Origin of the sequence: Paenibacillus vortex V453, from assembly GCF_000193415.1 — a bacterium.
GTDB lineage: Bacteria > Bacillota > Bacilli > Paenibacillales > Paenibacillaceae > Paenibacillus_AQ > Paenibacillus_AQ glucanolyticus.
Genome location: NZ_ADHJ01000056.1, coordinates 1 through 57,671 on the forward strand (window position 1 = coordinate 1; position 57,671 = coordinate 57,671).

The 57,671-nt window shown below is 50.5% G+C and carries 48 protein-coding genes, 5 pseudogenes and 1 riboswitch (1 of these 54 running past the window's edge); of the genes and pseudogenes, 11 read left to right on the plus strand and 42 right to left on the minus strand.

Annotation, left to right across the window (positions count from 1 at the left end):
* Positions 1-798 precede the first annotated feature (798 nt).
* The 28 genes and pseudogenes from murA to fni all read right to left on the minus strand — a co-directional run bounded on the left by murA (position 799) and on the right by fni (position 27,483).
* Positions 799-2,145: a UDP-N-acetylglucosamine 1-carboxyvinyltransferase gene (murA, locus tag PVOR_RS28720; RefSeq protein ID WP_006213088.1), complete on the minus strand. Its 1,347-nt coding sequence runs from the start codon at positions 2,143-2,145 to the stop codon at positions 799-801.
* Between the two features lie 507 nt (positions 2,146-2,652).
* A complete protein-coding gene (locus tag PVOR_RS28725; RefSeq protein WP_006213089.1) occupies positions 2,653-2,907 on the minus strand; it encodes a DUF1146 family protein in 255 nt (84 codons plus the stop codon).
* A gap of 337 nt (positions 2,908-3,244) precedes the next feature.
* Complete coding sequence (locus PVOR_RS28730) at positions 3,245-3,523, minus strand: hypothetical protein (protein ID WP_006213090.1); 279 nt, start codon at positions 3,521-3,523, stop codon at positions 3,245-3,247.
* Between the two features lie 194 nt (positions 3,524-3,717).
* Positions 3,718-4,119, minus strand: coding sequence for a F0F1 ATP synthase subunit epsilon (locus PVOR_RS28735; RefSeq protein ID WP_036639978.1), 402 nt, complete (start codon positions 4,117-4,119; stop codon positions 3,718-3,720).
* 99 nt (positions 4,120-4,218) lie between these two features.
* A complete protein-coding gene (atpD, locus tag PVOR_RS28740) occupies positions 4,219-5,619 on the minus strand; it encodes a F0F1 ATP synthase subunit beta (RefSeq protein WP_006213092.1) in 1,401 nt (466 codons plus the stop codon).
* A gap of 113 nt (positions 5,620-5,732) precedes the next feature.
* A complete protein-coding gene (gene atpG / locus PVOR_RS28745; RefSeq protein WP_006213093.1) occupies positions 5,733-6,590 on the minus strand; it encodes an ATP synthase F1 subunit gamma in 858 nt (285 codons plus the stop codon).
* Positions 6,591-6,857: 267 nt separating this feature from the next.
* Positions 6,858-8,372: a F0F1 ATP synthase subunit alpha gene (gene atpA, locus PVOR_RS28750; protein ID WP_006213095.1), complete on the minus strand. Its 1,515-nt coding sequence runs from the start codon at positions 8,370-8,372 to the stop codon at positions 6,858-6,860.
* 18 nt (positions 8,373-8,390) lie between these two features.
* Positions 8,391-8,936, minus strand: coding sequence for a F0F1 ATP synthase subunit delta (locus PVOR_RS28755; protein ID WP_006213096.1), 546 nt, complete (start codon positions 8,934-8,936; stop codon positions 8,391-8,393).
* Positions 8,933-9,421 (minus strand): F0F1 ATP synthase subunit B, encoded by a 489-nt coding sequence (gene atpF / locus PVOR_RS28760; RefSeq protein ID WP_006213097.1) that lies wholly within the window; start codon positions 9,419-9,421, stop codon positions 8,933-8,935. Before atpF ends, PVOR_RS28755 begins: the two co-directional genes overlap by 4 nt.
* 99 nt (positions 9,422-9,520) lie before the next feature.
* Positions 9,521-9,733, minus strand: a complete 213-nt coding sequence (gene atpE, locus PVOR_RS28765) for a F0F1 ATP synthase subunit C (protein WP_006213098.1) — start codon at positions 9,731-9,733, stop codon at positions 9,521-9,523.
* A 154-nt stretch (positions 9,734-9,887) separates the two neighbouring features.
* Complete coding sequence (gene atpB / locus PVOR_RS28770; RefSeq protein ID WP_006213099.1) at positions 9,888-10,607, minus strand: F0F1 ATP synthase subunit A; 720 nt, start codon at positions 10,605-10,607, stop codon at positions 9,888-9,890.
* Positions 10,608-10,641: 34 nt separating this feature from the next.
* Positions 10,642-11,022, minus strand: coding sequence for an ATP synthase subunit I (locus tag PVOR_RS28775; RefSeq protein WP_006213100.1), 381 nt, complete (start codon positions 11,020-11,022; stop codon positions 10,642-10,644).
* Positions 11,015-11,248, minus strand: coding sequence for an AtpZ/AtpI family protein (locus PVOR_RS28780; RefSeq protein WP_006213101.1), 234 nt, complete (start codon positions 11,246-11,248; stop codon positions 11,015-11,017). The genes PVOR_RS28775 and PVOR_RS28780 overlap by 8 nt, the downstream gene beginning before the upstream one ends.
* Positions 11,249-11,423: 175 nt before the next feature.
* Positions 11,424-12,581, minus strand: a complete 1,158-nt coding sequence (gene wecB, locus PVOR_RS28785; protein ID WP_006213102.1) for a non-hydrolyzing UDP-N-acetylglucosamine 2-epimerase — start codon at positions 12,579-12,581, stop codon at positions 11,424-11,426.
* Between the two features lie 74 nt (positions 12,582-12,655).
* Positions 12,656-13,285, minus strand: coding sequence for a uracil phosphoribosyltransferase (gene upp / locus PVOR_RS28790; RefSeq protein ID WP_006213103.1), 630 nt, complete (start codon positions 13,283-13,285; stop codon positions 12,656-12,658).
* A gap of 334 nt (positions 13,286-13,619) precedes the next feature.
* Entirely contained in the window at positions 13,620-14,870 is a 1,251-nt protein-coding gene (gene glyA / locus PVOR_RS28795; RefSeq protein WP_006213104.1) for a serine hydroxymethyltransferase, read from the minus strand.
* A 91-nt stretch (positions 14,871-14,961) separates the two neighbouring features.
* Positions 14,962-15,546, minus strand: coding sequence for a TIGR01440 family protein (locus tag PVOR_RS28800; RefSeq protein WP_006213105.1), 585 nt, complete (start codon positions 15,544-15,546; stop codon positions 14,962-14,964).
* Positions 15,547-15,635: 89 nt separating this feature from the next.
* Positions 15,636-16,100, minus strand: a complete 465-nt coding sequence (rpiB, locus tag PVOR_RS28805) for a ribose 5-phosphate isomerase B (protein ID WP_006213106.1) — start codon at positions 16,098-16,100, stop codon at positions 15,636-15,638.
* Positions 16,101-16,214: 114 nt separating this feature from the next.
* Positions 16,215-16,296, minus strand: a riboswitch (ZMP/ZTP riboswitch).
* A gap of 95 nt (positions 16,297-16,391) precedes the next feature.
* A pseudogene (locus tag PVOR_RS28810) lies at positions 16,392-16,980 on the minus strand (low molecular weight protein arginine phosphatase).
* A 54-nt stretch (positions 16,981-17,034) separates the two neighbouring features.
* On the minus strand, positions 17,035-17,598 hold the full coding sequence (locus PVOR_RS28815) for a manganese efflux pump MntP (RefSeq protein ID WP_006213109.1): 564 nt from the start codon (positions 17,596-17,598) through the stop codon (positions 17,035-17,037).
* Between the two features lie 169 nt (positions 17,599-17,767).
* A complete protein-coding gene (locus tag PVOR_RS28820) occupies positions 17,768-18,925 on the minus strand; it encodes an L-threonylcarbamoyladenylate synthase (RefSeq protein WP_006213110.1) in 1,158 nt (385 codons plus the stop codon).
* A 198-nt stretch (positions 18,926-19,123) separates the two neighbouring features.
* Positions 19,124-19,819 carry a stage II sporulation protein R gene (spoIIR, locus tag PVOR_RS28825; RefSeq protein WP_006213111.1) on the minus strand — a complete coding sequence of 232 codons (696 nt, stop codon included), beginning with the start codon at positions 19,817-19,819 and terminating at the stop codon, positions 19,124-19,126.
* Positions 19,820-20,097: 278 nt separating this feature from the next.
* Positions 20,098-21,276 (minus strand): FtsW/RodA/SpoVE family cell cycle protein, encoded by a 1,179-nt coding sequence (locus tag PVOR_RS28830; protein ID WP_006213112.1) that lies wholly within the window; start codon positions 21,274-21,276, stop codon positions 20,098-20,100.
* Between the two features lie 289 nt (positions 21,277-21,565).
* A pseudogene (locus tag PVOR_RS28835) lies at positions 21,566-22,760 on the minus strand (FtsW/RodA/SpoVE family cell cycle protein).
* Positions 22,761-22,890: 130 nt separating this feature from the next.
* The gene (gene prmC, locus PVOR_RS28840; RefSeq protein ID WP_006213114.1) at positions 22,891-23,781 is read right to left on the minus strand and encodes a peptide chain release factor N(5)-glutamine methyltransferase; all 891 of its coding nucleotides are present in this window, start codon (positions 23,779-23,781) and stop codon (positions 22,891-22,893) included.
* Positions 23,782-23,785: 4 nt separating this feature from the next.
* Positions 23,786-24,853, minus strand: coding sequence for a peptide chain release factor 1 (gene prfA, locus PVOR_RS28845; RefSeq protein ID WP_006213115.1), 1,068 nt, complete (start codon positions 24,851-24,853; stop codon positions 23,786-23,788).
* A gap of 231 nt (positions 24,854-25,084) precedes the next feature.
* Positions 25,085-26,185 carry a redox-regulated ATPase YchF gene (ychF, locus tag PVOR_RS28850; RefSeq protein WP_006213116.1) on the minus strand — a complete coding sequence of 367 codons (1,101 nt, stop codon included), beginning with the start codon at positions 26,183-26,185 and terminating at the stop codon, positions 25,085-25,087.
* Positions 26,186-26,366: 181 nt separating this feature from the next.
* A pseudogene (gene fni, locus PVOR_RS28855) lies at positions 26,367-27,483 on the minus strand (type 2 isopentenyl-diphosphate Delta-isomerase).
* Positions 27,484-27,781: 298 nt separating this feature from the next.
* Here fni and PVOR_RS28860 point away from each other — a divergent pair.
* Both PVOR_RS28860 and PVOR_RS33140 read left to right on the plus strand, forming a co-directional pair.
* The gene (locus PVOR_RS28860; protein ID WP_419144527.1) at positions 27,782-28,972 is read left to right on the plus strand and encodes a hypothetical protein; all 1,191 of its coding nucleotides are present in this window, start codon (positions 27,782-27,784) and stop codon (positions 28,970-28,972) included.
* Positions 28,854-29,327: a phospholipase D-like domain-containing protein gene (locus PVOR_RS33140; protein WP_419144528.1), complete on the plus strand. Its 474-nt coding sequence runs from the start codon at positions 28,854-28,856 to the stop codon at positions 29,325-29,327. The genes PVOR_RS28860 and PVOR_RS33140 overlap by 119 nt, the downstream gene beginning before the upstream one ends.
* 63 nt (positions 29,328-29,390) lie before the next feature.
* Here PVOR_RS33140 and cls read toward each other — a convergent pair whose 3' ends face one another.
* Positions 29,391-30,893, minus strand: a complete 1,503-nt coding sequence (gene cls, locus PVOR_RS28865; RefSeq protein ID WP_006213117.1) for a cardiolipin synthase — start codon at positions 30,891-30,893, stop codon at positions 29,391-29,393.
* Between the two features lie 205 nt (positions 30,894-31,098).
* Between cls and PVOR_RS28870 the strand changes: the two genes are divergently transcribed.
* The 5 genes from PVOR_RS28870 to PVOR_RS28890 all read left to right on the plus strand — a co-directional run bounded on the left by PVOR_RS28870 (position 31,099) and on the right by PVOR_RS28890 (position 36,802).
* Positions 31,099-31,695, plus strand: a complete 597-nt coding sequence (locus PVOR_RS28870; protein ID WP_006213118.1) for a TetR/AcrR family transcriptional regulator — start codon at positions 31,099-31,101, stop codon at positions 31,693-31,695.
* A 100-nt stretch (positions 31,696-31,795) separates the two neighbouring features.
* Positions 31,796-32,137: a DMT family transporter gene (locus PVOR_RS28875; protein WP_006213119.1), complete on the plus strand. Its 342-nt coding sequence runs from the start codon at positions 31,796-31,798 to the stop codon at positions 32,135-32,137.
* Positions 32,137-32,451 (plus strand): DMT family transporter, encoded by a 315-nt coding sequence (locus PVOR_RS28880; RefSeq protein WP_006213120.1) that lies wholly within the window; start codon positions 32,137-32,139, stop codon positions 32,449-32,451. Before PVOR_RS28875 ends, PVOR_RS28880 begins: the two co-directional genes overlap by 1 nt.
* Before the next feature lie 153 nt (positions 32,452-32,604).
* Positions 32,605-33,558, plus strand: coding sequence for a TetR/AcrR family transcriptional regulator (locus PVOR_RS28885; protein ID WP_006213121.1), 954 nt, complete (start codon positions 32,605-32,607; stop codon positions 33,556-33,558).
* Between the two features lie 31 nt (positions 33,559-33,589).
* The gene (locus PVOR_RS28890; RefSeq protein ID WP_006213122.1) at positions 33,590-36,802 is read left to right on the plus strand and encodes an efflux RND transporter permease subunit; all 3,213 of its coding nucleotides are present in this window, start codon (positions 33,590-33,592) and stop codon (positions 36,800-36,802) included.
* A 110-nt stretch (positions 36,803-36,912) separates the two neighbouring features.
* Here the strand turns inward: PVOR_RS28890 and PVOR_RS28895 are convergent, their stop codons facing one another.
* A complete protein-coding gene (locus PVOR_RS28895; protein WP_006213123.1) occupies positions 36,913-37,590 on the minus strand; it encodes a TorD/DmsD family molecular chaperone in 678 nt (225 codons plus the stop codon).
* 343 nt (positions 37,591-37,933) lie between these two features.
* On the opposite strand from PVOR_RS28895, the gene moaA reads away from it, so the two are divergent.
* On the plus strand, positions 37,934-38,938 hold the full coding sequence (gene moaA / locus PVOR_RS28900; RefSeq protein WP_006213124.1) for a GTP 3',8-cyclase MoaA: 1,005 nt from the start codon (positions 37,934-37,936) through the stop codon (positions 38,936-38,938).
* A gap of 104 nt (positions 38,939-39,042) precedes the next feature.
* On the opposite strand, the gene mobA is transcribed toward moaA, so the two are convergent.
* Positions 39,043-39,681: a molybdenum cofactor guanylyltransferase gene (gene mobA / locus PVOR_RS28905; protein WP_006213125.1), complete on the minus strand. Its 639-nt coding sequence runs from the start codon at positions 39,679-39,681 to the stop codon at positions 39,043-39,045.
* 188 nt (positions 39,682-39,869) lie between these two features.
* Between mobA and PVOR_RS28910 the strand changes: the two are divergent.
* Positions 39,870-41,094 (plus strand): annotated as a pseudogene (locus tag PVOR_RS28910) (MFS transporter).
* 155 nt (positions 41,095-41,249) lie between these two features.
* Here the strand turns inward: PVOR_RS28910 and PVOR_RS28915 are convergent.
* A complete protein-coding gene (locus PVOR_RS28915; protein ID WP_040681084.1) occupies positions 41,250-42,968 on the minus strand; it encodes a glutamine--tRNA ligase/YqeY domain fusion protein in 1,719 nt (572 codons plus the stop codon).
* Positions 42,969-43,241: 273 nt separating this feature from the next.
* On the opposite strand from PVOR_RS28915, the gene PVOR_RS28920 reads away from it, so the two are divergent.
* Both PVOR_RS28920 and PVOR_RS28925 read left to right on the plus strand, forming a co-directional pair.
* On the plus strand, positions 43,242-43,496 hold the full coding sequence (locus PVOR_RS28920; protein WP_006213129.1) for a DUF2164 domain-containing protein: 255 nt from the start codon (positions 43,242-43,244) through the stop codon (positions 43,494-43,496).
* Between the two features lie 44 nt (positions 43,497-43,540).
* Positions 43,541-44,089 (plus strand): GNAT family N-acetyltransferase, encoded by a 549-nt coding sequence (locus PVOR_RS28925; protein WP_006213131.1) that lies wholly within the window; start codon positions 43,541-43,543, stop codon positions 44,087-44,089.
* Positions 44,090-44,301: 212 nt separating this feature from the next.
* On the opposite strand, the gene PVOR_RS28930 is transcribed toward PVOR_RS28925, so the two are convergent.
* The 10 genes and pseudogenes from PVOR_RS28930 to PVOR_RS28975 all read right to left on the minus strand — a co-directional run.
* A complete protein-coding gene (locus PVOR_RS28930) occupies positions 44,302-44,961 on the minus strand; it encodes an MOSC domain-containing protein (protein ID WP_006213132.1) in 660 nt (219 codons plus the stop codon).
* A 175-nt stretch (positions 44,962-45,136) separates the two neighbouring features.
* Positions 45,137-45,631, minus strand: a complete 495-nt coding sequence (locus PVOR_RS28935) for a GNAT family N-acetyltransferase (RefSeq protein ID WP_006213133.1) — start codon at positions 45,629-45,631, stop codon at positions 45,137-45,139.
* 82 nt (positions 45,632-45,713) lie between these two features.
* Positions 45,714-49,076, minus strand: a pseudogene (locus PVOR_RS28940) (GH36-type glycosyl hydrolase domain-containing protein).
* A 50-nt stretch (positions 49,077-49,126) separates the two neighbouring features.
* Positions 49,127-51,292: a beta-glucosidase BglX gene (gene bglX, locus PVOR_RS28945; protein ID WP_006213134.1), complete on the minus strand. Its 2,166-nt coding sequence runs from the start codon at positions 51,290-51,292 to the stop codon at positions 49,127-49,129.
* A gap of 202 nt (positions 51,293-51,494) precedes the next feature.
* Complete coding sequence (locus PVOR_RS28950) at positions 51,495-52,256, minus strand: alpha/beta hydrolase (protein WP_006213135.1); 762 nt, start codon at positions 52,254-52,256, stop codon at positions 51,495-51,497.
* 24 nt (positions 52,257-52,280) lie between these two features.
* On the minus strand, positions 52,281-53,282 hold the full coding sequence (locus tag PVOR_RS28955) for a LacI family DNA-binding transcriptional regulator (RefSeq protein WP_006213136.1): 1,002 nt from the start codon (positions 53,280-53,282) through the stop codon (positions 52,281-52,283).
* Between the two features lie 41 nt (positions 53,283-53,323).
* Complete coding sequence (locus tag PVOR_RS28960; protein WP_006213137.1) at positions 53,324-54,142, minus strand: carbohydrate ABC transporter permease; 819 nt, start codon at positions 54,140-54,142, stop codon at positions 53,324-53,326.
* Positions 54,143-54,194: 52 nt separating this feature from the next.
* The gene (locus PVOR_RS28965) at positions 54,195-55,100 is read right to left on the minus strand and encodes a carbohydrate ABC transporter permease (RefSeq protein ID WP_063478024.1); all 906 of its coding nucleotides are present in this window, start codon (positions 55,098-55,100) and stop codon (positions 54,195-54,197) included.
* A 110-nt stretch (positions 55,101-55,210) separates the two neighbouring features.
* Positions 55,211-56,455, minus strand: coding sequence for a sugar ABC transporter substrate-binding protein (locus PVOR_RS28970; protein WP_006213139.1), 1,245 nt, complete (start codon positions 56,453-56,455; stop codon positions 55,211-55,213).
* A gap of 428 nt (positions 56,456-56,883) precedes the next feature.
* On the minus strand, positions 56,884-57,671 hold the 3' portion of the coding sequence (locus PVOR_RS28975) for an MFS transporter (protein ID WP_006213140.1). The gene runs 478 nt beyond the window's last position; the window shows 788 of its 1,266 coding nt (coding positions 479-1,266); the start codon falls outside the window, past its right edge; it ends in the stop codon at positions 56,884-56,886.

The following is a 57,671-nucleotide window of genomic DNA, read 5'->3' on the forward strand; positions in this document are numbered from 1 at the left end:
GCGCGCGGGCCGCACACGGAACGTGCGGCCTCCGCGCGGTGCGCGGCCCGCAGCCGCCTGCGCATAGCGCTGCGGCTCAGGCGCGGGGTGCGGGCCCTGCGGCATGGCCGCTGGCCCGCCGGGGGCTGGCGCGGCGCCATGCGCAGGGGCGCCAGCGGGGCGGTCGGGCGGCGGCGTATGCGCCGCCCGCGGGCCATGGCCGGACTGGCCGAAGGCGTCCGGCCCTCTCGCCGGGCCGCGGTGCCCGCGCGGCCCGGGCTCCGATTCTTTTTTGTCCGATATCGAATCATGGTTATGTGCTTTGTCGAATTTGGATGTCTTCTCAAGTTCTCCGGGAAATTCCCATTTCAACACGGGAGCCGCCGACCCTTCCGCTGGAACTTGATAGGGTTGCCCAGTTGCCCCTTCCTCCGGGGTGGTCTTCGGATCCATTGCTCGTTCTTTCCCTGCAATGCCCACCTTCACCCGAACCTTAGAATCTTTCATTTGTTTTTCCCTCCTGTGCCTTCTCCCCTGGTATGTGCCGGATTACTCTCATTTCCGTCATGCTCTACTTATACTTATGAGATACCGGCATTTGATAGAACCCTTCTAAGAGAAAGGAGGAAAAGACATCGAAGGCTGCAAGCCAGTTAGCAAATAGATTCTGCCCTCTCATGGTTCTGTAATCTTTATATAAGAGAATTCACGTCAACCGTGTGCCCATACCAAAAGAAGTGGCTTCGCAATTAACAGCGAAGCCACTTCTTATTCATTCTATCCTGTCCATCCTGTAAAGATGGATAACAATCGTACGTATTATACCCAAGTGGGTTGGACTTTAAACAGTTTCGCGTCTTCGGTTTCGCTTGCCACTTTCTTCGAAACCTTCTCCGTACTCTGATCTTCCGTCGAAATGCGCCAGATATCCGCACCCAGTCCAGACAGCTTTTCCGCTAAATGAACATACCCCCGATCAATATGCTGCACACCACCAACTTCAGTCGTACCCTCAGATACAAGCCCTGCCAATATTAAAGCAGCTCCTGCACGCAGATCGGTTGCAGTTACCTTGGCTCCCTTAAGCTCGGCGCCACCAGTTACGATGGCAGAACGTCCTTCGACTTTAATCTCCGCATTCATCAGCTGGAATTCATCCACATGCATGAAGCGGTTCTCGAATACCGTTTCTGTAACCACACTTGTACCTTCCGACACCAGCAAGAGCGCCATCATCTGCGATTGCATGTCAGTTGGGAATCCAGGGTATGGCAATGTTTTAACATCAACCGACTTCAAAGGTTTGTCAGCGATAACGCGAATCCCATTCTCATCCGGTTCAATAGTAATCCCCATCTCTTCCATCTTGGAAATGACAGGTCCGAGATGATCGGCAATGGCACCTTCTACATAAACATCTCCGCCTGTGATCGCTGCAGCCGCCATAAAGGTACCTGCTTCAATCCGGTCTGGAATCACATTATGCTCGACGCCATGCATCTTCTCAACGCCCTCAATGCGGATTACACCTGTGCCCGCACCGCGAACTTTGGCACCCATGGCATTCAGGTAATTCGCTAAATCGACAATTTCCGGCTCTTTTGCCGCATTTTCGATTACCGTAACCCCTTCAGCCAATGTAGCAGCCATCATAATATTTTCGGTAGCACCAACGCTTGCGACGTCCAAGTAGACCTTCGCTCCACGCAATCTGCCGTTGCTCTTCGCTTCAATATATCCTTGTCCGAGGCTAATCTCCGCCCCGAGAGCTTCAAATCCTTTTAGGTGTTGATCAATAGGTCTCGTGCCGATAGCACATCCCCCTGGAAGTGAAATCCGGGTTCGTCCACAACGTGCCAATAAAGGTCCCATGACCAGAAAAGACGCTCGCATCTTCCGCACCCATTCATAAGGCGCTTCACATGTCGTTATGTGCTCTGCATTCACACGTATCACTTCATCTTGATATGTAATGCCCGCACCAAGCGACTCCAATACTTTACTGATTGTAATTACATCGTCAAGAGGAGGTGCGTCAATGATAACACTTTCCCCAACTTCCCCTAGTAGAGAGGCAGCGATGATCGGAAGAACTGAATTTTTTGCTCCGCTGACTTTGACGCTTCCGGTCAGTCTTTTGCCACCGCGGACGATAAATTTGCTCATCATGGTTTCCCTCCGCGTCCATAATTTTCCTGATATGCTTGTGTTCGTTTTAGTTGTTGCTAATTCCCTAACTTTCATCTTAACATTAGTGATTTCCGCCAAACAAGCGATTTTTGAACTATTTATGACATCTGATATGGTGTCTACACCAGGAACCGGACATCCATAATGCCACCTTATGTGAAACATCTGTTATCCGCAGTATGGACCTACGAAAGGTACCATGACCGACCAGCTCTTGTCAATGCATAACAATTACCGGGTGAACATTATAGTCCGGAAGTCACCGTCCGCCCGATCAAGTCCTTAATCTCAGTGTTAACATAATAAAATGCGTTTATTCGACATCTTATTTCAAGCAACCTAACAGTGATATAACCAATCATACAATAATTAAAACAGACGAGTAAAATATCGCCAAACATACAGATCATGCAACAGCTTTCTTTAAAAGACGCCTTGCTGCATACCCCTTGTGTAATGTACGAACTTACAGCCATACCCGTGCTAAAACATATATCGGATCATTTGACTCCATGTAATATAGTCAATTAGGAATTCAGCAACGAATCGTCCAAGCACCACAGCCAGCAGTAAATGCAACAGCTTACCCTGTGGTCCTTTGGGATGGCGGACAACCAAATCCAGCTTTACTTGCTGCAGTGCCCACCAAGCCAGTGCGATACAGATCAGTGAAATGACAATGGAGAGTAATCCATTGACACCGACTGCACTGATGGAATTAGATAAATCCTGGTTCATATTCCCTCCCCCTACATATATTTATCATGCCCTATTCAGGACCGACTCTTCTATAATACTTGGCTGGAGGCTAAGAATCCAGCACTTTCTAGCCACATTTCCTCGGAAATAATAAAGTCTTGTCCACATCTTCTATATTTGAGCGTTTACACACTATTATATGAAGCCAATATTTCCAACATTTTCTCTCCAAATTATTACAATTCCTTGCTCTAATCCCATAAAATCTTCCTTAGACTTCTATTTATACCACTCCAATATCAAAAAAATACCCGGACTCCAAAATATAGTCCAGGCATAATAAACCTATCTCACTCCTACTTCAACTCCCCTGACACTATTCCGTCGTTGCCACAACAATCGTTCCGTAAGCAGCTGACGAGCCGGTTAACAGTGCGGCCATCTGCAATAACTCGATGCTAAACACTCGTCGGTCATGGGCTTCTATTACATAGGTTAATGCAGGAGCTCCGACCCGGGTGATGACCAAAGATATAGGTTCGTCCGAAAAATTGCTAATCGTAACAGAAGCATCGACACCAGCTTGATGTTCATAGAAAGATTTGCCGACACTGGGAGCCAAGGAGAAGATTTGTTCCGGAAGCAGTATAGCCATAGGGATGACCTCCCTTCTCTCTTTAATACTACATCATATGTAACGAATCTATTAAAAGCGATAGTTAACAGCGTATGATAAACGCCTGTTTCATAGATTTGCCTCCCCATTCCCGGTTATTCTTCATTTCATTGGATGCTTCTCAGGAATAAAAAAACAGCCCGCTGCTATTATAGCATCGAGCTGCCTTATGATTAATTGGAGATCTTGATCCGGTTCATGGCTCTTTGCAGGGCCAATTCCGCGCGACGATGATCAACTTCGTCCTGTCTTCCCTTCGCATTCAGGCGAGTTTCCGCTCTTTCCTTCGCGGCTTCCGCACGCTCCAGATCGATTTCTCCCGCTCTCTCTGCGCTTTCCGCCAGGATGACAATCTTATCTTTACGGACTTCGACGAAACCGCCTTGTACCGCAAACGGGGTTCTCTCGTTGCCGATCTTCACATAAACTGGCGCTATCTGAAGCGGTGTAACGAAGGAAATATGACCAGGCAAGATGCCCAGTTCTCCCTCGACCCCACGCACCGTAACACTGTTCACCTGCTCGGAGTAGACCAGGCGGTCCGGCGTTACGATTTCCAACAAAATGGTGCTCACTTCCATCCCTCCTCACCGTTTTCCGCAGAAAACTCGCGCAGCAGACCTCACAGTCCCGTTCTGGGCACTGTCTCGGTCTGCTGATCACGGAGCGTCAGCTTACAATGTTTTTGCTTTTTCAACTGCCTCTTCAATCGTACCTACGAACAGGAAAGCCGCTTCCGGAAGGTGGTCGTGCTTGCCTTCCAGGATCTCTTTAAAGCTGCGTACGGTTTCTTTAACCGGTACGTATTTACCCGGAATGCCGTTGAACTGCTCGGCAACGTGGAAAGCTTGGGACAAGAAACGTTGAACACGACGAGCACGTCCAACAATTGCTTTATCTTCCTCACTCAACTCGTCCATACCAAGGATTGCGATGATATCTTGAAGCTCGTTGTAACGAGCAAGAATTTTCTTAACGCCTTGAGCAACATTGTAATGCTCTTCACCCACAATTTCAGGAGCCAAAATCCGGGAGCTTGATGCAAGTGGATCTACCGCAGGATAGATACCCATCTCGGAAATTTTACGCTCCAGGTTGGTCGTTGCATCCAAGTGAGCAAACGTTGTAGCCGGAGCTGGATCCGTATAGTCATCCGCCGGTACATAGATAGCCTGGATGGATGTTACAGAACCTTTTTTGGTAGAGGTAATCCGCTCTTGCAGACGTCCCATTTCGGATGCCAGCGTTGGCTGGTAACCTACCGCGGAAGGCATGCGGCCCAGAAGGGCAGATACTTCGGAACCCGCTTGAGTAAAGCGGAAGATGTTGTCGATAAAGAGAAGCACGTCTTTACCTTCTTGATCACGGAAATATTCCGCCATTGTCAAACCGGTCAACGCTACGCGAAGACGGGCACCCGGAGGCTCGTTCATTTGACCGAATACCATCGCGGTTTTATTAATAACGCCGGAATCGCTCATCTCGTGGTAAAGGTCATTACCCTCACGAGTACGCTCACCTACGCCTGCGAATACGGAGATACCGCCGTGCTCTTGTGCGATATTGTTGATCAATTCCTGGATCGCAACGGTTTTACCTACGCCCGCACCACCAAAGAGACCGATTTTTCCGCCTTTTTGGTATGGAGCAAGCAAGTCGATTACTTTGATACCCGTTTCAAGCATTTCTGCTTGCGTGGAAAGCTCATCGTATGGAGGAGCTTCACGGTGGATCGGGTTATTAATTTCGGATACAACGTCACCTGCATTATCGATCGGCTCACCCAATACATTAAATACGCGGCCAAGTGTAGCGGAACCTACAGGAACCGTGATCGGTCTACCCAAATCCACAGCTTCGATACCGCGAATGAGACCGTCAGTGGATGACATCGCGATACAACGAACCAGATTATCACCCAAATGATTGGATACTTCCAAAGTCAAATCAACCGAGCGGCCGCCTTCCAGCGTTGCTTCAATCTTGACAGCATTAAAAATCTCGGGAAGATGACCGCGTTCAAATTCAATGTCAACTACAGCACCTGTAATGCTGACAACGCGTCCTTTTTTCATTGATTCGTTTTCCCTCCTACCCGCTCACCTCTAGCGGTGAACGATGATCGTAAAAGCGGCTCATGACATTGCCGCATATCCGTTAAATACTAAGTTAAGAATTCCATCGTGCATTATTGCTGAGCGTTAGCTCCGCCCACAATCTCGGAAATTTCCTGCGTTATGGCAGCCTGACGAGCACGGTTGTATGTGAGGTTGAGCTCATTGATCATCTTGCTCGCATTCTTCGTTGCTGCTCCCATAGCCGTCATTTTCGCACCAAGCTCACTGGCCTTGGCATTCAGCATCGCACTGAAAATCAACGTTTCTGCATATTTCGGAAGAAGAACCTCAAGCACGCCCTCAGCAGACGGCTCATACTCATATTGCGTCATGTTCCCACCACCAATGTTCTCCATCGGTAGCAGCTTGGAAACCTCTTGGATCTGAGTCAAGGCATTCACGAATTGGTTATAACACACGTATAACTCATCAATCTGACCCAGCTCATATTGATGAACCGCCGCGTTAGCGATGGTCTTAATATCTGCATAGGTCGGACTGTCGGATAGATCGGTGAGCTCCTCAACAACCGGAAGTCCACGACGGCGGAAATAATCCCGCCCTTTGCGTCCGATTACAAACAGGCAATACTCGTCCTTGGACTGATGGCGTTCTGCGATGAAATTCGATACTTTACGCAAAATGTTGGAGTTTGATGCACCCGCAAGACCACGGTCCGAAGTGATAACCAGATAGCCGGTTTTCTTCACTTCACGCTTCTCCAGCATAGGATGGCTGATTCCATTGGTTCCAGCAGCGATGCTGCCGACCACCTCTTTTAGCTTCTCAGAATATGGAAGCGCAGAGGTTGCCTTCTCTTGAGCTCTTCTCAGCTTGGCAGCCGCAACCATTTCCATCGCCTTGGTGATCTGCCTGGTGTTCTGAACACTCTTGATCTGCCGCTTAATATCACGTAATCCTCTTGCCATGTTTTCACCACCTTAAACTTTGGCAAAGCCAAAGTTACTTCGTAAGCATAAGCCTAGCTTTGGCGAAGCCAAAGCTGACTTCGTAAGCAACGCATAACTTCGGGTACAGCCAAAGTTACTCCGTACGCGTAGACCAAGCTTTGGCTAGGACCAAAGCCACACCTTTAGTAATACCACTTTGGTCACAGCCAAAGCTACATTCCATATGATGAAAGAGGAATGCCGGGCATAACCCGGCTCCCCTCCTATTAACTTGCCTTAAGGAACTTAAACCGAAGTGGCAAAGCCCTTCTTAAATTGATCAATAGCTGCTTTCAATGCATTCTCGTTATCGGACGTCAGATCCTTCGTATCCGTAATAGATTGAAGAATTTCCGGCTTATTGCTACCAATAAACGCGAGGAATTCGCTCTCGAAACGACGCACGTCTGCAACCTCGATATCATCAATATATCCTTTAACAGCTGCGTACAAGCTAACCACCTGTTGTTCAACGGACAACGGCTGGTTCACACCCTGCTTCAGGATTTCCATCAATCTTGCACCACGATTCAAGCGAGCCAAGGTTGATTTATCCAAATCGGATCCAAACTGGGAGAAAGCCTGGAGCTCACGATATTGCGCAAGATCCAGCTTCATGCCGCCTGCAACCTTTTTCATCGCTTTGATCTGCGCGGAACCACCGACACGAGATACCGAAATACCGACGTTAATCGCTGGACGCTGACCGGAGTAGAACAACTCGGACTCCAGGAAGATCTGTCCATCCGTAATCGAGATTACGTTGGTTGGAATGTAAGCAGATACGTCAGAAGCCTGTGTTTCAATAAATGGCAGTGCGGTTAATGAACCACCGCCAAGCTCATCGCTGAGCTTCGCTGCACGTTCCAGCAAGCGGGAATGCAGGTAGAATACGTCACCCGGATAAGCTTCCCGGCCCGGAGGACGACGGAGGAGCAAGGACAACTCACGGTAAGCTGCCGCTTGTTTGGACAAGTCATCATAGATGATAAGTGCATGTTCGCCCTTGTACATGAAGTACTCACCCATTGCGCAGCCTGCGTATGGAGCGATGTACTGCAGTGGAGCCGGCTCAGAAGCCGAAGCCGTAACAACAATCGTGTACTCCAGCGCACCATGACGGCGAAGAGTTTCAACAACCTGTGCTACAGTGGATTGCTTTTGTCCGATAGCTACATAAATACATTTAACGCCGCTGCCTTTTTGGTTCAGGATCGTATCGATCGCAACGGTGGTTTTACCTGTTTGGCGGTCACCGATGATCAGCTCGCGCTGTCCACGGCCGATAGGCACCATCGCGTCGATTGCTTTAATACCGGTTTGCATCGGCTCATGAACAGATTTACGGTCGATAACGCCTGGTGCGCTGCTCTCAACCGGACGGAATGCTGCTGCCTCGATTGGCCCTTTACCGTCAAGCGGTTGACCCAATGGATTAACAACACGTCCAAGCAGAGCTTCACCAACAGGAACCTCCATGATCCGTCCTGTACGTTTTACCTGATCGCCCTCCTTGATTTCGGAGTAAGGTCCCAGGATAACGACACCGACATTGCTCTCTTCAAGGTTCAGCGCCAGACCGAACACGCCGTTCTGGAACTCCAGAAGTTCCCCGGACATCGCGTTCTCCAAGCCGTACACGCGAGCAATACCATCACTTACTTGAATAACCGTACCTACTTCAGAGACAGTGATATCGGATTTATATTCTTCAATTTGACTTTTGATTAAAGTACTAATTTCTTCAGGTCTGATACTCAACGTTTTCACCCCTATCTACTATGCTCGTCTATTAAAAGACTTTTCAAGACGTTCCAGCTTCCCGGCAAGAGTTCCGTCATACAGCTTGTCGCCAATGATTACTTTCAGGCCTCCGAGCAAGCTCTCGTCCACCACATTGGTAACCCGGATATTCTGATTCGCTAACTGTCCGAATTCCGAAGCCACCTGTTCTTTTTCCTGATCGCTAAGCGGGTAGGTAGAGAATACTGTGGCGTCCGCCATTCCTAAGCTCGCACCTTGTATCTTCACATAACTGTTCAGCAGTTCGGCGAACATTTCTGTACGCCCTCTGTCAAGAAGCAATTCAATCGTGTTCAATACAGGCTGCGATACTTTCCCTGCCAGCGCCTGGCTGATTACGTTCATCTTCACGGACTGGGGAATATTCGGTGTGGAGATGAATTTCTGAATGTCGGAATCGCCTTCAATGGCAGATACGACAGCCCGCAACTCCTCTTCCACTTCCAGACCCTTCTGCTGCTGAGCCGCCACTTCGAACAGCGCCCGCGCATATCGCTTGGCTGCTACTGTATTTTGGCTCATGGTCTGCCTCCTACCTCTTTAAGGTATTGATCCACCAGTTCTTCTTGGGCTTTGTCATTCTTTACTTCCCGCTCAATCAGCTTGGATGCAATCCTTACAGATACGCTTCCCAATTCGCTGCGAAGCTCGGCAACGGCTTTGTTCTTCTCGCTTTCGATGTCGCGCAGAGCATCAACTTTGATGCGATCCGCTTCCTCCTTGGCGAGCTCAACAATTTGCTCAGCTTGCTTGTTGCTGGTCTGTCTTGAACGCTCGATGATATCATGTGCCTCTTGTCGTGCCTGATTCAGCGCCTGTTTTTGCTCCTCAACATAGACATGTGCCTGTTCACGAGTCTTAGAAGCCTCGTCTATTTGATTAATAACCAATTCTCGACGCTGCTCCATGATTGCAAACAATTTGCCGAAAGCAAATTTATGAAGCAACACATACAGAACGCCAAATGCAAGAATTGAAATTACAATATTCTCCCAAAGTACAACCATTGAATGAAGTCACTCCTTTCCGTTAATGCGAAGTGCAGTTCTTAACAAAACGAAGGCGCGGATGGCATCGGCCCTCCCCGCCAAACCGTAGTATTCTTATTAAGAAAACATGATCAAGAAAGCAATAACGGTAGCAGCGAGTGGAACTACCTCGACGATACCAACACCGATAAACATCGTCGTTTGGAGCGGACCGCGAGCTTCCGGTTGACGAGCGATAGATTCTACTGTTCTACTTACGATCATACCGTTACCCAAACCTGCGCCAAGTGCACCCAAACCTACTGCAATAGCTGCTGCTAAAAATTCCATTGATAAATATCCTCCTTAAGATTGGTTCAATTTTTGGTTAATATAATATATCTCTTTCGAAATTGCCGAAATGTACGGCACGTTTCGGCCGAGTTTATTAATGCGCGTCTTCTTCGTTGAATCGTTGTTTTGTTGCCGTATGGTTAAACCATAGTCAAGTTATGGTAAAGATGAACGCCTGCAATGCACCAATAAAAATACTGAATCCTTGCCATACAGCCAGGAATGGAATACCGAAGTAACCCATTTTCAGGATTACCGTAATCAGTACCTCACCTGCAAAGATGTTGGCAAACAAACGAATCGCCAGTGCGACTGGCTTCGCCAAGTTCTCAATGATGTTCAGTGGTAAAAACACCGGGAACGGCTCAATATAGTGTTTTAGGTAATGCTTGCGGTTCAGCTTCAGACCGAGATAATTCATAAGGAAGAATACAACGATCGCCAAACCTGCTGTAACGGATATGTCCGCCGTCGGTGATTTCCACCAGAGAACATGAGCCATATGGCCATCATGAAGACCTCTCGTTGCTTCAATCGTTTGCCCGAACACTGTAAAGTCAGCAGGCAAATCTGTGATGATAGCAAACGGCAATCCGAGCACGTTAGCTACAAAGATGAATGTTATCAAAGTCAACCCTAATGAGATATAAGGCTTTCCTTTCTTCAAATCCATAGCACTTGCTACGATACCTTGCACAAATTCTACGACCCACTCCATGAAGTTTTGCAATTTGGAAGGGTTTTCTACAGATAGATTTCGAACGGCCAAGCGTGCCAGTACAAAGACGATAATCCCCGTGACAAGCAGCATAATGACGGCTGATAGGTCAAGTCGAAACCCACCTAAATCAATAATCGGTGAATCATGCATGAAATTGTTTTCACCCCTTTCCAATTAGCGCTAATCAATTCTTAGATTTCAAGCTAACAATAATGCTGACTGGAATGGTCAACAATTGGGGAATGAACAGACCGACGATGGTCGCTCCGAGCGACACTTGTTCAAGCTTGGCCGCCATCATTACAATCAAGAACGCGATGCAAAGTCTCGTGACATATCCAAAGCTGAACCGTCTGCTCTCTTGACTGACCGCCAAATCGGCAAGCTGCCTCACTTTAATGGAAAGGAAGCGTACGTTGAACAAGCCACCAACCATACCCAGTATCAGTCCTGATACCTCAGGTCGATAATCCGGATAAAATGCCCACCCCATAAATAGAACAGATAATAAGAGTATAGATACTCTGGTTACACCGTTCACAATGGATGTTGTCAAATCATTCACTTTGCGCCCCCAGAAATTTCTTAATGAGAAGAGCGATATTCAAAATCCCTAGAAAGAGCCCCGAAAGCGTACCAATGGCAAGCCACACTCTGGGCCCGTCCCACTGATTCATAAGCCAACGCCCGGTAAAAAAACCGATGAGAATGTAAGCGGCAAGCAAACCGCCCGCCCCGCTAATGTATAGCGCTATCAACCAAGGGTTATCTTGACTTTTCGGATTTTTCATATGAACCTCTAATCCCAACTCATTTTACTGAATATTGCAAGAGTTTGTCAATGAATCGATTTTATTGAATTACCGTGTAGAAACGGCGTTTTGAGCAGTCTAAATTACCCAAAACGCCGCGGTAACCGTACAGTTCAACTGTATGCTGTACCCTTGCCAATCAGAATATACTAAACTATGCCTTTGTGAACATTCTGTGAAATTCTTCGGGACGGTTTTTTCGGATGCCGAAATGGTGCAAAATCGCATTGACAATCCGCTGCGAAGCTTGTCCATCGCCATACGGATTAGCGGCTTTGCTCATCTTCTCATACAGTTCCTGATCCGTCAGAAGAACCTTGATCCGATCGTACACATTCTCTTCTTGGGTACCCACCAGCTCCAAAGTTCCCGCTTCAATGCCTTCCGGGCGTTCCGTTGTATCCCGAAGCACCAGCGTCGGCACGCCGAATGACGGAGCTTCCTCCTGCATGCCGCCGGAATCCGTAATGATGAGATGCGTATGAGTATACATATTGTTCATATCCACGACATCCAGCGGGTCAATCAGCTTAATCCGCGGATGATTCCCCAAAATACGGTGAGCCGGTTCCTTCACGGCAGGGCTCGGATGCACAGGATAGACGATAGCGATATCCTCGAATTCGTCGGCTATGCGCTTGACTGCCTCAAAAATCTGGCGATGCGGCTCCCCTTGGGATTCGCGGCGATGCGCCGTCATCAGGATCAAGCGTTTGCCCTTCGCCCAGTCCAGAACCGGATGGGTATAACCTTCACGCACCGTGTATTGGAACACGTCCGTAGCCGTATTACCCGTAACATAAATGCGGGATTCCGGTTTGTTCTCCTTGCGGAGATTCTCGGCGGACCAGTTCGTCGGCGCAAAGTGAAGATCAGCAAGCACGCCAGTCAACTGACGGTTCATCTCCTCCGGATAAGGATTCAGCTTGTTCCAGGTTCGTAAACCTGCCTCTACGTGGCCTACCTGTATCTGCTGCAGGAAAGCGGCATAGCTAGCCAGGAACGTTGTCAGCGTGTCACCATGCACCAGCACGATATCCGGCTTGGCCTCACGCAGGACAGGCTCTAGCCCCTCCAGAACGCGAACTGTGATTTCGTTCAACGTCTGGCGGTCCTTCATCACATCCAAATCATAATCCGGGACAATCTTGAACACATCGAGCACCTGATCGAGCATTTGACGGTGCTGTGCAGTTACACAAACCACCGATTCTATATGCTCAGGGTGACGCTGAAGCTCCAGAATAAGCGGCGCCATCTTGATCGCTTCGGGGCGGACCCCAAAAATAGTCATCACTTTCACTTTTGACATGATTGAAAATACCCCTCTTTTTCATGCTTGTTATTCTCATTATTCAAGTTGCACAAATGGCTCAGGCTTGTCTCCTATTTCGTTCCGTACAAGCGATCCCCTGCATCGCCAAGGCCCGGTACGATATAACCATGGTCATTCAGCCCCTCGTCAAGAGCAGCGACGTAGATGTCCACGTCCGGATGAGCATCATGGACGGCCTTCACGCCTTCCGGTGCAGCCACAAGATTCATCATCTTGATCTGCGTGCAGCCGCGCTTCTTCAGCACGTCGATCGCAGCGATCGCAGAGCCGCCAGTCGCCAGCATCGGATCAATCACGATTAATTCGCGCTCCGTAACGTCTGTTGGAAGTTTCGTGTAATATTCGACAGGCTGGAGCGTTTCCGGGTCACGGAACAATCCGACATGGCCTACCTTTGCTGCGGGGAGCAGTTTTACAACCCCGTCCAGCATACCCAGGCCAGCGCGCAGAATCGGCACCAGACCGAGCATTCTGCCGGAAATGACTTTCCCCTGCGTTTCCGCTACCGGCGTCTGCACGGATATCGACTCAAGAGGAACCTCCCGTGTAATCTCATAAGCCATCAAAGTCGCGACTTCGTCTACCAATTCGCGAAAATCTTTGGTGTTAGTCCGCATATCGCGGATAAATGTAAGTTTGTGTTGAATCAACGGGTGATCACAAATCACCAATTTTCCCATGTCAGGTCCCTCCGGTTTGAATGCAAATGTTATTTCAATATGGGCATAAATCGTTGTGAGCTCCATAAATCCTGTCTATTATATCATTCCCTCTAGTCAATTGACACCTGCACCGGTCATGTTTATTTCCCGCTTGTTTCGACCTTGTGACGGGACCGCCACCGGCTAGACCTAGGTTTTCCATTTTCGCCTATATTGATGCTATCCGCAGTCGCTGACTGGAAAAATATGAGCAAAGCAATCTGGCCAGAATGTTTATAGCTCTGGAAAAGGACCCCACCTGCATCAGGCGGGGTCCTCTTATCATAAGCCTCTGGAACGGACTAAACTGTGATTAATATTTCATTTCGGCATAGAGAGGGTATTGATCTGTAAGCTCAGCCACCATACGGCCTGCTTGTTCAAGGGTCGCCTCGTCTTTAGGCTGCTTCAATGTCATGGCAATAACCTTCGCGATGGTAACCATCGCCTTCTCATCCATGCCGCGGGAAGTTACCGCAGGCGTACCGATGCGAATACCGCTCGTTACAAACGGACTCGTCGGATCGAACGGGATGGCGTTCTTGTTCACGGTGATACCGATGGAATCCAGCACCTTCTCCGCGTCCTTGCCTGTGATATCCAGATTGCGGGTATCAATCAGCATCAGATGGTTATCGGTTCCGCCGGAAACGATGTTCAGCCCTTCCTCGATCAGGGTATCGGCCAGAACTTTTGCGTTCTTCACCACATGCTCCGCATAGGTCTTGAAGGACGGATCCAATGCTTCACCAAGGGCCACAGCCTTGGAAGCAATGACATGCATCAGCGGTCCGCCCTGGGAACCCGGGAATACCGCTTTATCGATCGCTTGTGCCCAAGCTTTTTTGCACAGAATCATACCGCCGCGAGGCCCGCGAAGCGTCTTATGCGTTGTGGTGGTAACAAAATGAGCATGTGGAACCGGACTCGGATGAAGACCCGCCGCAACAAGACCTGCAATATGAGCCATATCGACCATGAATAACGCACCAACGTCGTTTGCGATGGCCGCAAGTTTTTCAAAATCAATGATACGTGGGTAGGCACTTGCTCCAGCCACGATCATGCGAGGACGATGCTTGAAGGCCGCTTTGCGAACTTCATCGTAATCGATCAGGAACGTATCTTCTTGCACGCCGTAAGCAACGAAGTTGTACAGAAGGCCCGAAGCGTTAACAGGACTTCCGTGAGTCAAATGGCCGCCATGAGCGAGGTTCATGCCAAGAACGGTATCTCCAGGCTTAAGCGCAGCCAAATACACCGCCATGTTCGCTTGTGCACCGGAATGCGGCTGCACGTTCACATGCTCGGCACCGAACAATTCCTTGGCACGGTCACGGGCGATATCCTCCACGATATCCACACGCTCACAACCACCGTAGTAGCGTTTGCCAGGGTAGCCTTCCGCATATTTATTCGTCAGCACGGTCCCCATTGCTTCCATAACCGCTTCGCTGACAATATTCTCCGAGGCGATCAGCTCAATATTGCTGCGTTGACGCTTCAGTTCCAAATCCATTGCTTCCAGTACAGCCGGGTCATTCTTCCGCAAATGTTCCATCATGTTCATATCCTCCCATAATCCATCGTTATTTTGGTTGCCAAATTAAAACCACAGATATAACAAATAACAAAAAAGCGAGCTCTCATTCGAATCAATCGCACTGCGCCCCATCATCCTTCTGCTCGAACCGGTACACCGCACGCTCCCCGCCAATCAGCTTCGGCCGGGTATAGGCAGCCGTAACGCGAGCTTCACCAACATAGCGCACGCTTGGCCGGAAAGGTACCGCCACTCGCCGCAAATGCATGCCGATCAGCGTCTCGCCAATATCGACTCCTGCATGAGCTTCAATGGATTCCGCAAGGCAAGGCTCCTTCATGCTGCGGTAGGCCGCCGAAGCCATAGATCCGCCTGCTCCCGGTATGGGAACAGCCGCCACTTCCGTCAAGCGCAGCCGCTCAAGCAGATCGCGCTCCATGACAAGTGCACGGTTCAAATGCTCACAGCATTGATAGGCCACAGCAAAACCGAACTCCGCTTGAACTTCGGCGATGCCTTGGAGAAGCTGCTGCGCAGTCTCAAGCGCGCCGCCTGTACCGATCCGGCGGCCGACCACTTCGCTGGTGCTGGCCCCGATGACCAGAACTTTACCCGGGCCCAAAACAGCCGCTTCGGCCAGTTCGCGGACAATGCCCGCTGTCTGTTCATTCAAGGAAATCTTAGAAATGTCCGTCATGTCACAGTCCTCCCGATGTTTTTTTCACAGAAGCACTTCATTCCCTCATCACGATAAGCCGCGATGAATAACATACTGATCGACACGAACTATCGCAATCCGTTCTTCAGGTAACGCTCCTCGATGGCTTTGATCTTGTTCACGCGGCCGACATGGCGTTCGCCTTGGCTGAAATCCGTTGTCAGCCATGCGCTTACGATCTCTGCTGCAAGTCCGGGACCGACTACGCGTTCACCCAGTGCAATCACATTGCTGTCATTATGTTCGCGCGTCGCTTTTGCCGAGAACACATCATGGGTCAGCGCGCAGCGGATACCGGGCACCTTGTTGGCCGCGATACTCATGCCAATCCCTGTACCGCAGATCAGAATGCCGCGATCCGCTTCACCCGAGACCACCTTCTCGCACACCGGAAGCGCATAATCGGGATAATCCACAGAATCGGAGCAGCCGCAGCCAAGATCCTCCACCTCATGTCCCAGACCCCGAATGACCTCCACGATCTCCTCTTTCAGACGAATGCCGGCATGATCCGTACCCAATGCGATTTTCATCTATGAAAAACCCCCTCGTATGTTCGCTTTTGCGTTTTAGCTTGTTCCATTATAACTCAAATTCCGCGCAAAAGACGAAAAAAGAGCAGTCGGCGCACGTGTTGTGCTCCAAATGCTCTTTGCCCAGGCGACCGGCCGTATATTCCGATGCTCCATCGTGGTTTCATCCACTTCGTCGCCAGTTACACCGGATCCTTTGTTTTTCACCTTCATCTTAAATCAATACGGGGTGAAAGGCAAGCGGCTTTTTAGCCCAATTATACGCTCGCTTCTAAACACAAAGGGGTCGCCCTATTTATGCCGCTCGGACTCCAGCTTGTCCAGCAATCGGAATAACGCCGTCCGAATCTCGGCCGCTGTCGCTTCGTATTCTTCCCGCGAACCGCCGAACGGATCGGAAATATCAAAGCTCGGAATGCGCTGACGCAGCTCAATCAGGTCGTTCGCGATCGCTGTCACTTACATCCCTTCCGAGAGATCGGGCCAGCTCCAGTGTTGCATACAGGCTATCCTGCTCCTGCAGATCTTCGAGCACCCTGCGGTCATCCTCAACGAATTCCTTCAGCGTGTGCATCTTGTCTGCCGCATGCGGAAACTGACGAATGGCATACTGCTTATGCGACTGGGTCAACGTAAGAATCAGATCTGCCCACTCTACCAGTTGCGCCGTCAGAGGTTTGGACACCAAGCGGTCCTGGATATCCTGATCCCGAAGTATCGATTCCGCGTGATGGGACACCGGCATTCCATCCACGGCCGATACACCTGCCGAACGAATCTCCAGCGGAGTTCCCCGCTGCTTGGACAGCTTGCGCAGCATCCCTTCAGCCATTGGACTGCGGCAAGTATTTCCCGTGCAAACAAACAGTATATTTTTCACAGTCCCGTTCCTCCTGTTAGTAGGTTCTTTGGGGATATTGTATCAAATATTGCGTTAAATGATAAACATGATGCCGAAGATGACCAAAATGAGTCCTCCGAGCATCTCGCCATACTCCCCCAGCCTATCGCTTACCTGGCGACCCAGCAGCAAGCCGAGAATCGACATCAAGCCGCCCACGATACCGAAAGAGACCACAATCAACCAAACATCATCCACGAACATGCCAAGCGAAACCCCCACCGAGAACGAATCGATGCTGACGCTGAGGGAAAACAGCAGCATGGCCAAAAAGGCGGTTGGATGAATTCGCTGGCCTTCTCCGCCACGCAAGGCATTATAAATCATATGTCCACCCAGCAGGAGCAGCAGCCCACCGGCTGCAAGCCCTGTAACGTGGCCCAATAATATTCCCACATAATGGCCGGCAAATAAACCCAGCAGGGGCATTAGCATATGAAACAGCGCAATCATGAAACTAATGCCCAGCATATAGCCAAGGCGCATGCCGCTTCTCATCCCGACTCCGATTCCAAGCGAAAATGCGTCTAGCCCGAGTGCAACCGCCATCAGCAGAATCGCCGCAAGCTGTCCCGATTGGACAGACGCCTCCAACATGCTCATTCCCCCAAGTCCCATGGTCTTGTACACCATATGCGGACAAGGGTTAAATGATTCCAAAACCGTTTATTCGACTGGGGAATCCCGGCAAAGCCTCCCCTTTCTCTTGCAGATTACGAGAAAGGATTGAGAGAATCACTCACAAACTGGTGCCAGGACTTGGAGTTCAATCTACATTGATGATGTGGTGTCCCGCGGCCTTCAGCAGCCGGTTCATGACGGCTGCGCCAACGCCCCGATCCGGGCACGCTTCGGCCAGGATGAAGGTCGCGCCTTCGTCATCGAAGTGACGAAGGCCGGCGTACAGCCGGCGGGCCGCTTCCTCCGGCGCGGCCAGGCTGCCGAGCGAGACGGCAACGTCCGCGCGGTAGTGGCCGATGTGCTCGTCGAACGACAGCACACCGGTCACTTCCCCGCGCCGGGCGGCCGCCTCAAGCTCGGCCGCAATGCGTGCCGACACGGCGTCGGCACGTGGGCCCTGCACCACGCACATCGCACCCTTCGGTGCGTAGTGCGTGTACTTCATGCCCGGCGAGCGCGGCGCCGGGCCTTCCGCCTCCCCGGCGGCGCGCTGCAGCGCCGGGTCGAGGCGCACGCTTGCCGCTACGGCGGCAAGCTGCTCGGCCGTGACGCCGCCGGGGCGGAGCACCGTCACGGCGCCATCCTCGCCGACCTGCACAACGGTCGACTCGACGCCCACCCCGGCAGGGCCGCCGTCGAGCACGCCGTCAATGTAACCGGCGAGATCTGCCAGCACATGGCTGGCCAGCGTCGGGCTCGGCCGGCCCGAGCGGTTGGCGCTCGGTGCAGCAAGCGGACGCCCTGCAGCGCTGATCAGGGCAAGCGCAACGCTGTGATCAGGCATCCGCACAGCAACGGTATCCAGACCAGCGGTTACACGCGGTGACACAGCGTCCCGCTTCACGGGTAGTACCAGCGACAAAGGTCCGGGCCAAAAGGAGTCCATCAGCGCCCTTTCCGTTTCGTTCACATGCTGGACCAAACCCTCAAGCTGCGCAAGCTCCGAAATATGGACAATCAACGGATTGTCCGCCGGACGCCCCTTCGCGGCAAAGATGCGCTCCACCGCTTCGGTATTGCCCGCATCGGCACCGAGGCCATACACCGTTTCGGTCGGAAACGCCACCGTGCCGCCCTGGGCCAACACCAACCCGGCTTCCTGAAGCTCCGGCTCCGCCGCCATTTTCAAGCTCTCCTGGAAGAGCGAGGTTGGTACATGCCAAACCTTGGTTGTTGTCTCTGAATTATGGATGCCGCCATTCCGCTGTCCTTGTTGCAATACGTCATTTCCGTTCTGTTCCATACCTACCCCAAGCTTTCTGTATATAAAATATATAAACATCAAATTCCGTTTTGCGCTTACTTCAAAAATAAAAAGTGCTTTGGTTCTTCAGTCCCGTGCCAGTTCCAATCGAAACCAGTCGCGCCAAAGAGAAAGCACTCTTCTATACTAAAGTTTATCATACACCGTCAGGATTGAACATCAATCCGCTCCTAATCCTTAAAACAGGCTCGCCACCCAATTCCAAATCCCCAGAAACATATCCCACAGAAAGAACCGAACTTCAGGTTTACTATCGCCTGCATTCTTCGGAGTTTCCTCCTGAGGCGTTTGGCCAGCGTCGGCAGAAGCCGTTTGGACACCCGTGTCAACGGATTGTGCCGCAGCATCCCCGCTGCCGCCATCAATGAAGCAGAGCGGCGGGAACAAAACACACCACCAGTTTTGGCCTTGGCCTTCGCCTAAAGTGATCCGCAGCGCATCATAGTCGCCGGCCGGATAGACCGTTCCCCCGTACAGCTTGGTTGGGAACGGCACTACGCCAAGCTCCACTTGATAACTGTAGGTAATGCCTCTTTTTCTCAATTCTTCCCCTACCAGCTGACGGATTTCCGGAAGATGCTGACGGGTTACTTCTTTGGCATCTTCAAGGCTCTGCGGATTCTCCAGCTGAAGAACCCAGAGCTGCATTTGCTCAACGACCGCGTCACGAATCTCTCGTTTCACGAGCTGATCGGACGGGTTATCTGAATTCGCGAGAATGCGAAGTCGAATCGATTCCTGGGGGATTGGACCGCCAACAACGGATGCATCAATCTGCTGTCCTTCCCACGTCATGATAACCATAAACATACAGGATAAGAGCACAACCATTTTCTTCACAATAATACGGAGGGTCTCACTATAATTCTTCATCTATGCCAGCCGCCTCTCTCAAACGAATAATCTATGATGCTATCAGTATGTCCGGCTGAGAGAGTTATAAACGTGGACTCTAGCAATTTGTTGGAAAAATCATAGATTCGCACAAATCAGGTTGCAAAAAAATAAAGATGCCCTCCCCAGGAACAGGGAACAGCATCTTTCGTTTTAGAGGGATATGGGTGTTCAGTGGGATTTCAAGTTAATGGACATGGCCTATCTCAGATTAACTTGCGATACGCCATGATCATGTGACTCCTCATCCAAACAGACTATGCCTGCTTAGGCGAAGCCGGACGGTAAGCGTGGGGATCGGGCATATCTTCCTCCACTTCCTGCCCATGCAGTTTCACACTCATGGCTACCCCCAGACTGGCCATGCTGATGACGAGCGAGGTCCCCCCATAACTGATGAAAGGAAGTGTAATCCCGGTCAGTGGCATTAAACCGATGAACATCCCGATATTCTCGAAAATTTGGTACAAGAACATGGCAACGATCCCTATGATAAGAAACGGCCCGGCACGTTCTCGGGATTCAAGCGAAATCAGGATCAGCCGGTGGATCAATATGAAATACAACAGCAGCAGCACCGATGAGCCAATAAAACCGAATTCCTCGGCAATCTGTACAAAAATCGAATCCGAATACGCATACGGCACTCTGCCGGATTGGATCGACGACCCCTGCATATACCCCTCACCGCTCATGCCGCCTGAGGCAATAGCCAGCTTCGCGTTATTGGTATGATAACTTGCCTTTGCAGTTGCCTTCTCCGGGTATAGCCATGGATCGATCCGCTCCACCCAGTGGGGCTTAAGTATTTTTGATTCAAGCAGTTCATCATGATAATGAATGTAGGCCTGCGCTCCGCCGAAGGCTAATCCCGCCACAAGTGCAAGACCGATTAGCGCATGGGAGAACTTCACATTCCCGATCCAGAGCAAACCCAGCAGGATGATCACATAACTTAGTGCATTCCCCAGGTCATTCTGAGCCATGACAAGCACAAAAGGTATGAACGCCAAGAGCCCAATCGGGATAATATCCTTCCAGAAGGACAGCAGCGGTTTGTTTTTGCGCACCAATACATAGGACAGGAAAATAATAAGGACCAGCTTGAACAATTCGGCAGGCTGAATGCTTAATCCCCCAATATAAATCCAGCCCTGGGCACCGTTGATATCCTTTCCGATGAACATAACGAGGACCAGTACGGCCAAACCGCCCAAGTAAATATATTTGGCATATTTAATCAACAACCGGTAATCCAGCAGGCTTATGCCGAAAAAGGCAATGAAGCCGACAATGTAAAAAGCAATCATGCGGATATGAGAGCCTTCAAATTTGGTGTCAACGGTCGTGCTGTATATCGACGTAATGCTGATACCCATCATCAAAACCAGTACAAAAACAATAACGTAATCCATCTTCTTGAATTTCTGAAGCATGCTTATGATCCCCCTGTGCCCGGAGTCGTCAAACCCCGGTTTGCCTATACAGGCATATAACGATTCTTCGAACAGAAAGTTTGCCTTGTTTCCTTGTTTGCTTTGGCTTGTTGTCGATACATGATCATAATAAGCCCCTAATGAATTATTCTAAAAGATTTTCCTCCTTAACACAATTCAAGGACGTCCATCCTGCAATCGCTGGGCAGAAAACACAAAAGAGATGCTGCTTTCGATAGCATCCCTTGGATTCCCCGCTATGATCTTGTAGAAACACAAGCATCCCGAATCAAGCCTGTTGGGATGGTGCGGCAACGTACGTTGGAGAATTAGGATTAGGCAAATCCTCCTCCACTTCCTGTACCATGCAGCTTCACACTCATCGCCACCCCGAGACACGCCATGTTAATAATAAGCGATGTTCCGCCATAACTGATAAAAGGCAGCGTGATCCCTGTCAATGGCATTAACCCAATAAACATGCCGATATTCTCAAAGATTTGATACAGCAGCATGGCAACGATACCGATGATAAGAAACGGCCCGGCTTTCCCCCGGCTTTCCAGTGAGATCAGGATCATCCTGTGAATGAGTATGAAATATAACAGCAGCAGAACGGAGGAGCCGATAAAGCCGTATTCCTCAGCAATCTGCACAAAAATCGAATCCGAATACGTGTACGGTACGCGTGACGATTGCACGGAGCTCCCCTGTAAGTACCCTTCACCACTCATACCGCCTGAAGCAATGGCCAGCTTCGCGTTGTTGGTATGGTAACTCGCTTTCGGAGTTGCTTTTTCCGGGATCAGCCACGGGTCAATCCGTTCCATCCAATGTCCGCGGCTCTCCATAATCTTCGATGCTTTAATCTCATCATGATAGTGGATATAGGCCTGTGCTCCGCCGAAGGCAACACCGGCTACAATCAGCAGCCCGATAAGCGCGTGCGTGAGCTTCACATTCCCGATCCATAACAGCCCAAGCAGGATGACGATATAACTTAGTCCATTGCCCAAATCATTCTGAACCATGACAATGGCAAACGGGATGAACGTCAACAATCCGATTGGAATGATATCCCGCCAAAAAGAAAGCTTCGCTTTATTCTTCCGAAGAAGAACATACGTTATAAATATGATGAGCACAAGCTTGAACAGCTCTGCAGGCTGAATATCCACGATACCGAGATCGATCCAACCCGTAGCATTGTTTTTGGTTTGACCGATGAAGGAAGGCAGCAGCAGCATGACCAATCCGCCGATGTATATGTGTATTGCGTATTTGGTCCAGATTCGGTAATCAATCAAGCTCAACCCGAAAAAAGCTGCAAATCCGAGGATATAAATGACGGCCATCTTGATGTAGTGTCGCTCGTAGCCAGTCGTGTCAAAGGTGGCACTATATATCGATGTGATGCTGACAACCATCAGCATCAACAGCACAAAAACAATGACAAAATCAATCTTCTTGAGTTTCTGGAGCATGCTCTGGTCCCCCTGTGCCTGGAGCTGTACACACTGAGCTGTTATCAGTCCGTATCTACGATCTGAACGGAATAAAGATTACTCCGCCAAGTCCACTAACTATTCTAAAAGAAATCCACCCCGAATACAATTAACGGCAAATTCCCAGAACATGCCTGTCAATCCCGGCCAAATCCGGTACTGTGACGATTTCCTGCCAATGCCCTGCCTGGCGCAGCAGCTCGGCCACATCCCCGGCCTGGCCCATGCCCAGCTCAAAAGCGATCAGCCGCGGCGGCGCTGACAGCAGAGGCAGCTGTGCCATCATGATCCGGTACGGATTCAATCCATCGCGACCGCCGTCCAGAGCCGTGCGCGGCTCGTAATCGCGCACTTCCGGCTGCAGGCCCTCGATGTCCTCCGCCGGTATATAGGGCGGATTGGAGACGAGAATGTCCGGCGCAAGGCCGGCAAACGGCTCCAGCAGGTTCCCCTGCCGGAACTCCACATTCGCATGGAGCTGCTTCGCATTACGCGTGGCAACTTCGAGCGCTTCAGGCGAAATATCACTCGCCAGGAGTTCCCAGGAAGGGGCCTGCAGTGCCAGCGTAACAGCAATAGCCCCGCTGCCGGTGCCAATGTCAATTGCCTTCAGCCTTGCTTCTGAACGCGGGGCAAGCTCCTGCCCATACTTCAGCACCGCCTCCACAAGCAGCTCGGTTTCCGGACGCGGAATGAGGACAGCCGGCGTAACTTCAAACGGCCGACCGTAAAATTCCTGCTCGCCGATAATATACTGCGCGGGAACGCCTTCCGCCTTGCGACGGATCGCTTCTTCCAAAGCGTGGCGGCATTCCGCCGGGAAAGGCTCCGGCAGGGCCATGTAATATGAGGATCCCGACAATCCCAGCACATGCTCCAGCAGCAGCTGCGCATTCCGCTGGGGCTCCATTACCCGCATGGCATCTAAAAAAGAAGAAGCCTCCACAAAGGCTTCTCTTATACTGCGCTGCGGCGTCAATTCAAATATCGTCCGCTTCAAAGCGTTATACTCCTTTTTCCATCAGTTCAGCTTGCTCTGCAATCGTCAGTGCTGAAACGATCTCTTCAATCTCCCCGTTCATCACCTGATCCAGCTTGTGAACGGTAAGTCCGATCCGATGGTCCGTTACGCGGCTCTGCGGGAAATTGTACGTCCGAATCCGCTCGCTGCGGTCGCCCGTACCTACCTTGCTCTTCCGCTCCCCGGCATATTTCGCTTCTTCCTCTTGGCGCATCATATCAAAGATACGGGCACGAAGCACCTGCAGCGCCTTATCCTTATTGGAGTTCTGCGATTTGCCGTCCTGGCAAGTAGCCACGATGCCCGTCGGTATATGCGTCACACGCACCGCCGACTTGGTTGTGTTAACGGACTGGCCGCCTGCACCGCTGGAGCAGAACGTATCCACGCGGATATCCTTATCGTGGATTTCAATATCCACTTCTTCCGCCTCCGGCATAACGGCAACGGTTGAGGTGGAAGTATGAATACGGCCGCCGGATTCCGTTGTCGGAATGCGCTGGACACGGTGCGCGCCGCTCTCGAATTTCATTTTGCTGTAGGCACCGCGGCCGTTGATCATGAAGATGACTTCCTTGAATCCACCCAGATCATTCGTGTTAACGTCCATCAGCTCGACCTTCCAGCCTTGGGTATCCGCATAGCGAGTATACATCCGGTACAGGTCGGAAGCAAACAGGGCCGCCTCGTCTCCGCCAGCCGCTCCGCGAATTTCGATGATTACGTTCTTATCATCATTCGGGTCCTTCGGCAGCAGCAAAATACGGATTTTCTCCGCCAGCTCTCGCTCGCGCGTGGAAAGTTCCTCGATCTCCATTTTCACCATTTCGCGCATTTCGTCGTCCATCTTCTCGCCCTGCATGGTTTTGGCAGCTTCGAGTTCTTCAATTACATTTTTATATTCAACATAAGCCTCATATGCAGGCTGCAAATCGGATTGTTCTTTGGAATAATCCCTGAGCTTCTTGGAGTCATTAGCGACATCAGGATCGCACAACAGTTCACTTAATTTCTCGTAACGGTCCGCAAGGGATTGTAATCGGTCCAACAAAGGAATTCACCTCTCTAAGATATATTCCTGAAGATATGCCATTTCGTACTCCATATCCAAACCAAAATGAAGTGCAAACGACTTTTTATTTTACCATGAAACAACACATTTGACTAGCAGGCTGTTGACCTGGATAAACCGTTCTTTCCTTACAGGGCTCCACCACTAGAAAAAAACCACAGTCCCATGCACAAAGTGACATGGAGCCATGGCCTTTGAAACCTCTCGTTTCTAAACGTTGAAACGGAAATGCATCACATCGCCGTCGCTGACAACATACTCCTTGCCTTCCAGACGAAGCTGTCCACGTTCTTTCGCTCCGTTCATCGATCCAGCAGCAACCAAATCATCGTAAGCGACTACTTCAGCACGGATGAAGCCTCGTTCGAAGTCAGTATGGATAACAGCTGCCGCTTGCGGTGCCTTCGTTCCTTTGCGAATCGTCCACGCACGCACTTCCTGCACGCCAGCTGTAAAGTACGTGTACAGTCCAAGAAGGCTGTACGCTGCCTTGATCAGACGGTTCAGGCCGGATTCTTCAAGTCCCAGCTCCTCAAGGAACATCGCTTTGTCCTCGCCTTCGAGCTCGGCAATTTCGGCTTCCACCTTCGCGCTGATCGGAACCACAATCGCATTCTCTGCCGCCGCGAAATCACGAACCTGCTGCACATACGGATTGCTGTCCGCTTCCGCTACTCCGTCCTCACTCAGGTTAGCCGCATACAGAACCGGCTTCAATGTCAGAAGGTGCAGGTCGCGAACAATCAGCTTCTCATCATCGCTGAGTTCCACACTGCGTGCAGGCTGGTCGTTGTAAAGAGCTTCCTTCAGGCGCTCCAGCAGCTCAACTTCCTGGGCATACTGCTTGTTGCCGCCCTTCATATTCTTCTTGGCACGGTCAATCCGCTTCTCCACGCTGTCGAGATCAGCCAGGATCAGCTCCAGATTAATGGTCTGGATATCGCTCACCGGGTTCACTTTGCCATCGACGTGGGTAATGTTCTCATCTTCAAAGCAGCGAACCACGTGAACGATGGCATCCACTTCACGAATGTGGGCAAGAAACTTGTTCCCAAGCCCTTCGCCTTTGCTTGCACCGCGAACCAGACCCGCGATATCCACAAATTCAAAAGCCGTCGGAACCGTCTTGTTCGGTTGAACGAGCTCCGTCAGTTTATCGAGGCGCTCATCCGGCACTTCCACGACACCGACGTTCGGGTCAATTGTACAGAACGGGTAGTTAGCCGATTCGGCGCCCGCCTGTGTTATCGCATTAAACAATGTAGATTTGCCGACGTTTGGCAAACCGACGATCCCTGCCTTTAAAGCCATTTATGTGACAACTCCTTATTATAAGTTACTCTTATTAGTAAGTATTCAAAGCTTGGGTTCATATCACCTAAGCTGCCAATCCCAGCTAAACAATCTTATTAATTATAGCAGATACCCCATAGACTTCAATACGAATATACTGCCATCACTCCGTCCCGATTCCGGCAGTCAAGCCGGTCATTCAGGCACGAATCAGACGCGCGGTGGACTTCAGAGCTTCGATGTTCCCTGCGCCAATTCCAAACATGGCTGTCTGCAGCTCCAATTCTACCTGCGCCAGCCGCTGGTCCAGCGCCTCTACAGAGTCAACGGCGGAGCCCAGCAATCCGCGTCCGAAGCCCGCCAGGTCAGCGCCCAGCGCTATCGCTTTCGCCGCATCAACGCCGTTTTGCAGCCCGCCACTGCCGATCAACGGTACAGGCAGGAGCAGCCTCCCGCACCTCCACAATGCATTCTGCGGTAGGATTGCCCCATCCGGCAAAAGCTTCCGCAGCGCCGCGGCGTACCGGGTCCTTGCTGCGGAATTTCTCCACCTGGCTCCAGGAGGTGCCGCCCGCACCAGCCACATCGATGAACGCTGCCCCGATATCCAGCAGTCTTCGCGCGGTTTCTCCATCAATTCCCCAGCCGACCTCTTTAATGCCCACCGGCACTTCCAGTGTTCGGCACAGATCCTCAATTCGGCCAAGCAAACGGCCAAACCGGGTATTCCCCTCCGGCTGAAATACCTCCTGGAGTCCATTCAGATGAAGAACGAGCATATCGGCACCCGCGATATCCACCGCCCGCTGGCAATCGTCAAGACCAAAGCCATAGTTCAGCTGTACAGCCCCCAGGTTTGCGATAACCGGCACACTCGGTGCACACTCTCTCACGCGGAATGTAGGAGCAAGCTCCTCCTTCTCCACCGCAGCCCGGACAGAGCCCACCCCAAGCGCCCAGCCGCGGCGCTCCGCAGCTTCGGCCAGCCTCATATTGATCTCTCCGGTCGCCTTGCTTCCTCCCGTCATGGAGCTGATCAGCAATGGCGTTCGTACCGGAATATCCAGAAACGTGGTGTCCAGTTTAATATCTTCAAAGTCGATCTCCGGCAGCGCGGAGTGACGGAAGCGGTAACGTTCAAAGCCTGATGTTAAACCGACGGAACCTACCTCCTCATCAAGGCATAGGCGCACATGCTCTATTTTTCGTTCACCGGTTGGTACTTCCGGCAGCAGCCGGCCCTCGGATCTCCCGGTTCCACTGCCAGTAATGGTTTCAGCGGGCATGCCCGCAGTATCTTTATGTTCTGAATTCATTCCGTGCCTCCTTGTTCAAGTAATTCATCCTTAAATTAACCATCTTATTAGCGTGCACAGGGTGCCGGATATGGCCGGTTGTATGATATGAAGAACAACAAGCAAAAATATAAGCCAGATGTCCGTTTTCTGCCGCATGGAATGAAACAAAAAACCGTATATTATCATTCTACCCCTGAAACGGGTCAACAACCCGGCATAAGGAGCCTTATCACATATGGCAGACGGAGTGCGTCATGTCCGGTGATTGATGTTAATTAACGTTATACAACTGAAAGTTATAGGAGGATGGGCTATTTTGGATTTCCGTCATTTATTTCGCAGCCGCACTTCAGATCATCCGCATCCCCCTGATGGAGATACTCCACTTATGCCAGGTAAAGCGCATACCAAAGGTTCCCGAACACGAAAATATATTTTTACCGGCCTTGTCCTTCTCATTCTATGGCTGATCGGCGTGATGATCTATCAGACTCACAAGCCTCTGCCCAAGGGGATTTCTTACGAAAGCCCGCTCTATCAGAGCGAGGTTGCCATGTGGGTCGACCTGACCTATCCCGGTCCGGACGGTCAACCGGTCCATGATCGCGAGATCGGACCGCGCATCGGCCAGATTATTGATGAATCCCGAAAATTCCTGGTCATCGATATGTTTCTGTTCAACGGTTACGCCCATAAAGGCCAGACATTTCCGAAGGTGACTGAGGAGCTCACCGATCGACTTGTGAAGCATAAACAAAAATATCCCGACATGGACATCTTCTTTATTAGCGATGAAGTCAACACCGGATATGGTTCCTATCCGCTTCCGGAGTTCGAGGCCATGAAGGCCGCGGGTATTCAAGTCATTATAACCGATGTCAACCGGCTGCGGGATTCGACGCCGATCTATTCCGCTGTATGGCGCACCTTTTTCCAGTGGTTTGGTCAATCCGGCAAAGGAACGCTCCCCAATCTGATGGCAAACGAAGCGCCCGATATTACCGTTCGCTCCTATCTGAAGCTGCTGAACGTGAAGGCCAATCATCGTAAGGTCGTCATCAGCGAAAACACAGCGCTTGTCACTTCAGCCAACATTCATGATGCCAGCGCTTTCCACTCGAACATCGCTTTTGAAACAAGCGGCGACATCATTGGCGATATACTGGCCACTGAGCAAGCTGCCGTCAATCTTTCAAGCGATATCAAACTGCCGGCATATGAACCGAAGGCGGCAGCTCCCAAGCAGCCTTCCGGGCAGGCTGGCAGCGTCGATGTTCGGTACCTGACGGAAGGGAAAATATATAAATACGTTCTGGAGTCCATTGAGCAGTCTCAATCCGGAGATACACTCTGGTATGGGGATGTTCTATCTGGCCGACGGCAAGGTGATGGACCAGCTTCTGAAAGCCTCGGAGCGCGGCGTCGACATACGCCTTATCCTGGATCCGAACCAGAATGCATTCGGCAGGGAAAAAATTGGGATCCCCAACCGTCCGGCTGCCGCTGAACTCATCAAGAAATCAAAGGGCAATATCTCCGTTCGTTGGTACAACACCGGTAAAGAGCAGTATCATACCAAACTGATGTACATTGCCAAACCAACTGGCAAGTCCGTAATGACGGGCGGATCCACTAATTTCACCCAGCGAAATCTGGCCGATCTGAATCTGGAGAACAACCTGTGGATCGCCGCCCCAAAGGATCATCCGCTTACCCGGGACCTGGACCGGTATTTTAATCAGATATGGTTCAACGAGGGCGCCGAATTCAGTCTTGATGCCGGAGCTTATCAGGGAAAAACCACCTGGATCAAAGATGTTCTGTTCCGGATTCAGAAGTTCCTCGGGTTCACAACCTTCTAACAATTAGGCCGACATAAACGCGCGTTGAGTGCAGCTGCATTCAACGCGCGTTCCCCTGCCGATTTACAACAGAGGTGACATCAGCCGGGCTGCCGATTCCAGCAGCCTGGTCATGATCCTCTTCTTGCGGGTATGGTTGCGGTCATACACGATGGCCGATTCCAGATCCTGCTCGAAATCCGACACAAGCTTGGCCACGCTTTCCGTATGTACCAAGAGTGCGTTAACCTCGAAATTAAGATGAAAACTCCGCATGTCCATATTGGCGGTGCCAATCGTCGCGATTTCCCCGTCCACGATCAGCAGCTTGGAATGCATGAAACCTTTCTCATATTCATATACCCGCACCCCAACATCCAGTAGAGCGGGAAAATAGGAGTGGGAAGCCAGGAAGGGCAGCCACTTGTCCGGTTTCGACGGAAACAGGATCCGTACGTCAAGCCCTGACAAGGCAGCAACCCGGAGCGCGGTTAGAATATCTTCATCCGGTATAAAATAGGGTGTCGCCAGCCAGACGGATTTGCGAGCCGACACAATCATGGAGAAGAAAATATTTTTGAGCGCCCTCCGCTCATTGTCCGGTCCGCTCGCAATAATCTGGACCGCTCCACTGCGGTTCTCCAGCAGATCCGGTGAATAATAGATCGGCTCGCTCGGCTGCTCTCCTGTCATGTACTGCCAATCCTGCAGAAATACAACCTGAAGCGTCCTTACAGCCTCTCCACGGATAAGCATATGGGTGTCTCGCCAGAAACCAAAGGCCTTGCTGCGGCTCAAGTACTCATCACCTACATTCAATCCGCCAACGAATCCAACACTGCCGTCAATGACAACGATTTTGCGATGATTGCGGTAATTTACACGGCTGGTAAAAAATATCGTTTTCGGACTGCCAAACACGGCGACCTGTATGCCGGCATCCCTCATCTCCTGAAGGAAGGCCGGCGGCAGCTGCAGGCTGCCCACGGCATCTACCATAAACCGAACGGCAATGCCTTCCCTCGCCTTGCGGATCAAAATTTCCTGAATCTGCGTGCCGATGGCATCCGGCCGATAAATGTAATACTCCATATGGATATGATGCACGGCCCGTTCCAGCTCCGCTATCAATGCCGCGAACGTCTCTTCCCCATCGGTCAGCACCCGCGAGTCGCTGGAGAAGGAAATCGGCGTGCGCGCCAGCCGGGAAGACAGCTGAAGCAGCTGCTGCGTTTCAGGCTTAAAGCAGGAAACGTCAGGGGTGCTCTTGCGGAGCACCTCGCTGGTGTATACCAGGACGTCCTTCTGTGCTTTTTTATCATATTTTCTCCGTTTGAAGTAGTTCTGCCCGAACAAGAAATAAAAAACAAGCCCGACGATGGGAACGAGCGCAAGCAGCAGAATCCAGGCCATGGTGCTGGAAGGATGGCGGTTCTCCATAAAAATCATGAATCCGATAGATACTACGGTGAGGGTGGAGAAGATCCCGATGACCGTCCCTGTCGTCTTTCCGAAATAATGCATGCCAAAATAATAAAACGCGATCAAAAGCGCGGTGATCAGTACAGCCTCTATTCCCTTTCTCATATCAGTTTACCCCTTGTTATTCATCGTTTCTGTCTCTTTTGTATGGACGATGTCGATCACACATATTCTACATGATCTCCCCCCGGAACTAAAGACTGTTCTCTTGCAGATAGTCAGACAGCTCCAAGCCCAAATATTGACATTGACAATACTGGCATCATTTGATAAAAAATATAACTAACGACCGTTAGTTAGGAGGAGTACTATGAGTGCCGCCAATATTAAACAGTCCGCCCTTGCCCATTTTGCCAAGAACGGTTATGAAGGGGCATCGCTGAAACATATCGCCGACGATTGCGGAATCAAGAAACCGTCTATTTACGCTCATTTTTCAAGCAAGGAGGATTTGTTCCTGCAGGTGCTTCAAGACGTATTCCAACGACAAGAGAAATTAATGGTGGGCTATTTCCTTAACCACACGGATTTGCCGCTGGAGCAGCAGCTGCATGGATTTCTTGAGAACAGTCTCCAGGCTTACCAAGGGGATGATGAAGTGCGATTCTTCATGCGGATGGCCTTCTTCCCGCCTAGCACCTTCTACGATGAGGTGATGGCTATGTTGTATCCGCTGCTGGACGAGCAGGAGAACAACCTGTCCAGACTGCTTGCGGCAGGCTGTCCCGTGCATGGGCGTATCATTCGATACCCACGTAAAGCAGCCATCGCCTTTATGACCCTGCTCGATGGAATTCATCTGGAAGCCGTTTACGGCGGGGAGGAACGCGCCTTGAAACGTCTGACCGCCGCTTGGCCGATATTTTGGTTAGGGGTAACGAAGCAAAGTTCTAACAGCAAGAGTTAAATTATCGCAGAACTACGCATGATAAGTATAAATTTCAAGGAGAATAAGGGTCTGCAGGTGAGATAACAATTCTTTTTCATTAAAAGGAGTGACAATCATAATGAATCGCAACTGGATTTATGTACTGCTGGCTGGATTGGTCGAGGTCATATGGGTTATGGGTCTGAAGTATTCCAACAACACGTTGGAGTGGCTTGGTACTATAGTCGCCATTACAGCCAGCTTCTATCTTATTATCGAAGCAGCCAAACGCCTGCCGGTCGGAACGGTATATGCCGTCTTTACAGGTATCGGAACCGCCGGAACGGTGGCATCGGAAATGCTGTTCTTTGGAGAACCGTTCAAATTGGTCAAGGTTCTTCTGATCTGCGTGCTGCTTGCAGGTGTAGTCGGCCTTAAGCTGGTTACGAGTGATCATGCAGAACCGGAGGTGAGTAAATAATGGCTTGGGTTGCGCTTATATTTGCCGGATTATTCGAAATTGGCGGTGTCATTGGTATTAAAGGCGTGTCGCAGCGCAAGGGATGGCATTATACACTGATTCTGGCCTTATCGTTTGGTATCAGCTTCTCCCTCCTCTCTTATGCCATGACCGTGCTGCCGATGGGGACCGCTTATGCCATCTGGACGGGAATTGGAACAGCCGGTGGAGCCATGGTTGGGATGTTTCTGTTCGGAGAGCCGAAGGATTGGCGGCGAGTGGTGTTCATTTCCATGATTCTGTGCTCGGCTGTCGGTCTGAAATTGATAAGTTAGGCGATTTTTCTAGAAAATTTCATATATTTTCAGAACCAAGAAAAGGGACGACCGTAGTAAAGTTGAAACGGTCGTTCTTTTTCATATATACTTATTCTTGACCATATGGTCAATCCCAGAACTGAAAAGTTCTCAAGTGAGGTGAGCTTTTGATTGGCTGATAAAACGGCAGAGAAACGACAGCAAATTCTCATCACTGCGATGCAGCTGTTTTCCGCGAAGGGCTCTTCGGTTACCTCCATGCAGGAAATCGCCGAAGTATGCGGGATGTCGAAAGGCAGCCTTTATCTTCATTTCAAGTCCAAAGAGGAACTGGAAAAGAGCATTTACGAGCATATCGCAAACCGGATTAAAGATGAGATCCTCCGTGTCGATCACGATCCGCTGCTTGAGCCTAAGGAGCAGCTGCGCAAGCAGACGGAAGTGCTTCTTGTCCATTTTCTGGAGATCCGGGAATATCTCCTGAAGCAGTTCCATGATCAGATGCCGGGGAAACCGCCTATTGACAAGGAAAACATGCGGCAGGAAATGCTCGCTGCATTGCAGTGGTTTAACAATAAGCTCAAAAGCATTTATGGACCGGACGTAGAGCCTTATACGATGGAGATTGGCATGTTTATGGCCAGCATGCTGGGTTCGTATATTCGCTTCCTGTTCATGCCAGGGTTTCATTTGAATGTGGGAATCACTGCAGACCACCAGATCCAGCTGCTCGATGATATTGTAAACAGCATTCTGCGCAGACGTCCCGAACCTCTGATTCCGATGGAGGCGATTGGGCAATTGAGTCAGTTATGCCAGGCCGACATTCGTACAACCCGTCACCCGCTTATCGTCATTAAAGCAATGAAAAATGAACTGAAGAAGAGTACGGTAGAGACGGAAGTCCGGGAAGATGCTATGGAGTCGCTCAATATTATGGAGAAAGAGCTGCTTGGCCTCCAGCCCAGCAGGGCCGTTCTAAAGGGAATGCTTGCTAACCTGGAGGGGATCGAGGACCTGGAGGCACTGTATACCGAGCTCAAGGGCACCATTGTTACCGTGCTGGAAAGCTATCTTACCCCTGGTGGAATTATGCAGGGAAACGGGTCGAAGTTAGAGACATAGCGTTATTTTGGAGAGGAGAGAGAATCACCTAATGAAAGGAATTATCAATTTTTCCCTGCGCAACAAGTTTGCGATCTGGCTGCTGACCATCATCGTCAGCTTTGGTGGATTGTACAGTGGACTGACAATGAAACAAGAAACCATTCCGGATATTAACGTCCCATTCTTAAGCGTCACCGCCATCTATCCGGGTGCAGCTCCTGAAGGAGTTGTAGAGGATGTAACCAAACCGCTTGAGACAAGACTGAGAAATATCGACGGCGTAAAAACCGTAACCTCCACTTCCATGGAGAATGCAGCCAACGTGATGGTTGAATTTGATTATGGTAGTGATCTGGACAACGCTACAGCGGCTGTTCGGGAAGCAATCAATGAAGTCAAGCTGCCTGAGGATGCTCAGAAACCTACCATATCCAAATTCAGCATGAGCTCCATGCCGGTTGTCTCCTTGAGTATATCGAACAAAGACAACATGGCACTGGATGAATTAACCCGTATCACAGAGAATGACATTGTACCCGAGCTCGAGGATTTGGATGGAGTTGCTTCCATTCAGGTAGCCGGACAATTTGTCAATGAAGTCCAACTGAAATTTAACCAGGACAAAATGAACGAGCTTGGCCTGACCGAAGATACCGTTAAAGGCATCGTGCAGGGTTCAGCGCTGTATGTTCCGCTCGGTATGTTCGAAATGGAAAAATCTCAAAAGGCCGTAGCCATTGATGGCGGCATCATCGGCATTGACGATCTGAAGAATATCGCCATTCCTGTTATTCCAGGCGGAGGCGGTGCCGATGCATCTGCCGGAGCTGGCGCTCCTGGTGCTGGTGCAGCTCAACAGCAGCAACCTCCTGGCGATGCGGCTGGGGCTGCAGGTCAGCAGGGAGCTCCCGGTGCTGGTGCCAGTGCTGGTGGACAGAATGGCGCTCCATCCGCTCCCACCGGCATTCCAACCGTAAAACTCAGCGAGATTGCCAAGATTGAAGTTATCGGAACCTCGGAATCCATCTCCCGCACCAACGGGAAGGAATCCATCGGTATCCAAATCGTTAAGGCGAACGATGCCAACACGGTTGACGTTGTTAATCAGGTAAAAGACAAGGCAGAGGAATTGAAAGGCCTATTCCCTGGCATGGATCTGACCATCATGCTGGATCAAGGTAAACCGATCGAGGACTCCGTTCATACCATGCTCTCCAAGGCATTGTTCGGTGCATTATTTGCTGTTCTGATCATCATGATCTTCCTGCGCAATATCCGTTCGACCATCATATCGATCATTTCCATCCCGTTATCCTTGTTGATTGCGGTACTGTGCTTGAAGCAAATGGATATTACCCTGAATATGATGTCACTCGGTGCCATGACCGTTGCCATCGGCCGGGTTGTCGATGATTCGATTGTTGTTATCGAGAATATCTACCGGCGCATGTCCCTCTCGACCGAAAAACTGACAGGCCGAGAGCTCATTAGTGCCGCTACACGTGAAATGTTTGTTCCCATCATGTCTTCCACCATCGTAACCATCGCGGTATTCCTGCCGCTTACACTGGTTAGCGGTATGGTCGGCGAGCTGTTCATGCCATTCGCATTGACGATGGTCTTCGCGCTGCTGGCTTCCCTGGTCGTGGCGGTTACGCTTGTACCTGCTATGGCGCACAGCCTGTTCCGCAAAGGCTTGAAGAACAAGCATGATCATGAAGAGAAGCCGGGCGCAATGGCCCGCGGCTATCGTTCGATCCTGAAATGGACTCTGAATCACAAAGCCATTACATTCCTGGCAGCCATCGTGCTGTTGGTAGGAAGCTTGTTCCTGACCAAGTATCTGGGGGTTAGCTTCATCCCGGAACAAGAAGACAAATACGCAATGGTGACCTACTCTCCTGAACCTGGCGTTATGCTGGAGGATGTAGAGGAACGTGCACTAAAAGCCGAGAAGCTGATTCTGGATCAACCTGGCGTACAGACAATGCAGTACTCCATCGGCGGAAGCAATCCGCTTGGAATGGGCTCCGCTAATTCCGGATTGTTCTACATTATGTACGATCCGGACACGAAAAACTTCGAAGATGTCAAAACGGCACTTATCGAGGATCTAGCCAAGGAAGTTCCGGATGGCACCTGGTCCAATATGGACATGGCAGCCGGCGGATTCGGAGGCAGCCAATTGACGGTTAACGTCTTCGGCGACTCCCTGGAGCAGATCAAGCCTGTAGCTGATCAAATTGCCGAGCTTGCAAACAAGGATACCGCTACCTTCGACAATGCGGAGACCAGTTTATCCGAGTCATTTGAGCAGTACACGCTGGTTGCCGATCAAGAGAAGTTAAGCTCTCTTGGCCTCACAGCCGGACAATTGGCTATGAAGCTGGCACCCGTACGGGAGCGTCCAGTCTTGACGGAAATTAAGATTGAGAACAAAACCTACAATGTTTACATTGAAACCGACAGCAAAACCTATAAGAGCATTAAAGAAATTGAAGACGAAACGGTAACGTCTCCACTCGGTATGGAAGTACCGATCAAGGATGTAGCCAAAGTTGAAAAAGGAACCACGCCTGACTCCATTACACGCATCGACGGTAAAATGGTTGTGAGTGTCACAGCCGATATCCTATCCAGCGATGTAGGCTCGGCTTCCACCAATCTGGAATCCGAAGTCAGCAAACTTGAGCTTCCAGACGGGGTATCCGTAGAGTTCGGAGGCGTTACCGAGCAAATCAATGAAACCTTCGGACAGCTTGGACTCGCCATGCTGGCGGCCATTGCTATTGTATACTTTGTACTCGTGGTCACGTTTGGCGGGGGTCTTGCACCATTTGCCATCCTGTTCTCACTGCCATTCATCGTCATCGGTGCCATTATCGGCCTGCTCATCACAGGCGAGACATTGAACGTATCTGCTCTCATGGGCGTACTCATGTTGATTGGTATCGTAGTCACGAATGCAATTGTATTGATCGACCGCGTTATCCACATGGAACGCGAAGGAATGAGCACTCGCGAAGCCCTGCTCGAAGCCGGTGCAACCCGTCTTCGTCCAATCCTGATGACGGCACTGGCCACCATCGGTGCGCTGCTGCCTCTCGTATTCGGTTGGGAAAACAGCGCAGGTATCATCTCACGCGGGCTCGGCATAACCGTTATCGGCGGTCTGATCAGTTCGACGCTGCTCACACTCGTTGTTGTACCTATCGTGTATGAGTTCCTGATGAAGTTCAGCAAGAAAAGAATCGAAGATTAATCCGATATAACACAAAAGCCCCGGCCTCCTATTTAGGAGACCGGGGCTTTTGTTTTTGTAGATGACTGCGATTCGCATGATAACTTGCTATGGTTTTCTTATCTGCTGCTCTAATGCACCAGTACAGCTTCCCTGGATTGCTTCCACGTCTTCAGCATGTTCAGATCCTGTGCGAGGAACTCCTCGAGCAGGCTGAATAATGCCTGATACAGCGGACTCTCCGTAGAACCTTTCAGATCCTTGCAGAGAGAGGGCACCCATGACAACAGATGCTCTTCCAGAAACTTCTCCTGAACCTGCATTAATTGCAGCATGCTGTGTTCACAATACGTATTGTTCAGCATACGGTCATGAAGCAGTGTCATAAATTCCAGTTCGAGGGCTATATGATCGTCCGCTTCGCCATGCAGTTTATTGAATGCTACACCAGCGGATGCATAACACTCGGCCAAATCCTGAGCGCATCCATCCTGGGTATAATGGGACTCAGCGGCCTGACGCTGTTTGGTCTGCTCAAGCAGTCGGCGGTATTCCGCCCCTTCATACTCGCAAATCCGAACCAATTCCTCAGGCGAGCGTCCGCACAAATATTTCATCAGGTCTGAACCTGCCTTCGAACACTCCGCAGCCTTGCTAATTCCGCTTCCGCGGCTCCATTCTGCAATCATAGACAAGCTGGGCCAGTTGCCCAAAAAATCAATCAGCAGCTCATAAACCGTTCCCCGGTTTTCAAGCCACCTGTGACAGACGTCAGGTACCTCCAAAGTTTGAACAGGTGATATCCCCATATCGAACCTCCTACTTTGTAACCTCTCTTGTTGGATGTGATATCCTTGACAGTATATCTTAGATGAACGTCTAATGAAAGCAGCTTGAATTGATTTCCGAAAATTTCGGAAAAATAAGGAAACTTTCGGAAATCTAGAATGTCACTACTCGCTTTCAAGGGGAGAAAGCTTTTGTCCACAGGTTCAATATACATGATTTCGAAAGCGTTTTCTGTGATACTTGTCATAAAATCATGACCGTCTGCCTGCAGCTTGTCCGCCGGGAGGGACCTAAATGTCGCATTGACTCCGATTCAGGGAATAGCTACAATGTGACCATGTATGCTACGAAAGGGGGATTTCCATGATTGAACCGCTTAAAGACTCTTTCGGTCGGGTCCATGATTATATTCGTATCTCGGTGACGGACCGGTGCAATCTGCGTTGTGTCTATTGTATGCCGGAAGAAGGAATGGAATTCCAACCTCACGATCAGATTATGAGTTACGAAGAGATCGCAGCGATCCTCCGCGTTCTTGCCCCCATGGGCGTATCCAAAGTACGTCTTACCGGCGGTGAGCCGCTCGTGCGCAAGGATCTGGAGAACTTAGTCCGTATGATTGCTTCCATAGAAGGAATTCAAGATATATCCCTCACAACCAACGGGATCATGCTGCCATCGAAAGCCCGGCTTCTTAAGGAAGCCGGACTCACGCGAATCAACATCAGTCTGGATTCGCTTCACGAGGAGCGTTATGCACGCATTACGCGCGGCGGCCATGTGTCTAAAGTGCTGGAAGGCATCGAAGCAGCCTATGAAGCCGGCCTGGATCCCATCAAGCTGAACATGGTGCTGATGAAGGGCTTTAACGAAGATGAGATCCGCGATTTCATCGCCATGACACTCGATCGTCCCTTACATGTCCGCTTTATTGAATATATGCCGATTGGTCAAGCATCCGATGCCTGGCGCGATTCATACCTGCCACTAAGCCGAGTATCCGAAGTGTGTCAGGAGGCCGGATGGAGCATCCAGGAAGAGCAGGGTCCATCCGGCAACGGGCCCTCTCGCAACATGAAGGTTGTCGGAGCTACAGGGACGTTTGGCTTGATCCATCCGGTCAGCGACCATTTCTGCGACTCCTGCAACCGGCTCAGGCTGACTGCGGACGGCCATATCAAGGCTTGTCTGTACTGGTCCGACGAGTTTAACGTGCGCCGCGTCATCGATGATCCCCAGGCGGTTGCGAACCTGTTCCGGAAAGCGCTGGGTGCAAAGCCGCTCAATCATGAAATGGCACTGGCACTTGAGAAGAAAGCGCAGAGCCACACCCCCACTGTGCGGCGCATGTCGCAGATCGGCGGCTAGCCCTCTGCGAGCTGTAAGCGAGCGGAAGACAGATTGTATCTTAGGCTCAATAATAGAAGTGAATAAGCAAACCCCCGCCAGCATCCAACGGGCGGGGGTGTTTTTTAGGATGAGGAAAACCCTCTTGCTGCCTCATAATCATCTGGCGTATTCATATTAAATAAGACCCTTCGCGGATCAACACCTGTCATGTGCTCTAATTGCTCTTCGTTCACGTATACAGCCTTTAGCTCCTCCACCCATTCGACCATGCGGTACTGTTCCGCCTGAAGCTTTCGTTCGAGACTCGTCATAACTTCCCTGCGATATACCGCCAGCAGCGGGTGCATTCTCCCTTGAACAACCGGGATTACGGCCTCTACCGTGTCCTGCGTAATCGCCAGATTCAGCAGTCCCTGAAGAAACTGATCGTGAATAAACGGCATGTCACATGCTGCAACCACATTCCATGGAGTATTCGACGCCCCAAGTGCTGCATGAAGACCCGCCATGGGTCCCTTCCCCGCGTGGATATCCAGGACGCATTCCACTCCCAAAAAATGATAGGATTTCGGATCGTTGGTCGATATGATCACCCGGCTGCTCACTTTGCCTATAGCCTGTACCGCCCGCTCGATCATACTCGCTTCTCCCATAGGCAGAAGGGCTTTGTTCCTCCCCATCCTCCGGGAGGCTCCTCCTGCCAGCACGATGCCCGTCACCGAAACGGATGGCAGATTGACAACGACGGTTTGACCACTCATTCGTTTCACCACACTTTCTTAACAGGTTGTAAAAACATCATTCAGTCTATGGGATAATAACCAGATAAATGGAAAATTATTTAAAAGATGGTTTGTATCCCTTTTCAATGCGTGATACATTGAAAGGAAAGCGGCTTTTTTGGACGCCGTTATTTTTGATTGTATTCGGTTTGAAAGGAATGACCTACTTGCAGAATATGGACAATGCTCAACCTTCGCTGACATCGCTCAAGCTGTTCAACTTCTTCATTTACGGAACCATGGTCATCTTCACTGGTTTCTTTCAGCTGTATTTGCAAGATATCGGCATGAGCAAAATTGAGATCGGCAGCCTGATGGCCATCGCGCCATTTGTGTCCATCTTTGCAAATCCTTTCTGGGGATTCTGGAGTGATCGGGCGGCAAACATCAAACGCGTGCTTCTGATCATGATGACCGGTACACTGCTGCTAGTTCAGTTTGTATTTCAAGCGAATACCTACGCAATGATATACATGACGATGATTTTCTTTTATTTTTTCCAGACTCCGATGTTCTCGCAGACGAATTCACTGATTCTAACCTATATTGATGGAACGCAGCAGAAATTCGGCTCTTTTCGGCTATGGGGCTCCCTGGGATGGGCCTTGACAGCAATTGTCGCAGGACCAGTAATCGATCAGCTCGGATCCGGACGCATCTCCATTGTGTTCTCGATCATGCTGCTCGTGGCGGCTTTGTTCATGTTCACACTGCCCTCCATTCAGAAAACAACAGCATCGGCAACCGTCAACCTAAGAGGACTTACCCGACTGTTCCTGAATCCCCATTTTGTCTGGTTCATTCTGTTAGGCATCATGGTATCCATCCCGAACACGGCCAATAATACCTTTATGTCCTTATACATTCTGGAGCTTGGCGGCACCAAACAGATGGTCGGTCTTGCAATCTTCCTCTCATCGATATTTGAAGTGGCGATCTTCATTCTGTTTGATCGCTTCCTGAAGCGGAAGATCAATGTGCTGGTCGGCTGCCTGACCATTGTCAGCCTGCTCTTCGCGCTCCGCTGGCTGCTTATGGCGGAAGCCTAATGGCCCGCTCGAGGTAGCCTTCATCCAGCTTCTGCACTGCGTAACCTTTGGCGGATATTTCTATGTCGGCGTACAGCTCACGATGCTGTTTGTTCCGACGCCTTACCGGGCATCCGGACAAGCGATCTACACCTTAAGCTGGAGCGGCATCTCCGGCGTCATCGGCGGTTTGGCCGGCGGCTGGATGTTCCAGAACTTCGGGGCGCAGATCATGTACCGAACCGGCATGATGCTTGCCATTGTGGGTGCCATCGGTTTTGGCTGGATGTGGTACAACCTGCGCAAGCATGGTTACCAGCCGCTGCACCCGGATGATGAGGCTGAGGGATACACTGCGAATTAGATCGTCTTGAATGTATGCCAGACTACCTACCGTAAATATAACAAGACTCGAATGACTCCCCTACGGGAGCCTTCGAGTCTTGTTTATGTTATGGGGAGCATGAAAGACATCAGCAGCCTCTGTCCATGATCCTTTTGTTCATTCTACGAGCCTTCTCACTTCTTCGGAAGCTGGAACGAGCTCTTCAGGGAGACTACGCGGTTAAATACCGGACGCCCCGGCTGTGAATACTTCGAGTCCACATTGAAATATCCGTGGCGGAAGAACTGGAACTTGTCCTGTGGTGCCGCATCCTTCATATTGGGTTCCACGAAGCCCTGCACAATTTGCAGTGAATTCGGATTGATGTCGTCCAGGAAGGACTTTTCCGCTGCGACTTCCTGCTCTTCGCCCGCAATTTCTTGCACCCCTTCCGCTTCCTCCTCTTCGCCCTTGAACAGCGGTTCGAAGAGACGGAATTCGGCTGGTACAGCCTGGGTGGCCTCCACCCAGTGGATCGTCCCTTTCACCTTCCGTCCGGTAAAGCCGCTGCCGCTCTTCGTCTCCGGATCATAGGTGCAGTGAATCTCAACAACCTTGCCGCTCTCATCCTTGATGACCTCATGGCATTTGATGAAATAAGCATGTTTTAAACGAACCTCATTGCCAGGGAACAAGCGGAAATATTTGCTCGGAGGATCTTCCATAAAGTCCTCTTGCTCAATATAAATCTCGCGGGAGAATGGAATCTGACGGATCCCCATTTCCGGATTCTCCGTATTGTTCTCGGCGTCCAGCCACTCCGTCTCACCTTCAGGATAGTTCGTGATAACCACCTTCAGCGGGTCCAGCACAGCCATCGTACGCGGCGCCTTCAGCTTCAGGTCTTCCCGGATAAAGTGCTCCATCACCTGACGATCCACTGTACCGTATGCCTTCGAAATTCCCGTCTCAAATACGAAGCTGCGAATAGCCTCCGGGGTATAGCCCAGACGGCGAAGTCCGGAGATCGTCGGCATGCGCGGATCATCCCAGCCGTCCACAACGTTCTCGTCTACGAGCTGCTTCAGCTTGCGCTTGCTCGTTACCGTCTGCGCTACGTTCAGACGTCCGAATTCGTACTGGTGCGGCGTGCTGTCCATCTCACATTCCGCTACCACCCAGTCATAGAATGGGCGCTGATCTTCAAACTCCAGGGAGCACAGGGAATGCGTGACGCCTTCAATAGCATCTTCCAGCGGGTGCGCAAAAGCATACATCGGATAGATGCACCATTTGTCGCCCGTATTATGATGATGTGCATGAGAGATACGGTAAATGACCGGATCCCGCAGATTAATATTAGGCGAAGCCATATCGATCTTCGCACGCAGCACGCGCTCGCCGTTGGCGAATTCCCCTTTGCGCATCCGCTCGAACAGATCCAGATTCTCTTCAACGCCGCGATCCCGGTAAGGACTGTTTTGACCAGGCTCGGTCAGGGTTCCGCGGGTTGCGCGGATTTGGTCAGCGGATTGATCATCCACGTAAGCCTTCCCTTTTTTGATCAGCAGCACCGCGCGATTGAACATTTCTTCAAAATAATCAGAAGCATACCGCAGCTCTTCCCAATCGAAGCCGAGCCACTTGACGTCTTCCTTAATAGAATTGACATATTCAATGTCTTCCTTCACCGGGTTCGTATCATCAAACCGCAAGTGCGTCCGTCCGCCGAACTCGTCGGCCAGTGTGAAATTGATCCAGATTGCCTTGGCATGTCCGATATGCAAGTAACCGTTCGGTTCCGGCGGAAAGCGGGTAACGATCTCCTTGACCTTACCGGACTTCAGGTCTTCGGTAATTACATTCTTTATGAAATTGGAGGGGGTTCCCCGATGGTTCTCCACGTTGATCAACCTTTCATTCTGTGAATTTCTGTCTATCTCCTGTATAAACGTGTTTCCCTTAAATATACCTGTAATGCGGGGATTGTTCAAGGAATTCGGCGTTTCAGCACCACAGGCCGCCCATTTCAGATGTGCAATCGACAGGCGATCCAATCGATGCATTCAACCTGCGAACAATTCATTCGGCAGAAGGTGGTATGCCTGCAACAATCATTTTGACGGGGGCTTTTTTATAGGGTAGCATGAAGAGAAAACAGCCATTATAGGAGGCCTGTCAATCTTATGAAACCTAGCAAACTTCCCAAAGAACAGCGAGAACAGCTTATCGAAGGGGTCCAGGAATATTTTGAAACCGAGCGCGGCGAGACCCTGGGTCATCTGGCTGCGGAGAGCGTTCTCGATTTTTTCATGGAAACGCTGGGGCCGCACTTATATAATCAAGCGCTCAGCGACTGCAGAACGGTGGTCAGTCAGCGTATGATTTCCCTTGAAGAAGATATTTACGCATTAGAGCAAAAAGTGAAGCGAACTCGTTAAGGCTGACATACCCTTCACGATGGTGAACAAAGGAGAATACATATATGTTTGGATACGCATTAGACGACCATGTAGAGCTGCGGCCACTGGCCATAGAGCATGCACGGGCCCTGTTCGAGATGACAGACCGGTCACGGGACCGCCTCCGCAAGTGGCTTCCCTGGGTGGATGCCGTCACAGAGATAAACGATTCCGTCAATTATATTAAAGGGGCCATGAAGCAAGCGGCCGACAACGGTGGCTTCTCGGCAGGCATCTGGGTGCGCGAGGAGCTGGCTGGGACCATCTCATTCCATGAGATTGATTGGACCAACCGTTCCGTCAGCATTGGCTATTGGCTGGATCAGCATTTTACCGGCCAAGGCCTGATGACAAGCGCTTGCCGGGCGTTCACGGATCACGCGCTGATGCGCATGGGGCTGAACCGGGTGGAGATCCGCTGTGCGACCGCGAATCATCGCAGCCGGGCCATCCCGGAACGGCTGGGATTTGTGCTGGAAGGCGTTATCCGCGAAGCGGAGAAGCTGCCTCAAGGCTATGTTAACCATGCGGTTTACGGCATGATTCAAAGCGAATGGAAGCGGATGAGATAACCAGCACCTGCGCTTGATCATAAGACAGCCTTTGGCCTCTCATCACGCCGCAAGAAAACGTCGTATTGTCATTATAAGACAGATCATCTTAAAGAAACCGGTTTGTATCCTGTGGAAGGGACGCAAGCCGGTTTTGCCATCCGGCAAGGAATATTGAGACAAGGAAAGTACGCAAGGGCAGGGCCGGTTTGACCAATCGCTCTCCAGAAACATCAATCCGCCCTGCTCTGCAGGGCTTCAAGCCATTTTCCGAACTGCCTCTTCAAACTAACAGACAGCACATCCAGTTCAAGCATGCGGTTCAACCCCTGCTCATCCTTCCGTCCATCCTTCATCATACGAAGCACCTCCAGCACCGTCGCGCCCGCAGCGTGAGACTCCAGCTGGGTGACGGAGGAATCGGCACGGACATCCCCTTCCTCCAGCACTCGGAAGTAAAACCCGCTATAACCTGTGTTCAGCACACGTACCGGCATGTCCTTGACACCAAGCTTCTGAGACAGCTTGAAGCACGGGTATCGGGGCTGGCTGATCTGCACCACTGCGTCTCCTACCCGGTACATATCGCCAATGCAGACCCGATCCTCCAGCATTCCCCGCAGTGTCAGATTCTCTCCAAATGCGGCATAGGGCATCTGTTTCCCCAGACTGTTCTCCCAATAGGCGTAATGCTCGTAGGGATAAGCGCACACCGCTTTATCTACGCCGCCGTGATTGACGAGGTCAGCCTGCCGGTCCCCTGCGAAATTCACCGTGCTCAGAAACAAAGGGCCGTCCACTGGCTGCTTGTAGATTCCAGTAGACAGGTCTTTTCCCTGGTATTCAACGGTTACAGGCGTTCCCACATTCAGTGATACAATTCCTAAAGTCATGGAAGTAACCTCCGCCCTCTTCTTTTTTCATCTACTATATGCAATCGCCTGTGCTCTTGTCCAGAAGCGGTCAAGCTGCAGAAATAAAAAAACAGCCCGGCAAGCTGCCGGGCCGTTCCAACCTACTACTCATCCTCTTCTTGCACATGGACAGTGCTTTTGAGCGATGCGCGGTTTATAAGAAATAACACATTAAGATATCATCGACGTAACGCCCGTCCACATAGAACTCCTGAATCAGTCGGCCCTCTTCCTTAAATCCACAGTTCTTATAGAAGGAAAGTGCACCGGGATTACTGGACAGCACGCGCAGCCTCAGCTTCGTTATGCCCTCCGCCCGTGCCATCTCCTTCACTGCTTCTATAAGGCGCTTCCCGATGCCCCGCCGTTGATGGGAGGGATGAACCGCTATATTCAACTCCAGCACATGACGATTGCTGTGAAGGCCTGTTGGCGCACGGAATCCAACATAACCGCATAACTCCTCCTCATACAGCGCCACAAGCTGCGTGCCGGGCGGGCATTGCAGAAGGTAATGATCCCTTGAGGTCCATTTCAGCGGCTCAGGGGCTGTATTACGATCCCATACCAGTTCATCAAGCTCCATGAGTGAAACGGCGTCCTTCATCTCGGAGAACCGGATGGTCACTGTCTCTTGACGGGTCTTCATCGCCATCCCTCGCTTCGATAACCATTCCATTCATTATATCAGAACGATGTGTTTCCTGCTGACAAGTTATAGGGGTCAAGCATTATTGTTCATTAACTCCACTGTAAATATCCACAACACATCCATCCTGACTCTCTGTGGCTAATCGCTTGAAGTCCGCGCTGGAAATGCGCACGCCGCCTGTGCGGTAACGGTTCCGGATGGAACCGGCGGCTACATCCTGTCCGTTGATCGTGACACGGGTCTCCTCACGGCTATCAATGTGATAGCTGAACGTAACCGGGATTCCTGCATAATGGAATTCGAACTGAAGACCATCGAGTGACGTCGGCAGAACCGGGTCGATCACGAGATCGCCCCCGGCTTCACGAATGCCAAGCGCATTGGAGATCAGCTGGTTCATATAAATCCCTGGACCGCTGGAATAAATTCTCCATCCTCCCTTGACGGGCACGCGTCCGCTGCGCAGCTCATCAAAAGATTCCTGTGCATCATAGCGGGTGTTGAACTTCCCGTCGGAGCTGCTGAAATACGCATTGCTCTGACGCAGCTCCGCATTCGGCACAACCTCGGTAATGCCGATCGGGTTGATGCGCTCAAGCCCGCTCCATACCTCGCTGCTCTTGCCAAGCTTCGCCATGGCCTCCACAAAACGAATGTGCGCATGCACATATTGAAGGCCCACTTCCCGGCCAAAATTGGCTGCCTGCTCCGCCCGCTTAAAGTGGGTGCTGACGCCGCCGGCATATACAGCCGGACGATTCATCAGCCTCACCCCGTCCGGGCAGAACAATTGTTCACGGATAATCTCGTAATGGCTGGCTGCCTGCTCCGGCGTTAACAGCTCACTGATCATGCTGCGGGTCATTGGCAGCAATCGATACTGGATTCCTGTCTCCTGATCCGTTGGATGAAGCAGGAATTTGCTGTGCTCTTTGCTCTCCATATATACAAATCCAGGAATGACTTCGGAATTCAAGATGTACGTATTGAAATCTCGCTGGATTCCTTCAGCGAGTTCCCCCATCTCAGCGGACATTCCTGTATCCACGTTCTCCATAGACATGGGAGAACGTGGTTCAAGGTCTGATACGTAAAAGCTACCGTCCAGCTAGCTGACCATGAACTGTTTCAATTGGGCGTTGGCCGGCTGCAGCGTATCATCCCAGTCCCCGTCTCCATAGGAAGACAGATGGGTGTCATGAAGGAAATGATTCCGAATGTAGGACAATTGTTTCTTCACATGCTCAAGCACGGTATGCGATTGCTCTGTAAAATCGAAGCTGTGTTTTCTAGTATAAGGGACGGCCAGCTCCAGAATGTCGTAATCATGAGTAACGGCCAAATAATCGCCAAGCACCTTAAGCGGCCAAACGATAATGTCGCCATGGCTTTCTTCCTGCTGTATATGTGCATACTGATCAAACATGAACCACTGCGGCCAATTCCCGTCATCTTCGTATTGGTGGGAGTACACCTCCAGCAGAATATCCCGAACCTGCTCGTATTGATGAGTTGCCATGAAATACTCGACAGGTCCCTGGCATACATCGCGTGTCCCCCACGCCGCACCGCCGTATTGTTCCAGCCCGTGCGGTACGGAATAGTGAACCAGCATGTTGTGCGTGTACCACCAGGCCAGCGCATTCACCTTGAACAAGCTGTCATCCTGACCATCCTTGAAACTTAAGTGGAACCCGTTCATGACCGAAGCATAGAACGAGCGGTAGCTTGCGATCTCCTCTTCGGCCTGCCGAGCCTGAATCGGAGCATTCGCCGCATCGAGATTGCCTTGTATGGTCATAGTCCATTCAGCGCTCTCACTAAGCCTTAACACCGTCAGGGAAGCATCTCCCGATACAACATTGCTTGCCAGAGCGGTTTCGTCTGTAACATGCACATCAGCTCCATTTACCTGAAGACGGTAATGGAGATCCTTGTATACGGACGCGCTGAGCGAAGCCGAATCCGCACGGAACGTGATCACGTTGCCTTCCTGAACACGGTGATACGGAACCTCATATTCATTGACGTCCATCGTCATTTGCATAGTGACGAGATAACGGTAAGCCCTGCCGCTCTTAGAACGAACCTCAAGCGTCAGCTCCGGCGATACGGCCGAGGTGAAGTTGGTAATGATCAGCATGTCATTGTCAGTCTTATAATACCACCGTACATAGTTAAAGCCGATCTCAAACACGGATGGCATGGTAAGAAGACGGTACTTCCCGTCAATGTCTACATAGATACGCTGACCTGACGTTTTGAGCACGTTAAGCGCGCTTCTGGCGTGGCTCATCATTTTGTTGAAGTTGGTATTGCCCGTAACCACCTGAGAATTGAACACCCCATACATATACGAGGTTGTCGTTAGGACAGGACTGCCAAGCGTCACATTCTGACCGCTCATCAGGATATGACCGTGCGGACGCTCCACTCGAAGCTCTTTCTCCTTCATGACGATATGCTCGTAGGTATCCGTGAAGAAGGACAACAGCTCTTCCCCGTCACGCTCCTCTTGGCGGCGTACAGGATACAATGCCTTCAACTCGTCTGCAGTCAAAGGCACGGTACGCAGAGGTTCCCCAAGGAACTCCGATCGTTCCGTGCGCGTTAGTTTATGACCCGTTCCTGTCATGCCGATAGCTTCAACCTGCTGCCAAGTTGACTGAAGCTCATCCTGGAACTCCAATTCGGTGACAGCCTCAGGATGATGCTCTTTAAACAATCCATAAAATACGAATCTCGCCTTGCCATCAAGCTCGAGGCATGGTGACTGCAGCGCAGTGTAAGCAAATTCATATTGATACACTTCATTAGCCAGGCTCTCCTTGGACAAGGCCTCCGCTTGGTTTGTCTCCTTATAAGAAAGACCAAAAAACTGAAATCCATCCGTGGCATAGCCAACGGCTGTTGTCAGCGCGCCTTGCTGAAGATAGGGGAACACGCCTCCCTGCGGCTGGTTTTGACGGGAACACACGACATAACCCAGGTCTTCCTGTTCAAACACGGCATGGTCGATATACTGGGACAAATACGCTTCATTGGTTCGAACGGCGCCCGGATGCGCGATCCCTACGTCCTGTCCATACACAACATCAACTTGGATCCCTTCCCCTTGGAGCTCAATATCCCAGAACCAGGCTCCTGATTCTGTCGGGGTGAATAGTACCTTATAGGCAACTCCCTTAACGTTTCCTTCCCACATCATCCGATTATCCAAGCGGGTTACCACGCTGTTCGAATGCACCCCAAGCAGGGGAATCGCCTCGATGCCGGCCTCGGTATGAATTCTCAGAAACAGATTGTTAAGGGCACCATCAATCGAATTGGAGAGGAGCTGGTTTATCATGGTGCTGCCGTAAGTCGCCTGAAACAGATCACCGCTAGGCAAAAAGGTAAACGTTAATTCTCCCGCCTTGAGAACCATCTTGTCATCGTTCATTACATTGCTGGCTGTCACAAGTATCACTTCCTGTCTGCAAAAATATGTGTTTATTTCCGAAGTCGAAACCGCCGTGTCTCTGTATCCCTGCTATTCTTTCCGACCATAATATCGAATTCCCCCGCATCGCTGGTGAAGGATAGATCCGAATGATGATAGCGCAGCTGTTGTTCGGTCAGCGTAAAGGTTACATCCTGTTGTTCGCCTGGCTGCAGCTGTACCTTGCGGAAAGCCTTCAGTTCCTTGACCGGTCTGACAACTTCGCCGGATCGATCACGAATATACAGCTGTACTACCTCTGCGCCGGCCATGTCTCCGGTATTCGTAACCGAAACCGTGACCTCCAGAGATTCATCCGGCGATATTTCATCCGTTGACAGCGTCATGTCCCCATATTTGAAATCGGTATAGCTTAGACCGAAGCCAAACGGAAGCAGCGGCTCATTCGGAATGTCCAAATATTGCGATACATAGCGCTCCTGCGCGTCTGGCGCATCCTTCGGACGCCCGGTGTTGAAATGGTTATAATATACGGGTACTTGTCCAACGGAATATGGAAACGACATGCTGAGACGGCCGGAAGGATTCACTTCGCCTGTAAGCAGTGCAGCTACAGCTGCTCCGCCTTCAGTTCCCGGGAACCAGGCTTCCAGTACTGCATCTGCCTCATCCAGCACACCGTGCAGATCCAGCGGGCGGCCGTTGAACAAGACGGCAACCATCGGCTTCTGCAGCGTTTTGAGGTGCTGAATCAGCTGTAGCTGCGGCTGTGGCAATGTAATGAGGGCGCGGCTGCCCGCTTCTCCGCTCATCTCGGAATCCTCCCCCAGCGCAAGCACGATAACGTCGGCTTCCATCGCAGCCTTCATGGCTTCTTCCAATTGCCGTCCGGTCATTGTGCTCACACCGCAGCCCTCGGCTACCGTTAGCTGACCAGATGGCAGCTTGGAGCGAAGGCCCTGCTCCATCGTCACTGCATCTTCCTTGGAGCCCGTCCACGACCATGGGCCGAGAATATCGCCGCTTGCAGCAAAAGGGCCGATCAATGCAACACGCTGCTCCGCTTGCAGCGGCAGCAGAGCTTCATTCTTCAGGAGCACGCAGGATTTAGCCGCTGCTTCCCGTGCTGCCTGACGATGCTCATCGCAGAATACGATTTCCCGCTCAGCCTGCGGATCAGCTCCCCTCGTAGGACGCTCAAACAGTCCGAGGCGCTTTTTCAAAGTTAGAATGCGCAGCACGGCCTCATCAATCAGAGACTCATCCACCCGTCCCTCTCGGACCAGTGCCGGTAAATGATGAACATAACTGGAAGTCATCATCTCAATGTCCACGCCAGCTTCCATGGCCTTCAGTGCCGCTTCATCTTCATCCTCCGCAATGCCATGGGGAATCATCTCTTTGACCGCTCCCCAGTCGGAAATCAGTACACCAGCGAAGCCCCATTCGCTTCGCAGCAAATCGCGCATCAGCCTTTTATTGCCGGTAGCCGGGATTCCATCCACGGTATTGAAGGCGGTCATGACCATCTCGACGCCCTCATCCAGCGCCGCCTTGTATCCAGGCAAGTAATATTCCCGCAGCTGACGCTCGGACATGTCCACCGTGTTGTAATCACGGCCACCTTCGCCTGCTCCGTAGGCAGCGAAATGCTTCACGCAAGCTGCAAGCCGGTTCAGGTCGCCGCTCAGGTCGTCACCCTGAAACCCCCTGACAAAAGCTCGCGCAAATTCACTGTTCAAATAGGGATCTTCGCCGGTCGACTCCATTACGCGTCCCCAACGGGGATCGCGAACCAGGTCCACCATTGGCGCAAAGGTCACGTGAAGACCGGATACCGCGGCCTCACGTGCAGCGATCTCCGCACTCCGCTCGGCAAGACTCGGATCCCACGAACTTCCCATTGCCAGCGGCACCGGAAAGATGGTCTTGAACCCATGCACGATATCGGCCATGATCAGCAGCGGAATGCCCAGCCTATTTTTGCGCATATGCGCTTCCTGAACAGCGATAACTGCCTCTGCACCCGCTAAACCCAACACGGAGCCTGCATTACTTACAATGGCATCCGTTATGCCGAGCGACTCCATAGGACCTGTAATCTGTCCGGATTCCTGAGTTCCTTCGAAAAAAGGGACGGCCAGTTGTAGAAGCTGCGCGATTTTTTCCTCCAGCGTCATCTGATCTACCAGAGAAATCAGTTGTTGATCTGCCATTTCCCATCCTCCTTTGTCTTTGCAACATTCCATTCTACATAAATTCGAAACGTTTTGATTTTATCAAACACAGTCGTTTTAAGCCATTAAAATATAGATTATATAAGGTCTTAATGCTAATTATGAACAGACTTTAGATTGAATAAATCACATCATATATCTCTATAAATTCGAAACGTTTCAATGAATTTGAACAGAAAATTCAGGGCAGGGGCAGCCAATCCAGCACCCGCTGAATTTTGTTGTCCCAATATCCCCATTCATGTCCACCCGGCTCTTCTTCGTATGTGATATGAATTCCCAGGCTGTCCGCATATCGTCTAAAGGTTTGATTGTCCTTATACAAAAAATCTTCGGTTCCGCAGCATTGATACAGCATCGGTTTGTTTCCGGTGTATGCGGCAAACTCTGCAGCTAAGAAGAGCAAATCATCCCGGCTCCCCCGCACGTTCTCCACACGGCCGAAGATCGTGCGGATCTCCGACTCCTGAAAGCCCGCTCCTGCTGCGCGGCTGGCAAGATCCAGCCCGCCCGACAAGCTTGCACCAGCCGCATAACGCTCCGGATAGCTAAGCGCCAGCTTAAATGCACCATACCCACCCATGGAGATTCCAGCGACAAAGGTATCTTCTCTTCGGCCAGACACCGGAAAGAACGTCCGAACAAGCTTGGGAAGCTCTTCGCTGAGATAGGTGAAGTATGGCAGCCCATTCGCCATATCCATGTAATAGCTGCGCCCGAATCCCGGCATCACGAGTGCGAGGCCTTTGCTCTCGGCATATCGCTCGATGGATGACCTGCGCATCCATTCGGTATGATCTGCCCCTCGTCCGTGAAGCAAATAAAGCACCGGCAGCTTCGAAGAAGAACGGAGTGGCATTAAGCTGCCTTGGGGTAGAAACACCTCCATGCTGGTGGACAGCTGCAGTGTTTCCGAATAAAAATCACATGTGATCCACGCCAAGTTCCTCATCTCCGATCCGGCACCTTAATTCCCTGCTTTACCCTTTCCTACCGATGCACGTTCCATCATATCTGTAGTCAGCATGTAAGACTGCTTCACCGATTCACCGGCCAATGCTTGAAACAGCAAATGGGCTGCAAGCGACCCCGCTTCACTCTTGGGCTGTCTTATGGTCGTTAACGGCGGATTTACGTATTCGGCTAATTGGATGTCATCATATCCGATGACAGAGATGTCATTCGGTACCGATATCCCGCATTCCTCAAATGCCTTCAATCCACCGATGGCCATTTCGTCATTGCCGTAAAACACAGCCGATGGGAGCGATCCCTGCATAATCAACATTTTGGTGGCATTATAACCGCCCTCGCGCACAAAATTGCCGCTGAGACGCCATTTCGACTGTTCCTCCAGCCCAGCCTCCGCAAGTGCTCGCAAATACCCTTTGTAACGTAAATGGTTATCATAAGAATCAGAAGAACCACTGATATAGGCTACATGTTTGTGTCCATTCTCCAGCAGATAACGGGTAGCCGTATATCCTCCCTGCTCTCCGTCAACCAGCACGTTAAGCAAATAATCACTGGACAACTGACGATCCATCACAACGATCGGAAATTGGGGACCGGAGGTCTCAACCAGAACTTCATCACGAATATTGGGTGCCAGAATGATGGCTCCGTCCGCCCTCTTCTCGCGCAGAAATTTAACCGCCGTCGAATCTCTTCCGCCCATCGAGCTGCAAGCAATCAGATCATAACCGTTGGTTAATGCCACTTCCTGCACACTTCGAATCAGTTCAGAATAATAAGGGCCGGACAGATCCGTCAGAATAAGCGCGATGGTCTTGGTACGACTCCGCTTCAAATCCATGGCGAATCCGTTCTTCCGATAATTCAATTGTCTTGCTGCATCGAGCACTTTGGATCTTGTCTTGGAACTCACCCTGCTATCGCCGCTTAGTGCATAGGAAGCGGTTGACAACGCAACCCCGGCGAGCTTTGCCACATCCTTAATCGTTGCCATTTCCTTACGCCCCTTCTAGTACATAAAAAACTCTATTTAACTTATTTCATACCGGAGATCGTATATCCTTCAATAATGTGTTTTTGGAAGAAAGAAAATACGATAATAATTGGAACGACCATGAATGCCGCGCCTGCCATCTGCAGACCGAAGTCAGATCCATGCTGTCCTTTCAGAAGCTGCAAACCAACCGAAAGCGTGTAGAGCTTCTGGTCGTTTGCCATAATGAGAGGCCACAGGAAGCTGTTCCAGGCTCCAATGAACGCCAAGATTCCCTGTACCGCGAATACAGGCTTTGTGATCGGAACGATCAGCTGGAAGAAGATACGCAGCTCCCCTGCTCCATCAAGCCTTGATGCCTCGATTAAATCCGTTGGAATGGTGGACATAAACTGACGGAATAGAAAAATACCGAAAGCGCCAACCAAGCCCGGCAGCACAATACCTGCCATCGTGTTGGTCAAGCCCATTGCATTGATCAGCAGATATACTGGAATCATGGTAACCTGCCCTGGAATCATCATCGTGGCAAGCACGAGATAGAACAGCTTTTTATTGCCAGGGAATTCGTATTTGGCGAATGCATATCCTGCAAGCGCATTAAGGAACAGACCGACAAAAGACCAGAACACAATGATAAGTGTATTTTTCAAATATACAATAAAGTCCAGCTTCGTAAATAAGTCCACATAATTCTTAATTGTAAATTCTTTTGGTAATAACGTTGGCGGAACCGCTGTAAATTCATTTTCCGGCTTGAACGAGGACGTGATCATCCAGATAAACGGAATCATCATGAGCAGTCCTCCTGCAATGAGCAGCACCGTCATGACTGTTTTCTCAATTCTTTTAGCTGCCATACTCTAAAGCCTCCTTCAGTTACGATACGGGATGGTCGCTTGAACCTGAGCCTTAATATTCGACATCTTTTCTCTTGACTGCGAATTGCAAGACCGTTACAGCAATAATGATGATGAAGAGTACAAACGATCCTGCGGCCGCATAGCCAAAATTGCTAAGCTGGAAGCCATTGTTATAGATAAAGAGAGCCATCGACATCGTGGAGTTGAGCGGGCCACCCTTGGTCATAACCAGCGGCTCTTCGAAGAATTGAATCCAGCCGATCAATGTCGTAATGGTGACAAAGAAGGTCGCGAAGCTAAGCAGTGGTACCGTAATGTACAGGAGCTTCTTCCATTTGCTTGCACCATCAATCTCCGCCGCTTCATAATAGGAGCGCGGAATCCCCTGCAGCGCAGCCAGGAAAATGATCATGTTAAGTCCGATGGATTTCCAAACGGCCAGAAGAATCAGCGATAGCTTGGCTAGTGCCGGATCTGTCAGCCACTGCTGAGCCGGCACTCCGAACCAGGACAATATATGGTTAAAGAGGCCGTAATGGCTGTTATACAAGTAACCCCAAACAACCGCGACCGCCACAATATTCGTAATGGAAGGCATATAATACACGACGCGGAATGTCTTAAACAACAATCCCGTGCCATAGTTAAGCAGCAGGGCAGCGCCCATGGCAAGCATTACGACAAGCGGAACTCCGATAATAACATAGAACATGGTGTTAAACATGGATTTCAGAAAGACCGGATCTTTAAATACATTGATAAAATTATCAAAGCCAACGCCTTCAATGTTTGAATAATTCGCGAGGCCGGCAAGGTCAATATCCGTGAAACTGATGACTAGCGCAATGATGATCGGAATGATTGAGAACGTCAGAAGCAGCACCAGTGCGGGCGCAATAAACATATAAGGATACTTATAATGGTTAAAGCGCTTGATAAAGTTCTGCAATGTCATTCACCTCCTGCAAGTGTGGGTTTCTCAATATAAGAATAACGTACGTTTGAAGCAGTCAGGCTTGTTTCATCCTTCGATGAAACAAGCCGGGCTGCGTTTAAGACGCACTCTTATTTTTTGTTTAGCATTTCGGTAGCTTTTTGATTCAGAAGATCCATTTCTGTTTTGATGTCAGCTCCACCAACGGTAATTTTCTCAAAAGCTGCAATTGCTTCCTTGGAGATCGCATCCCACTCCTTAATGAACGGAACAGGTTTAGCGTTTTCGAGCTGCTTTCCAAAGGTAGCAAAAATCGGATCTTCAAAGCGTTGATCTTCCCATGCACTCTTAACAGCAGGCAGGTTTTTAGCTACATCGTAGTTGGTCAGCTGCGATTCTTTTTCACTCATGAAAGAGATGAATTTAACGGCTTCCTCTGCATTTTTGGTTGTGTTGAATACCGACATGTTCGCTCCACCGAGGAACGATGCATTGTTTTCTTTAGCCGGAAGTGTTGTTGTTGCCCATTTACCTTCAATCTCAGGCGCTTTGTCTTTAACACCTTGAATCATCCAAGGACCGCTGATAAACATCGGGAATTGTCCGTCTTTAAATGCGGCAAACAGATCCAAATCGCTCGCAAGCGGCGTCATTCCGGTATCGTAGAAGCTCTTCAGGTATTCCATGGCTCCCATAAATTCCGGTTCGTTAAAATGAGGCTTCCGGTTCTCGTCAATCATGTCGCTTCCATTCTGCCAGGCAAACATGGACAGGTAGTTCATGTCTTTGGCATCAATGGTAATAGCGTAATTGCCGTTTCCTCTAGCTGCCAGCTTCTCACCGGCATCCTTCATTTCATCCCAAGTCTTAGGACCTTCCGGGTAGCCGACTTCGGCCAGAATGTCTGTGCGATAGAACAATACGCGTGTCTCCACGTACCACGGGATACTGACAACCTTGTCATCATAACTCATGGTTTGGATAGCACCGTCAAAATAGTTCTCTTGTTTCAGGCTAGGATACTGCTCAAGATACGGCGTCAGATCGAGCAAAGCTCCAGCCTGGGCAAACTCTGGAATCCAGGTGGTTCCCATTTGCACGACATCAGGACCACTCTTCGATGCAACCGCTGTAAGCAGCTTGTCATGTGCACTGCCCCAAGGGATCAATTGAACGCTCACCTTAACGCCTGGATTTTTCTCTTCATATTCCTTAATTAAGGTTTCGTCTGTTGTGTCACCCATCAACCAAACTTTCAGTTCTTTCTTGCCTTCGCCGCCTTCCTTGGCATCTTCAGACCCACCAGAACATCCAGCTAAAACAACCGAGAACATCAGCATTGCTGCCAACGTCCATAATAATGATTTTTTTCTCATTCTACATTCACCCCGTTTTTAATGTTTACCAGCATGCAAAACGTAATACCGAACTTAAATTGAAAGCACTTACTTCGAAACGTTTCGATTTTATTCGAAAAAATAAAGACGCCGGATAAAGTACAAATCTATAATCCTAATGTCTCTTCATTCCCCCTATAAAGCACCTTTCCATGCTTATTTTAGGTATAAACATGCTTTTGTGTATTCATAATAATCTGCTTGATTGCTTGATAACTTCAAAAAACGCATTCTATTTTGAAACGTTTCGACAAGTTCATTATAGCTTCCCTTGAGAGCGATTTCAATATCCTTTTTATTTTTTTATGAGTCTATTTTTTGACAAGCGCTGTGAGCTTCGACCCCATAAGAAAAAGCAGCCGGCCGGAAGCATGCCTGCTGCTTTATAACATTCCATGTTATTTTTCTTAGTGAGGGCTGGAAGCGTCAGCTTGTCTTGCATTCTTGTCGTGGAGGTTATGATTCAGCGAGCTGTTCTTGCTAAGCCGTGCATGCACCATGAAGGATAAGCAGGACAACACCGCAACGCCTGCTGCCAGCCACGCCACTGGCGTCAATCCCCCGCCATCATACATCGTTCCCATAGCATAAGGACCTATCACCCGTCCGACAGCTCCCATACCGCCTGTAACGCCGATATAGAACGGTGCTGCATGACCTGCCCGCTCCGAGATAAAGGCCGGTATAGCAGGTGAGATGAGCATTTCGCCGAGTGTAGCCAGCACCATCGCAAGCACCATACCCGGATAGCTGTGCATCGCCACAATAACGAGGTAAGCAGACAGGTAGAACAGTGCGCTCACCGTCATCTGGCTGCTCTCCGTCCGGGCAAACCAGCGCTTGATTGCATTGGTCAGCGGCTGTGCAGCAAAGATCAATATGCCATTAAGGGTCCATAAATAACCATAGGCTGTCTTGGACATCCCCTCTGAGATGATGAAGGGAGAGACGCCCGTATTCCAGATCGAATTCCCGAACCACAGAAACAGAGAGCCCAAACCCATGAAGAGATAAATTCGGGTGTTTCCCAGCAATGCCCAAGCACCGGGGCCTGCGGGAAGCGGAGTTTTGGGCTGCGGGTGATGGGACTGATCCGGTACGCCGGGTCCGTCCAGCTTCGTCAGATAGGACAGGAAGAAAATCGCAAACCCGAAGGAAGTGACTCCGTTTAAGACAAAACTTAAATGATAGGATA

Excerpts from the sequence above, each read along its gene's own strand:
- murA (WP_006213088.1), bottom strand. The coding sequence starts at position 2,145 with ATGAGCAAATTTATCGTCCGCGGTGGCAAAAGACTGACCGGAAGCGTC.
- PVOR_RS28725 (WP_006213089.1), bottom strand. The coding sequence starts at position 2,907 with ATGAACCAGGATTTATCTAATTCCATCAGTGCAGTCGGTGTCAATGGA.
- PVOR_RS28730 (WP_006213090.1), bottom strand. The coding sequence starts at position 3,523 with ATGGCTATACTGCTTCCGGAACAAATCTTCTCCTTGGCTCCCAGTGTC.
- atpD (WP_006213092.1), bottom strand. The coding sequence starts at position 5,619 with ATGAAAAAAGGACGCGTTGTCAGCATTACAGGTGCTGTAGTTGACATT.
- atpG (WP_006213093.1), bottom strand. The coding sequence starts at position 6,590 with ATGGCAAGAGGATTACGTGATATTAAGCGGCAGATCAAGAGTGTTCAG.
- PVOR_RS28755 (WP_006213096.1), bottom strand. The coding sequence starts at position 8,936 with ATGAGCCAAAATACAGTAGCAGCCAAGCGATATGCGCGGGCGCTGTTC.
- atpF (WP_006213097.1), bottom strand. The coding sequence starts at position 9,421 with ATGGTTGTACTTTGGGAGAATATTGTAATTTCAATTCTTGCATTTGGC.
- atpE (WP_006213098.1), bottom strand. The coding sequence starts at position 9,733 with ATGGAATTTTTAGCAGCAGCTATTGCAGTAGGTTTGGGTGCACTTGGC.
- atpB (WP_006213099.1), bottom strand. The coding sequence starts at position 10,607 with ATGCATGATTCACCGATTATTGATTTAGGTGGGTTTCGACTTGACCTA.
- PVOR_RS28780 (WP_006213101.1), bottom strand. The coding sequence starts at position 11,248 with ATGAAAAATCCGAAAAGTCAAGATAACCCTTGGTTGATAGCGCTATAC.
- wecB (WP_006213102.1), bottom strand. The coding sequence starts at position 12,581 with ATGTCAAAAGTGAAAGTGATGACTATTTTTGGGGTCCGCCCCGAAGCG.
- upp (WP_006213103.1), bottom strand. The coding sequence starts at position 13,285 with ATGGGAAAATTGGTGATTTGTGATCACCCGTTGATTCAACACAAACTT.
- glyA (WP_006213104.1), bottom strand. The coding sequence starts at position 14,870 with ATGATGGAACATTTGCGGAAGAATGACCCGGCTGTACTGGAAGCAATG.
- PVOR_RS28800 (WP_006213105.1), bottom strand. The coding sequence starts at position 15,546 with ATGACGGACATTTCTAAGATTTCCTTGAATGAACAGACAGCGGGCATT.
- rpiB (WP_006213106.1), bottom strand. The coding sequence starts at position 16,100 with ATGAAAATCGCATTGGGTACGGATCATGCCGGCATTCGTCTGAAAGAG.
- PVOR_RS28815 (WP_006213109.1), bottom strand. The coding sequence starts at position 17,598 with ATGTTGGAGGCGTCTGTCCAATCGGGACAGCTTGCGGCGATTCTGCTG.
- PVOR_RS28820 (WP_006213110.1), bottom strand. The coding sequence starts at position 18,925 with ATGGAACAGAACGGAAATGACGTATTGCAACAAGGACAGCGGAATGGC.
- spoIIR (WP_006213111.1), bottom strand. The coding sequence starts at position 19,819 with ATGAAGAATTATAGTGAGACCCTCCGTATTATTGTGAAGAAAATGGTT.
- PVOR_RS28830 (WP_006213112.1), bottom strand. The coding sequence starts at position 21,276 with ATGCTTCAGAAATTCAAGAAGATGGATTACGTTATTGTTTTTGTACTG.
- ychF (WP_006213116.1), bottom strand. The coding sequence starts at position 26,185 with ATGGCTTTAAAGGCAGGGATCGTCGGTTTGCCAAACGTCGGCAAATCT.
- PVOR_RS33140 (WP_419144528.1), top strand. The coding sequence starts at position 28,854 with ATGGACCAGCTTCTGAAAGCCTCGGAGCGCGGCGTCGACATACGCCTT.
- cls (WP_006213117.1), bottom strand. The coding sequence starts at position 30,893 with ATGAGAAAGGGAATAGAGGCTGTACTGATCACCGCGCTTTTGATCGCG.
- PVOR_RS28870 (WP_006213118.1), top strand. The coding sequence starts at position 31,099 with ATGAGTGCCGCCAATATTAAACAGTCCGCCCTTGCCCATTTTGCCAAG.
- PVOR_RS28875 (WP_006213119.1), top strand. The coding sequence starts at position 31,796 with ATGAATCGCAACTGGATTTATGTACTGCTGGCTGGATTGGTCGAGGTC.
- PVOR_RS28880 (WP_006213120.1), top strand. The coding sequence starts at position 32,137 with ATGGCTTGGGTTGCGCTTATATTTGCCGGATTATTCGAAATTGGCGGT.
- PVOR_RS28890 (WP_006213122.1), top strand. The coding sequence starts at position 33,590 with ATGAAAGGAATTATCAATTTTTCCCTGCGCAACAAGTTTGCGATCTGG.
- PVOR_RS28895 (WP_006213123.1), bottom strand. The coding sequence starts at position 37,590 with ATGGGGATATCACCTGTTCAAACTTTGGAGGTACCTGACGTCTGTCAC.
- moaA (WP_006213124.1), top strand. The coding sequence starts at position 37,934 with ATGATTGAACCGCTTAAAGACTCTTTCGGTCGGGTCCATGATTATATT.
- mobA (WP_006213125.1), bottom strand. The coding sequence starts at position 39,681 with ATGAGTGGTCAAACCGTCGTTGTCAATCTGCCATCCGTTTCGGTGACG.
- PVOR_RS28920 (WP_006213129.1), top strand. The coding sequence starts at position 43,242 with ATGAAACCTAGCAAACTTCCCAAAGAACAGCGAGAACAGCTTATCGAA.
- PVOR_RS28925 (WP_006213131.1), top strand. The coding sequence starts at position 43,541 with ATGTTTGGATACGCATTAGACGACCATGTAGAGCTGCGGCCACTGGCC.
- PVOR_RS28930 (WP_006213132.1), bottom strand. The coding sequence starts at position 44,961 with ATGACTTTAGGAATTGTATCACTGAATGTGGGAACGCCTGTAACCGTT.
- PVOR_RS28935 (WP_006213133.1), bottom strand. The coding sequence starts at position 45,631 with ATGAAGACCCGTCAAGAGACAGTGACCATCCGGTTCTCCGAGATGAAG.
- bglX (WP_006213134.1), bottom strand. The coding sequence starts at position 51,292 with ATGGCAGATCAACAACTGATTTCTCTGGTAGATCAGATGACGCTGGAG.
- PVOR_RS28955 (WP_006213136.1), bottom strand. The coding sequence starts at position 53,282 with ATGGCAACGATTAAGGATGTGGCAAAGCTCGCCGGGGTTGCGTTGTCA.
- PVOR_RS28960 (WP_006213137.1), bottom strand. The coding sequence starts at position 54,142 with ATGGCAGCTAAAAGAATTGAGAAAACAGTCATGACGGTGCTGCTCATT.
- PVOR_RS28965 (WP_063478024.1), bottom strand. The coding sequence starts at position 55,100 with ATGACATTGCAGAACTTTATCAAGCGCTTTAACCATTATAAGTATCCT.
- PVOR_RS28970 (WP_006213139.1), bottom strand. The coding sequence starts at position 56,455 with ATGAGAAAAAAATCATTATTATGGACGTTGGCAGCAATGCTGATGTTC.